The following is a 56,831-nucleotide window of genomic DNA, read 5'->3' on the forward strand; positions in this document are numbered from 1 at the left end:
CGTTTTATTATCTGGAAATCGATTGTTGGTCACGAAGAACCACGAATAACGTCACGGGCAGTGCCAGGTCGCGCTGCCCTCAAGCTAAGGTTGAAGATGATGCGGAGCAAGGTGACAGGTGCGCAGCGTTGGGTCGTGAAGATCGGCAGCGCTTTGCTGACGGCGGATGGCAAAGGGCTGGATCGCGCGGCAATGAGTGTCTGGGTCGAGCAGATGGTGGCTTTGCACGAGGCCGGCGTCGAGCTGGTGCTGGTGTCCTCCGGGGCAGTGGCGGCGGGCATGAGTCGCCTGGGCTGGACCGCGCGACCCAGTGCGATGCACGAGCTCCAGGCCGCCGCAGCAATCGGTCAGATGGGCCTGGTGCAAGCCTGGGAATCGAGCTTTGCCGAGCATGGCCGGCATACTGCGCAGATTCTCCTGACCCACGACGACCTGTCTGACCGCAAGCGCTACCTGAATGCCCGCAGCACCTTGCGTGCGTTGGTCGAGCTGAAAGTTATCCCGGTGATCAATGAGAACGACACCGTGGTTACCGACGAAATCCGCTTCGGTGACAACGACACGCTCGCGGCGCTGGTTGCCAATCTGGTCGAGGCCGATCTGCTGGTGATCCTGACGGATCGCGACGGTATGTTCGACGCCGATCCGCGCAATAACCCTGACGCCCAGCTGATTTACGAAGCGCGCGCCGATGATCCGACGCTGGATGCGGTGGCGGGCGGTACTGGTGGTGCATTGGGTCGTGGCGGCATGCAGACCAAGCTGCGCGCGGCGCGTCTGGCGGCGCGTTCCGGGGCGCATACCATCATTGTCGGCGGGCGTCTGGAGCGCGTGCTCGATCGCCTGAAGGCGGGTGAGCGGATTGGTACGCTGCTGTCGCCTGAGCGCGGCATGCTCGCGGCGCGCAAGCAGTGGCTGGCCGGTCATCTGCAAACCCGTGGCACGCTGGTGCTGGATGATGGCGCGGTTTCCGCTCTGTCTCAGGGCAATAAAAGCCTGCTGCCAGTCGGGGTCAAGCTGGTTCAGGGCAGTTTCCGTCGCGGCGAAATGGTGGTGTGCGTGGCGCCGGACGGTCGAGAGATTGCCCGTGGCCTGGCCAACTACAGCGCGCTGGAAGCACAAAAAATCATCGGTCAGTCGTCGGATGCGATTGTCGGTTTGCTGGGTTACATGGCTGAGCCGGAACTGGTTCACCGTGACAACCTGATTCTGGTGTAAGGAAAAACGCGATGCGTATGGCAAAAGGATTGTTGGGCTTGCTGGTGGCGTTGCCGTTGCTGGCCTCGGCCGAGGAAATCGGCCAGGTGTCGACGGTGTTCAAGTTTGTCGGGCCGAACGACCGGATTGTGGTCGAGGCATTCGATGACCCGAAGGTTGAGGGTGTGACCTGCTACCTGTCGCGCGCCAAGACCGGTGGTGTGAAGGGTGGGTTGGGTCTGGCGGAGGATCGTGCCGAGGCGTCCATTGCTTGCCGCCAGGTCGGGCCGATCAACTTCAGGGGCGAGTTGAAGGATGGTGAAGAGGTGTTCAAGGAGCGCACTTCGCTGGTGTTCAAGACCATGCAGGTGGTGCGCTTCCTCGACAAGAAGCGCAATACGCTGGTCTATCTGGTCTACAGTGATCGTCTGATCGAGGGTAGCCCGCAGAATGCGGTGACGGCGATTCCGATTCTGCCGTGGGCGTCAGCTCATTAATCACGCGTAAAAAAAGAGGAGTCGATTGGCAAGCCGATTGGCTCCTCTTTTTTGGGCCTTGATTTCAGCAAATCGCAGGCAATAAAAAACCGACCCTGAGGTCGGTTTTTTAATGACTACGTCGCTTAGGCAGCTTCTTTCAGTGCCTTGACGTGGCCATTCAGACGGCTCTTATGACGAGCAGCCTTGTTCTTGTGGATGATGCCTTTATCGGCCATGCGGTCGATAACTGGCACAGCCAGAACGTATGCAGCTTGAGCTTTTTCAGCGTCTTTTGCGTCGATGGCTTTAACTACATTCTTGATGTAGGTACGAACCATGGAACGCAGGCTGGCGTTGTGGCTGCGACGCTTCTCAGCCTGTTTTGCACGTTTTTTGGCGGAAGGTGAGTTGGCCACCGTCGAGCTCCTCGAAAGACTTTTTAGGAAATAGCAAACAAAATAGGCCGCGAATCATGCCGATGAGTTGAAGTCTTGTCAAGGGCGCTTGAAACGTTCCGCTAAGTGGTAGGCGTGGTGCGACGGGATATTTCTTTCCGGCGTGTGACCTGTAAACTCGCGAGCTTTGGCTCTGTGCTGTTGCGGCGCGGAGTATCGCACAAGTGGGCGCGTTATTCGCCTGCTGTTTATCGACAGGCACACATTCCTTCAATGAATCTGCTCAAATCGTTGGCCGCCGTCAGCTCTATCACGATGCTTTCCCGGATTCTCGGGTTTGTTCGCGACACGCTCATTGCCCGCACCTTCGGCGCCGGAATGGCGACCGACGCCTTCTTCATCGCCTTCAAACTGCCCAATCTGCTGCGCAGGATTTTCGCCGAGGGCGCATTTTCCCAGGCTTTTGTGCCGATCCTGGCCGAATATAAAAGCCAGAAGGGCGAAGAGGCGACCCGCACCTTTATTGCCTACGTTTCCGGTCTGCTGACGCTGGTGCTGGCGCTGGTCACCGCACTGGGCATGATTGCCGCGCCCTGGGTGATCTGGGCCACGGCGCCGGGTTTCACCGATACCCCGGAAAAATTCCAGCTGACCTCCGACCTGCTGCGAGTGACCTTCCCTTATATATTGCTGATCTCCCTGTCTTCCCTGGCGGGGGCGATCCTCAATACCTGGAACCGTTTCTCGGTGCCGGCATTCGTGCCGACCCTTCTCAACGTCAGCATGATCGTGTTTTCGCTGTTCCTGACGCCGTACTTCGATCCACCGGTCATGGCCCTCGGCTGGGCAGTGCTGGTCGGCGGCCTCGCACAGTTGCTCTACCAACTGCCGCACCTGAAAAAGATCGGCATGCTGGTACTGCCGCGCCTGAATCTGCGCGATACCGGTGTCTGGCGGGTCATGAAACAGATGTTGCCGGCCATCATCGGCGTCTCGGTCAGCCAGATTTCCCTGATCATCAACACTATTTTCGCCTCGTTCCTGGTGGCGGGCTCGGTGTCGTGGATGTATTACGCCGACCGTCTGATGGAGCTGCCGTCCGGTGTGCTCGGTGTGGCGCTGGGCACGATCCTGCTGCCGACATTGGCCAAGACCTATGCGAGCAAGGATCGCCACGAGTATTCGCGGATTCTCGACTGGGGTCTGCGCCTGTGCTTCGTGCTGGTGCTGCCATGCGCGCTGGCGCTGGGTATCCTGGCAGAACCGTTAACCGTTTCGCTGTTCCAGTACGGCCAGTTCAGCGGCTTTGACGCGCAGATGACGCAGCGGGCATTGATTGCCTATTCTGTCGGTCTGCTCGGGATTATCGTAATCAAGGTGCTGGCTCCGGGCTTCTATGCGCAACAGAACATCCGTACACCGGTAAAAATCGCAATCTTCACCCTGGTGGTCACGCAGTTGTTCAATCTGGTGTTGATCGGCCCGCTGGCGCACGCTGGCCTTGCGTTGGCGATCAGCGCCGGTGCCTGCCTGAACGCCGGACTGCTGTTCTATCAACTGCGCAAGCAGCAGATGTATCAACCGCAGCCGGGCTGGCTGAAGTTCGGTTCCAAGCTGTTGGTCGCGGTGGCGGTGATGTCGGCGGTGCTGTTGATCGGCATGCATTTCATGCCCGCGTGGGATCAGGGCCACATGCTTGAACGCTTCCTGCGCCTGGGGGTGCTGGTGGTTGCCGGCGTGGTTGCTTATTTCGGCATGTTGCTGTTGCTCGGTTTCCGCCTGCGCGACTTCAATCGCAAGGCCTTGAGCTGAGGTTTCACCCCTGAAAGACGGGCGCGAGCCGGCAGTTTTGTCGGCTCGATCACTTTGGGTTACGGTGTTGCCTGTCGTCGGCCGTCGGGTGTGGTTATAATCGGCCACTTTATGAGCAAGAAGCGCGTTATGCAGCTGGTTCGAGGCCTCCACAATCTGCGCCCCCAGCATCGGGGCTGCGTCGCCACTATTGGCAACTTTGACGGTGTTCACCGTGGTCATCAGGCCATCCTGGCCCGACTGCGTGAGCGTGCGCTCGAGTTGGGCGTACCCAGCTGCGTGGTGATTTTCGAGCCGCAGCCACGGGAATTCTTCGCCCCGGAGACCGCGCCGGCGCGTCTGGCCCGGTTGCGCGACAAGCTGCAACTGCTGGCCGCCGAAGGTGTCGACCGGGTCTTGTGTCTGGCCTTCAACCAGCGCTTGAGCAAGCTCAGCGCCAGCGAGTTCGTCGATACCATCCTGGTCGATGGCCTCGGCGTGCAGCATCTGGAGGTCGGTGATGATTTCCGCTTCGGTTGCGACCGCCTCGGCGATTTCGATTTCCTGTTGCAGGCCGGGCAGGTTCACGGTTTTACCGTCGAAGCCGCGCAAACCGTCGAGCTGGACGGCATTCGCGTCAGCAGCACTCAGGTGCGCAACGCGCTGGCCGCCGCCGATTTCGCGCTGGCCGAACGTCTGCTCGGTCGTCCGTACCGGATTGCCGGCCGCGTGCTGCATGGCCAGAAACTGGCCCGCCAACTGGGTACACCCACGGCGAATATTCAACTGAAACGCCGTCGCGTGCCGTTCACCGGGGTTTACCTGGTCGACGTCGACATCGACGGCAAGACCTGGCCCGGCGTCGCCAATATCGGCGTGCGGCCCACGGTCCAAGGTGATGGCAAGGCCCACCTTGAAGTCCATCTTTTAGATTTTGCCGGCGATCTGTATGACCGGCGTTTGACGGTGGTTTTCCACCAGAAGCTGCGTGAAGAGCAGCGTTTCGCCTCCCTGGAGGCATTGAAAACGGCGATCAGCGCGGATGTCGCCGCCGCCCGTGCACTAGCCGCACCTAGCGCCCATCGCTAATGAAGAGCCTTAAATGACCGACTATAAAGCCACGCTAAACCTTCCGGACACCGCCTTCCCAATGAAGGCCGGCCTGCCACAGCGCGAACCGCAGATCCTGCAGCGCTGGGACAGTATTGGCCTGTACGGAAAGTTGCGCGAGATTGGCAAGGATCGTCCGAAGTTCGTCCTGCACGACGGCCCTCCGTACGCCAACGGTACGATTCACATCGGTCACGCACTGAACAAGATTCTCAAGGACATGATCATCCGCTCGAAGACCCTGTCGGGCTTCGACGCGCCGTATGTCCCGGGCTGGGATTGCCACGGCCTGCCGATCGAGCACAAGGTCGAAGTGACCCACGGCAAGAACCTGGGCGCGGACAAGACCCGCGAACTGTGCCGTGCCTACGCCACCGAGCAGATCGAAGGGCAGAAGACCGAGTTCATCCGCCTCGGCGTCCTGGGCGACTTCGCCAATCCGTACAAGACCATGAACTTCAAGAACGAGGCCGGTGAAATCCGCGCCCTCGCCGAAATCGTCAAGGGCGGTTTCGTGTTCAAGGGCTTGAAACCGGTGAACTGGTGCTTCGATTGCGGTTCGGCCCTGGCCGAAGCGGAAGTCGAGTACGAGAACAAGAAGTCCTCGACCATCGACGTAGCGTTCCCGATCGCTGACGAGGCCAAACTGGCCGCCGCATTCGGTCTGCCGTCCCTGGGCAAACCGGCCTCGATCGTGATCTGGACCACCACCCCGTGGACCATCCCGGCCAACCAGGCGCTCAACGTTCACCCGGAATTCACCTACGCCCTGGTCGACATCGGCGACAAGCTGCTGGTGCTGGCTGAAGAGCTGGTCGAATCCTGCCTGAGCCGTTACGGCGTCGAAGGCACCGTATTGGCCACCGCACCGGGTTCGGCGCTGGAACTGATCAATTTCCGTCACCCGTTCTATGACCGTCTGTCGCCGGTGTACCTGGCCGACTACGTGGAACTGGGTGCCGGCACCGGCGTGGTTCACTCCGCGCCGGCCTACGGCGTGGACGACTTCGTGACCTGCAAGAAGTACGGCATGGTCAACGACGACATCCTCAACCCGGTACAGAGCAACGGCGTCTACGTGCCGTCGCTGGAATTCTTCGGCGGCCAGTTCATCTGGAAGGCCAACCCGGCCATCGTCGAAAAACTGACCGAAGTCGGTGCGCTGCTGCACACCACCGTCATCGAACACAGCTACATGCACTGCTGGCGTCACAAGACCCCGCTGATCTACCGCGCCACCGCGCAGTGGTTCATCGGCATGGACACGGAGCCAGTCAGCGGCGACACCCTGCGCGTACGCTCGCTCAAAGCCATCGAAGACACCAAGTTCGTTCCGGCCTGGGGCCAGGCGCGCCTGCACTCGATGATCGCCAACCGTCCGGACTGGTGCATCTCCCGTCAGCGCAACTGGGGCGTACCGATCCCGTTCTTCCTGAACAAGGAAAGCGGCGAACTGCACCCGCGCACCGTCGAGCTGATGGAAGAAGTGGCCAAGCGCGTTGAAGTCGAAGGCATCGAAGCCTGGTTCAAACTCGACGCTGCCGAACTGCTGGGCGATGAAGCGCCGCAGTACGACAAGATCAGCGACACCCTCGACGTCTGGTTCGACTCGGGCACCACCCACTGGCACGTCCTGCGCGGTTCGCACCCGATGGGCCACGAGACCGGTCCGCGTGCCGACCTGTACCTGGAAGGTTCGGACCAGCACCGTGGCTGGTTCCATTCGTCCTTGCTGACCGGTTGCGCCATCGACAACCACGCGCCATACCGCGAGCTGCTGACCCACGGCTTCACCGTGGACGAGTCCGGCCGCAAGATGTCCAAGTCCCTGGGCAACGTGATCGCGCCGCAGAAAGTCAACGACACCCTGGGCGCCGACATCATGCGTCTGTGGGTCGCGTCGACCGACTACTCCGGCGAAATGGCCGTGTCCGAGCAGATCCTGCAGCGCAGCGCGGACGCCTATCGTCGTATTCGTAACACCGCGCGTTTCCTGCTTTCCAACCTGACCGGTTTCAACCCGGCCACCGATCTGCTGCCGGCCGAAGACATGCTGGCGCTGGATCGCTGGGCGGTGGACCGTACGCTGCTGCTGCAACGTGAGCTGCAAGAGCACTACGGCGAATACCGGTTCTGGAACGTCTACTCGAAGATCCACAACTTCTGCGTGCAGGAGCTGGGTGGTTTCTATCTGGACATCATCAAGGATCGCCAGTACACCACCGGCGCCGACAGCAAGGCCCGTCGTTCGTGCCAGACCGCGCTGTTCCACATCTCCGAAGCGCTGGTGCGCTGGATCGCGCCGATCCTGGCGTTCACCGCCGACGAGCTGTGGCAATACCTGCCGGGCGAGCGCAACGAATCGGTGATGCTCAACACCTGGTATGAAGGCCTGACCGAGTTGCCGGAAGGCTTCGAGCTGGGTCGCGAGTACTGGGATCGCATCATGGAAGTGAAGGTGGCGGTCAACAAAGAGATGGAAATCCAGCGCGCGGCCAAGGCCGTCGGTGGCAACCTGCAAGCCGAAGTGACGCTGTTTGCCGAAGACGCGCTGACTGCCGACCTGGCCAAACTGAGCAACGAGCTGCGCTTTGTCCTGATCACCTCGACTGCCACTGTTGCGCCGTTCGTGCAGGCTCCGGCCGACGCTGTGGCCACCGAAGTCAGCGGCCTGAAGCTGAAGATCGTCAAGTCTGCCTTCCCGAAATGTGCCCGTTGCTGGCACTGCCGCGAAGACGTCGGCGTGAACCCGGAGCATCCGGAAATCTGCGGTCGTTGCGTGGACAACATCGATGGCGCCGGCGAGGTTCGTCACTATGCCTAATGCCGTTGGCCGTTTCGGACGGCTGAGCTGGCTCTGGTTGAGCTTGCTGGTTCTGGTCATCGACCAGGCCAGCAAGTTCTACTTCGAAGGCAAGCTCGAGATGTTCCAGCAGATCGTGATCATCCCTGATTACTTCAGCTGGACCCTGGCCTACAACACCGGCGCTGCCTTCAGCTTCCTCGCGGACAGCTCCGGCTGGCAGCGCTGGCTGTTCGCGCTGATCGCGATTGTGGTCAGTGCGGTGCTGGTGGTCTGGCTCAAGCGCCTGGGCCGCAACGAAACCTGGCTGGCCATCGCGCTGGCGCTGGTGCTGGGCGGCGCACTGGGCAACCTTTATGACCGCATTGCCCTGGGCCATGTGATCGACTTCATTCTGGTGCACTGGCAGAACCGCTGGTACTTCCCGGCATTCAACTTCGCCGACAGCGCCATCACCGTTGGTGCGGTGATGCTGGCACTGGACATGTTCAAAAGTAAAAAAACCGGAGAAGCCGTTCATGACTGAACAGGTATTGGCTGAGCAACGCATCGGCCAGAACACGGAAGTCACCTTGCACTTTGCATTGCGCCTGGAGAACGGCGACACGGTCGACAGCACTTTCGACAAAGCCCCTGCGACCTTCAAGGTCGGCGACGGCAACCTGCTGCCGGGTTTCGAGGCGGCGCTGTTCGGCTTCAAGGCCGGCGACAAGCGTACCCTGACCGTCGAGCCGGAAAACGCCTTCGGCCAGCCGAACCCGCAAAACGTACAGATCATCCCGCGTTCGCAGTTTGCGGACATGGAACTGTCGCCGGGGCTGCTGGTGATCTTCAACGATGCGGCCAATACTGAGCTGCCGGGTGTGGTGAAAGAGTTCGACGACGCACAAGTGACCGTCGACTTCAACCACCCGCTGGCAGGCAAGACGCTGACCTTTGACGTGGAAATCTTCTCCGTCAAAGCGCTCTGAGTAACACAGCAGAACCCCTGTGGGAGCGGGCTTGCTCGCGAATGCTGACTGACATTCAACATAAAAGTTGTCTGGCACACCGCTTTCGCGAGCAAGCCCGCTCCCACAGGGATTGCAATGATCCATTTTCTTGCGCGCAAGACACGAGGCACAGCATGCAAATCAAACTCGCCAACCCCCGTGGCTTCTGCGCCGGCGTGGACCGGGCGATCGAAATCGTCAACCGCGCCCTGGAAGTCTTCGGGCCGCCGATCTATGTGCGTCATGAAGTGGTGCACAACAAGTTCGTGGTCGAAGACCTGCGCAGTCGTGGCGCGATCTTTGTCGAAGAGCTGGATCAGGTGCCGGACGATGTCATCGTGATCTTCAGTGCCCACGGCGTCTCGCAAGCTGTGCGTAGCGAAGCCGCCGGCCGTGGCCTGAAAGTGTTCGACGCCACCTGCCCGCTGGTGACCAAGGTGCACATCGAAGTCGCGAAATACAGCCGCGACGGCCGTGAATGCATCCTGATCGGCCACGCCGGTCACCCGGAAGTCGAAGGCACCATGGGCCAGTACGACGCCAGCAATGGCGGCGCGATCTACCTCGTCGAAGACGAGAAGGATGTCGCCGAGCTGCAGGTGCGCAACCCCGACAAGCTCGCCTTTGTCACCCAGACCACGTTGTCCATGGATGACACCAGCCGTGTCATCGATGCGCTGCGTACGCGTTTCCCGGCCATTGGCGGGCCGCGCAAGGACGATATCTGCTACGCCACCCAGAACCGTCAGGACGCGGTCAAGCAACTGGCCGACGAATGCGATGTGGTGTTGGTAGTGGGCAGTCCGAACAGTTCCAACTCCAACCGCCTGCGTGAGCTGGCCGAGCGCATGGCCACGCCGGCCTACCTGATCGATGGCGCCGAAGACCTGCAGAAGAGCTGGTTCGACGGTGTCGAGCGCATCGGCATCACCGCCGGCGCCTCCGCCCCGGAAGTTCTGGTACGTGGCGTGATCCAGCAGTTGCAGGCCTGGGGCGCCACCGGCGCCGACGAACTGGCCGGGCGTGAGGAGAACATCACGTTCTCGATGCCTAAAGAGCTGCGCGTCCGTTCGATCTGATCGCTTTATCCTTTCGGCACAACGCCTGTTCAGCCTTTTGGCTGGCCAGGCGTACGCGACCGGTCGCCGCCAGCACCACCTGAAGCTGGCTGACCGGTTCACGAGCCGAACATAGATGTATCGTCCCCGCCTGAAACTTTCGGTCCGGCACCAGTGGCTGGCCCAGGCTGCTGAACCGTATGTACCGGCTCACCAACCAGTTGCCGACAATCGGTATCTTTCCGTCACTCGCCTGCTCGGTCAGCAATGGATTACCCGCATCCGCCGGCCCCTTCCCATTGAGATCCAGGATGATCCGCCAGCCCTGACCCCAGTCACCGTTGATGCCATGAATCACCACACTCTGGTTGCGCGTGATGGCCATGCTCCGGGCATTACGAATCCCGTCGAGCAAAGACTGCGCGGCCTGCTGCCGTCGGTTTGATTCGGTGAAGTCCGCCAGCGCCGGACTGACCAGCGACAGAACAATTGCGCCGATCGCCAGTCCCATAAGCAGTTCGACCAGACTGAAACCCTGTTGCGGCATGTGCGCCTCCTCCCTGGATTGTGCACGGCGGCGCAATCCGTGCGCCGCACGCGGTAAATCAACCGGCGCATGCCGGTCGAATGTTCTAGGTTTGTACAGGTATAGCCGACGGCAACGGAGGGCATCGATGGATCATCGTACAAAAGGTTTCACGCTGATCGAGCTGTTGGTGGCGGTCGCGGTGTTTGTGATCCTGATCACGATGGCGGTGCCGGCATTCACCCGTTCGGTGCAGGGCAGCAAGGCCGACACCGAGGTCGGCGACCTGCAACGGGCCCTCAACTACGCCAGGCTCGAGGCGATCAACCGGGGCGTCACCACTCGCTTGCGGCCGAGCGCCGGCGGCAGTGTCTGGACCGGCGAGTTGTCGGTCTACGACAGTACTGGCACTCCGGCCAATGTATTGCGGGTTGTTCCAGCAATGAGCAGCGGTGCGACTCTGACGCTACCCTCTGGGGTGACCGCACTGGATTTCAATAATCTGGGCGGGCTGGCGGCGCCGTCCACGGCGGTGGTCATCAGTTACACGCTGGGCACGCAAAGCAGGACGCTGAACGTGTGTCTGAACGGACGAATTCAATTGGGTGGAAGTTGCGGATGAGGGCAGGGAGCAAGCACGCACAGGAGGGCATGACGCTGATCGAAGTGCTGGTCGCGTTGTTGATTCTGACGGTCGGGTTGCTGGGCGCGGCGGCGGTTCAGCTCAATGCGCTGAAGTACACCGACAGCTCGCGGATGACCAGCCAGGCAAGTTTCATCGCCTACGACATGATGGACCGGATTCGCGCCAATTCCGGCGCCGACTACACCGTGACACCACCGACCACGGGCAATCTGAGTGTCGCCCGGGATCAGGATCTCTACGATTTCAGCACCAACATCCTCAATTTCGGCGGCCCGACCGCCACCGGCAGCATCACCCTCAATCAGCGCGTGTACACCATCACCATCACCTGGAGTGACGCGCGCGCCGCCAATACGACCGGTGCAACCCGCAGCTTCGTCCTGACCAGTCGCGCCGCGGTCGATCCGGTGACCACACCATGAAGCGCCATAACCTGGGTTTCGGTCTGATCGAAATGCTGGTCGCTCTGGCGCTGGGGCTGATCGTGGTGCTCGGCGTGGTGCAGATCTTCCTGGCGGCGAAGAACACTTACGTCAGTCAGAACAGTGCGGCCGCCATGCAGGAGGACGCGCGGTTTGTGCTGAGCAAGATGATTCAGGAACTGCGCATGGTGGGCATGTTCGGCTGCCTGGGCACGATTACCGATTCCAGCTCGGCGGGGGATTTCACGGCGGCCCAGATCATGCCTATCAGTTGGGACAACGCCAACCTCAAGCTGACCCTGGTCACCGCTGATGTCGGCAGTGCGGGCGGGACCCCGACCTGGACGGTGGTCTCCGATTGCCGCAACAGCGCCACGGCTTATACCGGCGCGCGGGTGGCGGCGACAGGACAGATCGCGTTTCCGATCCGTCGGCTGATCTACAGCTTCAGCAACAACCAGATTCTGATGGGCACCGGCAGCGGCAACCCCGCCCAGCAGGTGCTGGTGAACAATGTCAGTGCGTTCACCGTGATGTTTGGTCTGGCGAGTTCTGCGACCGATGTCGCGGCGTCCACCTACAGCGCCAACCCCGGTGATCCGGCGCGGATTCGCAGCGTGCGCCTGAGCCTTACCCTCACTGACCCGAACAACCGGGTCAGCAATCAAACCTTCAACGTGGTTGCCGCCTTGCGCAACCGCTTGCAGTGAGGGGCGAGCGATGAACGTTTCTCTCCATCGGCGAAGGTCCCAGGGCGGCATGGTGTTGCTGGTCAGCCTGGTATTTCTGCTGCTTCTGACGGTGATCGGCCTGTCATCGATGCAAAGCGCCAACCTGCAGGAAAAAATGGCCGGCAGCGTGAGTTTGCGCAATCAATCGTTCCAGACTGCCGAGGCGGCGCTGCGCATCGGCGAAAGTGCGGTGCAACTGGATGGCTACGCGCTGGCGGTGTGCGCCAGCCCTACCCAGTGCGCGCCGCCGGCGGAGTCCTCGGTGGTCAGCGCGGCCGGGTTCAATTCCACGTCGGGGGTCACCTGGATCGCCGCCGGCAGCGGGTTCTACGGGGTGCAGAATATCGGTACGACCCTGACGGCGGTGAACGTACCGAGCAACACCTCGGCGACGTTGTACCGGGTCACGGCCGTCGGCATCGCCGGCACTTCGCGCAGTGTGGTGGAGAGTGTCTATGCGAAGTACTGAGCGACGCTTCAAATGGTTGTCGCTGCTGCTCGGCATGTTGACCGGGCTCTATCTGGCGGCACCGGCGTATGCTTTCACGCCGTCCGACTCGCCACTGTTGAGCGCGGCCGCCGTGCCACCGAACGTCATGTTGATGATCGACGACTCGGGCAGCATGAACAGCATCATCTATGCAGCAGGGTTCGATCCGACCGTGGATCGCACGCCGGCTCGGCAGTGCAACGCGGTCATCGGTCTGTGTCTGAGCTCGACCGCCATTACCGGCGATACGATCTTTCTGTCGAGCCTGCCGACCTCCGGCTGCTCCGGCGGCGCCTATGCGTTCTACAACAACAGCCTGACGCCGCTCTGCCTGAAGCTGCCGGATCCGGTGGGCAGCGGCAACACCCGCTATTCGGCGGATTACATTTCCTACGTGGTGAGTCTGGCGATCAACAACGGCACACGCGACTTCACCACCGGGGCGATTCCCAACGATTACCGGATCAACGTGGCGCGCAACGTCTCCACCGCACTGGTCACCAGCAACCGCAACCTGCGCATGGGCCTGGCCACCTTCAATCCGGCCACCAGCAACAACCCCGGCAACGGTGGTTTCATCGCACGCTCCATCAGCGACCTGTCACCGGTCAGCGGCAGCGTGACCCAGGCCCAGGCCGATACCAACTACAACGCACTTATTTCCTCGATCAACGGCCTGAGTGCGGTAGCCAATACGCCTCTGGCCGAGACCTATTACGAGATCACTCGCTACATGCGCGGGATGGCGCCGTACTACAACAGCACGCCGAGCACTTACACCAGCCCGATCCAGTACCGCTGCCAGAAAAACTACGGGGTGGTGATCACTGATGGTTTGCCGACCTATGACCGCACCTTTCCCAGCAACGACCCGCTGGGTGGCAGCCGCTTGCCGAACTGGGACGGCATCAACAATGACGGGAACAACCTCAACGGGGACGGGGAGGGCGATACGCTGTATCTGGACGATATCGCCAAGTTCGCCTTCGACATCGACATGCGTTCCACCGGCACCGATGCAGCGGGTAAGAGCTGGAACGCGGTAGATTTCCCCAGGCAGAACATGAACACCTACACCGTGGGTTTCACCGCTTCCAACGACATGCTCTCGGACGCCGCCGATTACGGACAGGGCCGCTACTACCAGGCGACCGACAGCGCCGGCCTGAATGCCGCATTGTCTTCGGCGTTGAGCGATATCACTTCCAAGGCTGGTTCCGGCGGCAGCGGCGTGGCCAGTGGCACCACGCTGGCGAGCGGCACCAGCTATTTCCAGACCAGTTATGACCCCAAGGACTGGCGCGGCACGATCAAGTCCTTTGGCTTCAACTCGGCCGGGGCGGTCAACACCTCGGCGGTATTGTGGACCACCGACACCACCATCGTGCCCGGCGCCACCGCGCCGACCTACCAGTCATGGAACACTCTGAACAACGCGGCGGTGACGCTGGCTTACGGCAACTTCTCGTCGGCCCAACAAACCGTTCTCAGCCAGGGTTTGCCCGCCGGCATCAGCGGCATCGACCTGGTTGAATGGAGCAAGGGCACCAACAAGGCCGGCCTTAAAGTGCGCAGCGTGTTGCTCGGAGACATCATCAACGCGCCGCTGGTGCTGGCTTCGCCCACGGAAAAAACCGCCTCCGATCTGGCCGGTGACACCACCTACAGCACCTACCTGACCACCAAGGCTTCGAACATGAATGCCAGCCTGGTGGTGAACGCCAACGACGGTTTTGTCAGCGTCATCAACTCGGCCAACGGTACCCGGCGCTATGCCTACATGCCGTCCAGCGTATTGCCCTCGCTGCGCCTGATTGCCGATCCGAACTACGTCAATGGCGTCAGCCACAAGTTTCTGGTGGATGGTCAGATCGGTGTGTTCGATGCGCAATTCGGCACGGCCTGGAAAACCCTGGCCATCGGCGGGACAGGAGCCGGTGGCAAGACTTTCTACGGGCTTCAGCTGTTCGACGCCTCGGCAGGCAACGTCATCCGTGCCTTGTGGGAAGTCAGCGCGCCGACAACCGTCAGTACTTCCAACGCTTTCAATGATCTGGGTTATGCCTATGCCCGTCCGGAAGTGGCACGCTTGGCCGATGGTCGCTGGGCGGCGTTCATTGCCAACGGTTACGGCAGCAACTCCGGGGTGGCGGCGCTGTATGTGCTGGATGTGCGTGACGGCTCGCTGATCAAGAAAATCGTCATCGACAGTACGGAAACCACCAACGGTTTGTCCTCGGTGAAGCTGCGGGTCAATTCGCAGAACGTGGTGCAGGCGGCGTATGGCGGTGACTTGAAGGGGCGGTTGTGGAAGTTCGACCTGAGCGCCACGTCCTCCGACAGCTGGGGCGTAGCGTTTTCCGGCAAGCCGTTGTTCACCACGGCCGGCGGGACGAGTCAGCCGATCACCGCGCAGCCATTACTGGCGGACAACGCTCTGGGCGGCAAACAGATTTTCGTTGGCACCGGCAAGTTCAACGAAGCCGCCGACAAGACCAACAAGGATTTGCAGGCGTTCTATTCGGTGTGGGATGCCGATGGCGGGTCGGGCCAGATCACGGTCAGCAGTTTGCAGGCGCAGGCGATTACCGGGGTGTTCTCCGGCAGTACCGGGCAGTTCGTCACCACCAGCCAGAACGACACGACTTATCCGGCGGAGAAGGGCTGGTATCTGCCGCTGGTGTACAACAACGCCTTGACTGGCGAACGGGTGATCAATCAGGCCAGTCTGGTGCTGGGACGCATCGTGTTCACCACGGCCAGTGTCGATACCACCGACCCGTGTTCCAGTTTCGGTACCGGCAAACTGATCGAACTCGATGCGTTCAGCGGTAAGATGCTCAACTACGCGGTGCTCGACACCAACGCCGATGGCGTGGTCGACAGCAACGACACGATTTCCAGCGGCGTGGTGTTCACCGGCGGTATCCCGACCCTGAACGCCATCGTCAACGGTGCATCACGCAAGGTCGTGAACGATTCCAGTGGCGGTATCACCACCCTGGTGGAAAAATCCGGCGGCGGCAGCCGTCGTATCATGTGGCGGCAAATTCAGTAAGCGAGAGTTCGAGGCATGCGCAGATCCAACCGAGGTTTCACCCTGATCGAAATCATGATCGTGATTGCGATCATTGGGATCATGCTCACAATTGGCCTCCCAAGTTACAACGAATACGTGAAAAAGGGCCGTCGTGCCGACGTGGTCAGCACTTTGTCGGAACAGGCACAGATCCTCGAGCGCTTCTATTCGAAGAACAACGTCTACACCGGTGTCACCGGGTTGAGCACCGGCAACGATTTCTACACCATCACGCCGACGATCACCGATCAGACCTTCCTGCTGACCGCGACCCGCAAGACCGGCACGGCCATGGCCACTGACAAGTGCGGGGATTTCACCCTCACCAACACCGGTGTCAGAAGCATGAACAACGCGACCACCGGGCTGACCACCAAGGATTGCTGGGGCCGCTGAGCCGCATTATTTTGGGCGCCTTTTGCGCCCACTGTCTTTTTTACGGTTGGATCAAACATGACCAGGCAACAGCAAGTGGTGATTGTCGGTGGCGGGGTGATTGGCCTGCTCACTGCGTACAACCTCGCCTCCGAGGTCGGCAGCGTGGTGCTGCTGGATCGTTCGAACGTTGGCCAGGAATCGTCCTGGGCCGGCGGCGGTATCGTGTCTCCGCTGTACCCGTGGCGCTACAGCCCGGCCGTCACCGCGCTGGCGCATTGGTCGCAGGATTTTTATCCACAGCTGGGCGAGCGCCTGTTTGCCGATACCGGGGTCGATCCCGAAGTGCACACCACCGGCCTGTACTGGCTGGATCTGGATGACGAAGCCGAAGCGCTGGCCTGGGCCGCGCGGGAGGACCGTCCGCTACGGGCTGTGGATATCTCGGCGGCGCATGATGCGGTGCCAGTGCTCGGTGGCGGCTTTTCCCGGGCGATCTACATGGCCGATGTGGCCAACGTGCGCAATCCGCGGCTGGTGAAGTCTTTGAAAGCGGCTTTGCAGGCGTTGCCGAACGTGACGATTCACGAGCAGTGCGAAGTCAGCGGGTTCGTCCGTGAAGGCGAACGGGTGGTGGGCGTGCAGACTTCAACCGGTGTGATCGCTGGCGATCAGATCGTGCTGACGGCGGGCGCGTGGAGCGGAGAATTGCTCAAGACCCTGGACCTGTCGCTGCCGGTGGAACCGGTCAAGGGCCAGATGATTCTCTACAAGTGCGCGGCGGATTTCCTGCCGAGCATGGTGCTGGCCAAGGGGCGCTACGCGATTCCGCGCCGTGACGGGCACATTCTTATCGGCAGTACGCTGGAACACGAAGGCTTCGACAAGACCCCGACGGACAACGCACTGGAAAGCCTCAAGGCCTCGGCAGTCGAGTTGCTGCCGGCGCTGGCCGATGCCGAAGTGGTGGGGCACTGGGCCGGGCTGCGACCGGGTTCGCCCGAGGGCATTCCTTACATTGGCCGGGTTCCGGGTTTTGACGGTCTATGGCTGAACTGCGGGCATTACCGCAACGGGCTGGTGCTGGCGCCGGCGTCCTGTCAGTTGTTTGCCGATGTGATGCTGGGGCGCGCGCCGATCATTGATCCCGCGCCGTATGCACCGGCCGGACGGATCTAGTCAGTTTTTTAGCGGTGCCTGATAAATCGCTTTCGCGGGCAAGTCGAATCGTCGCACCGCCGCTCCCACAGGGTACGGCGCTTTACTCAAAAGTTGAGCACGGCACAAAACTGTGGGAGCGGCGGTGCGACGATTCGACTTGCCCGCGAAGAGGCCCTCAATCCAGACCCAGTTTCTTGAGCCTGTAGCGCATCGACCGAAATGACAGGCTCAACCGCTGCGCCGCCGCCGTGCGATTCCAGCGGGTTTCCTCCAGCGCCTGCAAAATCAGTTTGCGCTCGACGCTTTCAAGATAGTCTTCGAGGTTGTCGATCTGGGTGAGATCGGCAACCCCGCCCTCGGCGGCGCCGTTACCTTCACTCAGGCGTAAGTCATCGGTCTCGATCGTGCGGTTTTCACATAGGGTGTGCGCCCGCTCGAGCACGTTCTCCAACTCCCGCACGTTGCCCGGGAAGCGGTAGTTTTTCAGCGCCTCGAGGGCATGGGGATGAAGGCGTGCCGCCGGCTGCCCGGTGCCATTGGCCAGGCGCTTGAGCATGTGGCCGGCCAGTGCTTCGATGTCCTCGCGACGTTCGCGCAGGGACGGCACACGCAGTTCGATCACGTTCAGCCGGTAATACAGATCCTGACGGAAACGCTCGGCAGCCACTTCCGCATCGAGGTCCTTGTGCGTCGCGCAGAGGATGCGCACATCGACCACGGTTTCCTGTTGCCCGCCGACGCTGCGCACGGCTTTTTCCTGGATCGCCCGCAGCAGCTTGACCTGCATCGGCAGCGGCAGATCGGCTACTTCATCGAGAAACAGCGTGCCGCCATGGGCCGCCTGAAACAGTCCCGGTTTATCCTCCACCGCACCGCTGAAACTGCCTTTGCGGTGGCCGAAGAACTCGCTTTCCATCAGCTCAGACGGAATCGCCCCGCAGTTCACCGGTACGAATGGCTGGCTGGCGCGCGGGCCCTGTTCGTGAATCAATCGGGCGACCAGTTCCTTGCCGCTGCCGGATTCGCCGCTGATGTAGACCGGTGCCTGGCTGCGGGCCAGTTTGTCGATCTGTTTGCGCAGATTGCGCATCGGCGGTGAGTCGCCGAGCAACCGCCGGTCGATCGAAGTGCAGACATTACCCGGCGCCGGCATGCGCAACGCCGAGCCGACCAGCTCGCGCAGGCGCGTCAGGTCCACCGGTTTGGTCAGGAAGTCGAAAGCCCCGGCCTTGAGGGCGTTGATCGCCGTTTCCAGGCTGCCGTAGGCAGTAATCATCGCCACCGGCAGTTGGGGAAAACGTTGCTGAATGTGCTGCACCAGTTCCAGGCCGGTGCCGTCGGGCAGGCGCATGTCGGTCAGGCACAGATCGAAGGTCTCGCGGTGCAGCAGCGCCTGGGCCTCTGCGAGATTGCGTGCGCTGAAGGTGTCGAGTTTCATCCGTCCCAGGGTGATTTCCAGGAGTTCGCGGATATCCGGCTCGTCGTCGACGATGAGGATTTTTTGCCGTGGGCTCGTGTTCAACTTTGTTTCCGTCCGTGAGCAAAGGTGATGCGAAAGCAGCCGCCGCCTTGGCGTGATTTGAAGTCTAGGCGCGCTTGATTGCTTTCGCACAGCTCACGGGACAGATAAAGCCCAAGGCCGGTGCCTTGGCTGCTGGTGGTAAAGAACGGTTCGAACAGGTGAGCCTGTTGATCGAGCGGCACGCCGGGGCCGTTGTCTTGCACTTCGAGCACGGCCAGCGTGCTCTCGGGGTCGATGAACAGTGTCAGCCAGACCTCGGCCGGATCGTGCAGCAGGGCGCTGTGGCGCCAGCCGTTGCGTAACAGATTGTCGAGAATCTGCGTGAGCTGGCCGGGATCCATCAACGTGCGGAAATCCCCCGGGCCGATGTGCAGATGAATGTGCTGGCGCTCGCCGGCCTGTTCGCGGCTCTCGTCGACGAACTGCTCCAGCCACGGCTTGAGATCCAGCCGTTGCGGCGCGCTCTGCTGACGGCGGGACAGTTGCAGAACGTTTTCGATGACTCGGTTCATGCGCTGGGAGTGGTCTTGAATGATCTGCGTCAGACGCCGATCCGCGCCGTCGAGTTCCTCGGATTCCTGCAACAGCTGCGCGGCATGACTGATGGCTCCCAGCGGATTGCGGATTTCATGGGCGATACCGGCAGTCAAGCGGCCCAGCGCGGCGAGTTTCAATTGCTGGGCCTGCTGGGCGATCTGGGCGAGGTCTTCGAGAAACACCAGGGTCTGGCGGTTCGGGCTCTGTTCCAGGGCGATGAAGCTCGGCTGCAGCTCCAGGCCATTGCCGGCGATTTTCAGGCTTTGCGGGCGCAGAGTCGGGTTGTTCAGCCACAGTTGCAGGCGTTCGACCAATGCGCTCGAGTGCTCATCGATCAAGTCGCCTTCAAGCTGCGTTTGTCCCAGCAAGGTCCTGGCGCTGTGATTGGCCAGTTGCACCCGGCGCTGTTCGTCGAGCACGAGAATGCCGGTGCGCATGCGTTGCAGGATCAGCGCATTGAGGGCTTCGAGCCCCACCACTTCGCTGGCGCGCTGCTCGGCCAGGTTCTCACTGACTTCGAGACGGCGCATCAATCCTTGCACCAGCAATGACGCCGCGAAGCATAGAGCGCCGAGGGTGCCGGCCTGCAGATAGTCGTTGGCGTTCAGGGGGTGGCTGAAACTCAGCAGAAAGCTGAGCCCGACGATGCCGAGGGTGGCGATGGCGGCGATCAGCAAGCCGATACGTCGTCGCAGCAAGGTGTTGCTGATGGCCACCGAAACGATCAGCAAGTTGCCAATCGCACTGGCCACACCGCCGGCCGCATAGAACACGCTGCACAGCAGCAGAATGTCGACCAGTGCCAGGCCGAACACCTGGGCCGGGCGGCGGATGTTTTCGAGGAACACCACCAGCAGGATGTTCAGCACCAGGTACAACCAGCTGCCATTGCGCAGCCACTCGTCGTTGGCCGAGGTCAGCAGGCGGTTGTCCATGTTGCTGGAGATCAGCAACACCAGGGTGATGCCGACACTTAAACGGTACAGATGATAGAGACGCAGCAGTCGCTGGGCCTGTTTGCTGTCGGCGTTGTCGGCCTCAGCGATCACTGGAACCGGGGCCTTGCTCAAGGTGAGCCTGGCTGCAATACCACTGTTGTTGAAGGTTCAGCGCGCGGTCGCGGGGCAGGTGCACGCCGCAATGGGCGCAGCGCACCATCGGCGCGGCATCCTGTTCGCGAGGCGATCGGGTGGACGAGGCGGGGGCCTTGAATTTGCGCCACAACCAGACAGCAGCGGCGATCAAGGCAATCCAGAACAGTAAACGAAGCATGATGGGCGGCTTTTCGGCTAATGATTCGGCAGTTTAGCCAAGGACCCGACAGGCGCACAGCCCAATCACACGCCGCAATAAAAAGGGAGATCCGAAGATCTCCCTTTTTGGCATCACCGCAGTGATCAGTCGAACAGACCGAAGGTCATGTAGCTGAAGATGGAACGGTCGCTGTCGCTCGACTCCGGTTCCGGCTCTTCGATCACGTCGCCGTTTTCGTCTTTCGGCTTGAGCTCGTTCGGGATCGCGTCTTTCGCGTCCTGGAACTGCTTCTGCACGTCCTGGTTGGCGCGGGTCTCTCCCGGCGGCAGCGGCGGACGGGATTCAATCAGACCCAGGGTGGCCTTGCTCAGGAACGAACGGTTGTCGGCTTCGGCAACGCGAGGCACGAACTGACCGTCCTGCAGGCTCGGGTGGTTCGGGTAGTTGAGCTTCAGGGTTTCCAGACTGGTGGCCGCCAGTTCGTCCAGATGCAGACGCTGGTAGGCTTCGGTCATCACCGCCAGGCCGTCACCGACCGATGGGGTTTCCTGGAAGTTTTCCACTACATAACGACCACGGTTGGCAGCGGCGACATAGGCCTGACGGGTCAGGTAGTAGTCGGCCACGTGGATTTCGTAGGCAGCCAGCAGGTTGCGCAGGTAGATCATGCGCTGCTTGGCGTCCGGCGCGTAGCGGCTGTTCGGGTAGCGGCTGGTCAGCTGGGCGAACTCATTGTAGGAGTCGCGGGCGGCACCCGGGTCACGCTTGGTCATGTCCAGCGGCAGGAAGCGCGCCAGCAGGCCGACGTCCTGGTCGAACGAGGTCAGGCCCTTGAGGTAGTAGGCGTAATCCACGTTCGGGTGCTGCGGATGCAGACGAATGAAACGCTCGGCAGCGGATTTTGCAGCTTCCGGCTCGGCGTTCTTGTAGTTGGCATAGATCAGTTCCAGCTGCGCCTGATCGGCATAGCGACCGAACGGATAACGCGACTCCAGAGCCTTCAGCTTGGCTGTGGCGCTGGTGTAGCTGTTGTTGTCCAGGTCCTGTTGAGCCTGCTGGTACAGCTCGGCTTCACTCAGGTTTTCGTCTACGACTTCCTTCGATGAGCAAGCAGCGGTCAATGCGAGGATGGCGATCAGCAGCAGGTGTTTCACTTGCATGGCGGCTTGCGTCCCTATGACGGCCGCTGTCTTGGGCGGGGCCGTCCTGTTATGATGAGCGCCCCGTTGAAAAGCCCCGGGGCAAAAGACGCCGTATTTAACCACAAGCGCGCAGCCGAAACCAAAGGCTGTAGCCGACGCCCAGTCCGAGCATGTCCGATAAAATTGAACTTCGCGCAGAGGTGCCGTCCGAATTGGGCGGCCAACGCCTCGATCAAGTCGCTGCCCAACTCTTCGCCGAGCACTCGCGCTCGCGCCTTTCCGCCTGGATCAAAGAAGGTCGCCTGACTGTGGACGGGGCGGTCATCCGCCCGCGCGACATTGTTCATGGCGGTGCCATCCTTGAGCTCACTGCCGAGCAGGAGGCCCAGGGTGAATGGGTCGCTCAGGATATCGAACTCGACATCGTCTATGAAGACGACGACATTCTGGTGATCAACAAGCCTGCGGGCCTGGTGGTGCACCCGGCTGCCGGTCACGCTGATGGCACCTTGCTCAACGCCTTGCTGCACCACGTGCCGGACATCATCAATGTCCCGCGCGCCGGTATCGTGCATCGTCTGGACAAGGACACCACCGGTCTGATGGTGGTGGCCAAGACCATTCAGGCGCAGACCAAGCTGGTCGCGCAGCTGCAAAGCCGCAGCGTCAGCCGGATCTACGAGTGCATCGTGATCGGCGTGGTGACCGCCGGCGGCAAGATCAACGCCCCGATCGGCCGTCACGGCCAGCAGCGCCAGCGCATGGCGGTGATGGAAGGCGGCAAGCCGGCCGTCAGCCACTACCGCGTGCTGGAGCGCTTCCGTTCCCACACCCACGTACGGGTGAAGCTGGAGACCGGTCGTACTCACCAGATCCGCGTGCACATGGCGCACATCAACTTCCCGTTGGTCGGCGACCCGGCGTACGGCGGTCGTTTCCGCATTCCGCCGGCCGCGAGCCAAACCATGGTCGAATCCCTCAAGCACTTCCCGCGTCAGGCCCTGCACGCGCGGTTCCTCGAGCTGGATCATCCGACCACCGGTGAGCGCATGAGCTGGGAATCGCCGCTGCCGGAAGATCTGGTGTGGCTGCTGACCCTGCTCAAGCAGGATCGCGAGGCATTCGTCGGATGAACTGGCTGACGCCGGACTGGCCCGCGCCGGCCAGCGTCAAAGCCTGTGTCACCACCCGCGAGGGCGGCGTCAGCGAGGCGCCGTTCGACAGCCTCAATCTGGGCGATCATGTCGATGACCGCCCGGAGGCTGTTGCCGAAAACCGTCGGCGTCTGACCGAACACTTCTCTATAAAGCCTGCCTGGCTGCAGCAAGTGCACGGGATTGCCGTGGCGCATGCGGATCCGTCCGTGGTGACCACGGCGGATGCCAGCTGGACGGCAACGCCCGGTATCGCTTGTGCGGCGATGACTGCCGATTGCCTGCCGGCGCTGTTCTGCGACCGTGCCGGCACTCGCGTTGCTGCCGCTCACGCCGGTTGGCGTGGATTGGCGGCCGGCGTGCTGGAGGCTACCCTCGACAGCCTGGATGTGCCTGCCGAAGACATTCTGGTCTGGCTCGGCCCGGCCATCGGACCGCAAGCCTTTGAAGTCGGCCCGGAAGTCCGGGAAGTGTTCATCAATCAATTGCCCGAAGCCGAGACAGCCTTTGTCCCGAGCCACAACGCCGGCAAGTTCATGGCTGACATCTATAAGCTGGCGCGGCTGCGTCTGGCGGTTCGTGGTGTCACCGCTGTTTATGGTGGCGGTTTCTGTACCGTGACCGATCCGCGCTTCTTCTCTTATCGCCGTGCATCGCGCACTGGTCGCTTCGCTTCCCTCGTTTGGCTCACCCGCTAAACTGTCTGATCTGCATCAACTGTCCCACGCTTGAATCTTCCAGAATCGACCGCATCTATAGCGGTATCTGGCAGGTTTCTTTATTCAGGATGGTTTTCAGGTCCGGCCTGCTCAAAAGGAAGGTGACCCATGCGTATAGACCGTTTAACCAGCAAATTGCAGTTGGCGTTGTCCGATGCCCAATCTTTGGCCGTCGGCCACGATCATCCAGCCATCGAGCCGGCGCATTTGATGCAAGCCATGCTTGAACAACAGGGTGGTTCGATCAAACCCCTGTTGATGCAGGTGGGCTTCGACGTCAACAGCTTGCGTAAAGAGCTGACCAAAGAGCTCGATCAATTACCGAAAATCCAGAACCCGACCGGCGACGTCAACATGTCGCAGGATCTGGCGCGTCTGCTCAATCAGGCCGACCGTCTGGCCCAGCAGAAGGGCGATCAGTTCATTTCCAGCGAGCTGGTACTGCTTGCCGCGATGGACGAGAACAGCAAGCTCGGCAAGTTGCTGCTCGGCCAGGGCGTGAGCAAGAAAGCCCTGGAGAATGCAATCAACAACCTGCGCGGTGGTGAGGCAGTCAACGACGCCAACCATGAAGAGTCCCGTCAGGCGCTGGATAAATACACCGTCGACCTGACCAAGCGCGCCGAAGAAGGCAAGCTTGACCCGGTGATTGGCCGTGACGATGAAATCCGTCGCACCATTCAGGTCCTGCAACGCCGCACCAAGAACAACCCGGTACTGATCGGCGAGCCTGGCGTGGGTAAAACCGCGATTGCCGAAGGGCTGGCCCAGCGCATCATCAACGGCGAAGTGCCGGATGGCCTGCGTGGTAAACGCCTGCTGTCCCTCGATATGGGTGCGCTGATTGCCGGCGCCAAGTATCGCGGTGAGTTCGAAGAGCGCCTGAAAGCGCTGCTCAACGAGCTGTCGAAGCAGGAAGGGCAGATCATTCTGTTCATCGACGAACTGCACACCATGGTCGGCGCCGGCAAGGGCGAAGGCTCGATGGACGCCGGCAACATGCTCAAGCCGGCTCTGGCCCGTGGTGAGCTGCACTGCGTCGGCGCGACCACGCTCAACGAGTACCGCCAATATATAGAGAAGGATGCGGCCCTCGAGCGGCGCTTCCAGAAAGTGCTGGTGGACGAGCCGAGCGAAGAAGACACCATCGCGATCCTGCGTGGCCTCAAGGAGCGTTACGAGGTTCACCACAAGGTGGCGATCACCGACGGCGCGATCATCGCGGCAGCCAAGCTCAGCCATCGTTACATCACTGACCGACAGCTGCCGGACAAGGCGATCGACCTGATCGACGAAGCGGCCAGCCGTATCCGCATGGAGATCGACTCCAAGCCGGAAGTGCTGGATCGCCTGGAGCGGCGCCTGATTCAACTGAAGGTGGAATCCCAGGCACTGAAGAAAGAAAGCGACGACGCGGCGAAGAAACGTCTGGAGAAACTCCAGGAAGAAATCGATCGCCACGAGCGTGAGTACTCCGATCTGGAAGAAATCTGGAACTCGGAAAAAGCCGAGGTGCAGGGTTCTGCGCAGATTCAGCAGAAGATCGAACAGTCCCGTCAGGAACTGGAAGCCGCGCGCCGTAAAGGCGACCTGAACCGCATGGCCGAGTTGCAGTACGGGGTGATCCCGGATCTGGAGCGCAGTCTGCAGATGGTCGACCAGCACGGCAAAAGCGAAAACCAGTTGCTGCGCAGCAAGGTGACCGAAGAGGAAATCGCCGAAGTCGTTTCGAAGTGGACCGGCATTCCGGTGTCGAAAATGCTCGAAGGCGAGCGCGACAAGCTGATGAAGATGGAAAGCCTGTTGCATCAGCGCGTGATCGGTCAGGACGAAGCGGTGGTGGCGGTAGCCAATGCGGTGCGGCGTTCCCGGGCCGGGTTGTCCGACCCGAATCGTCCGAGCGGCTCGTTCATGTTCCTCGGCCCGACCGGTGTCGGTAAAACCGAGCTGTGCAAGGCGCTGGCCGAGTTCCTCTTCGACACTGAAGAGGCGATGGTGCGGATCGACATGTCCGAGTTCATGGAGAAACATTCCGTGGCGCGGCTGATCGGTGCACCACCGGGCTACGTCGGCTATGAAGAGGGCGGTTACCTGACCGAAGCGGTACGGCGCAAGCCTTACTCGGTGATCCTGCTGGACGAAGTCGAGAAGGCGCACCCGGACGTGTTCAACATCCTGCTGCAAGTGCTGGAGGATGGCCGTCTGACCGACAGCCATGGCCGCACGGTGGACTTCCGCAATACCGTGATCGTCATGACCTCCAATCTCGGTTCGATGCAGATCCAGGAACTGGTCGGTGACCGTGAGGCGCAACGTGCGGCGGTGATGGATGCGATTTCCACCCATTTCCGTCCGGAGTTCATCAACCGGGTCGACGAAGTAGTGATCTTCGAGCCATTGGCGCGGGATCAGATCGCGGGCATTACCGAGATCCAGCTGGGCCGTCTGCGCAGCCGTCTGGCCGAGCGCGAGCTGAAGCTGGAACTGAGCCCGGAAGCGATGGACAAGCTGATTGCCGTCGGCTACGACCCGGTCTATGGCGCACGGCCGCTGAAGCGGGCGATCCAGCGCTGGATCGAGAACCCGCTGGCACAGTTGATCCTGTCGGGGCGTTTCCTGCCAGGCGAGACCGCGACCGGCGTCGTGGAGAACGACGAGATCACGTTCAACTGACGCTCGACGGTGGTGTCGTCATCAAGGCCTCGCAATGCGAGGCCTTTTTTTTCGCCAGGCTGTTGAACTCAAAGGAAAAGGCTTGTAAAGTGCGCCCCGCAGTCAGTCACCAACACGGTTTCAGCTCACTGGGCAGAAATCTGAAATAAGTTGCAAATCATTAACTTGAAAGCAATTTAGGGGGTTGACAGAGGTGTTCTAGGTTGTAGAATAGCGCGCCTCAGACACACGAACGCAGCGATGCGAAAACGATGTCGAGAAGCTGCAAGTTTCACCGTAGTAAATTGAAATGTGTAGTTCCGTGATAGCTCAGTCGGTAGAGCAAATGACTGTTAATCATTGGGTCCCAGGTTCGAGTCCTGGTCACGGAGCCAATTTCAAACCGGGGTATAGCGCAGTCCGGTAGCGCGCCTGCTTTGGGAGCAGGATGTCAGGAGTTCGAATCCCCTTACCCCGACCATTTTTGGGTCGTTAGCTCAGTTGGTAGAGCAGTTGGCTTTTAACCAATTGGTCGTAGGTTCGAATCCCACACGACCCACCATTTTTGAAACCAGGTAACACTGGGATCGAATCTTAAGATCAGAGGCCAAAAGCGCTGATCGAAGAAGGCGATCTTTGAAAGATCGCCTTTTTTTTACCGGGGTATAGCGCAGTCCGGTAGCGCGCCTGCTTTGGGAGCAGGATGTCAGGAGTTCGAATCCCCTTACCCCGACCATATTAAAAATCCTCGTATCGAAAGATACGGGGATTTTTTTTGCCCTCCGGAAATGTTTCATTCAAGTCGTCATACAACTTGCCGATAGCCCGCTAACGAAAGGGGCCTGCCGCATCAAACGCCCCTGAATTCTGCCAATACAAGAAAAAGGGCGTTCGTCATGTTGCTTCGTCAGTTGAATATTGCTCCCCGCGCCGCTCTGGGCTTTGCCCTGATCGCGTTACTGGTGGCGTTGCTTGGGGTGTTCGCGCTGGGGCAGATGTCGAGCATCCGCGACAGTGAAGTGGCGGTGGAGACCCAGTGGCTGCCGAGCATTCGTGGCGGCGACGAAATTCGCGAGATCATGCTGCGCATCCGCACCATCTCCCTGCGCATGGCGCTGGATCAGGATCCGGCCAACATCGCCACGTACCGCAGCCAGATGGACACCCGGGACAAAGAGTTGAGCGAGAAAATCGCCGCCTATGATCGACTGGTGACCACCCCGGAAGGTCAGCAGTTGTATGAACAGTTCAAGAAAACCTTTGCCGCCTACCGCACCGGGATCGCCCAGTCGTTCACCCTCGCCGAGCAGGGCAAGCGCGACGAGCTGACCAAACTGCTGCTGGTGGACATGAAAACCGTGGTCGACGGCTCCGGTAAACAACTCAACGACCTGGCGGATCTGTTCGCCCGCCAGGTCGCCGCCGAAAGCCAGAACTCTGCGGCCCACTACGAAACCTCGCGCACCATCGTGACCCTGTTTATCGCGCTGGCGGCGCTGGCCACCGTGGCTCTGGCCATGTTGCTCACCCGTAGCATCGTCCGCCCCCTGAGCGTCGCTGTCGACGCTGCTGAGCACGTCGCCAGAGGCGATCTGACCCGCCCGATCGAAACTCACGGCAACGATGAAGTCAGCCGGCTGCTCAAGGCGTTGGCAACCATGCAGCAGAACCTGCGCGAAACCCTGCAGGGCATCAGCGGCTCGGCCACGCAACTGGCGACCGCTTCCGACGAACTGAGCGCGGTCACCCATGACAGCACGCAAGGACTGCAACAACAGAACAACGAAATCGAACAGGCCGCCACCGCCGTCAACGAGATGACTACGGCGGTTGAGGAAGTCGCCCGCAATGCGGTGTCGACGTCCGACGCCACCCGCCAGTCCAGCGAATCGGCGCAGTTGGGCCAGGAACGGGTCAGCGAAACTGCCGACGCCATCAACGCCCTGGCCAGCGAAGTCGAGCACACCGGCGAACTGGTGCAATCGCTGGCCAACCAGTCGCAGGACATCGGCAAAGTGCTGGACGTGATTCGAGCGATCGCCGAGCAGACCAACCTGCTGGCGCTCAACGCCGCCATCGAAGCAGCGCGAGCCGGGGAGAGCGGGCGCGGGTTTGCGGTGGTTGCCGATGAGGTTCGCGCGCTGGCTTATCGCACTCAGCAATCGACCCAGGAAATCGAGCAAATGGTGCAGGGCATGCGCAACGGTTCGAGCCTGGCGCTGGCGTCGATGCAGGCCAGTGCCTCGCGCGCCGCCACCACGCTGCTGCTGGCCGAGCGAGCCGGTGAAGCGTTGCAGACGATCACGGCGTCGGTACACGAAATCCACGAGCGCAATCTGGTGATCGCCAGCGCCGCCGAAGAGCAGGCGCAAGTGGCGCGGGAAGTGGATCGCAACCTGGTGAACATTCGCGACCTGTCGGTGCGCTCGGCGGCGGGTGCCGATCAAACCAATGCGTCGAGCCATGAACTGTCGCAACTGGCCAATGCCCTGCAGGGCATGGTGCGGCGTTTCCAGCTGTAATCATGCAGGCGTGAAAAAGCCGCGCTTCTCGTCAGAGAAAGCGCGGCTTTGTTTTGTCGGGGAGGCTGAAAAAATCAGGCACCGTCCTGGTCTTTCAGGTGTTCGAACAGACCTTTCGGCATTTTCTTGCCGTTGGCTTCGAAATTGGCTTTGACGTTGTTGTACGCCTCTTGCTCGTCGATGAAGCCGTCGTGGTTGGTGTCGATCTTGTCGAAGTCGGACTTCGGTGCAACTTTCAGAAACTCGGCGCGGGAGACCTTGCCGTCGCCATCGGTGTCGGTCTTGGCCATCGACGCATCGCCGCATTTGCCTTCACCGCATTTGCCTTCCGGGGTTTTCACCGAGGTCTCGGCCGAAGCGACCATGTAGCCCTGGGCCAGCGGTTGCGCGGCAAACACCGAGCCGGACAGCATCAGGCCGCCGGCCAGTACGGCACCGACCAGGCCAAGGGAGTTTTTGCCGATTTTCGAAGTACGGGACATTGCATTCTCCTTCGGTTGCACAGCGCAACCACACGTTAAGGGCGATCAAGCCGGAGCAGGTGTGCTCGGGTGTGGCCATTAAGCGGTGGCGGTGTATCGCGTCTGTGTCGAGGAGCGGGGGCGTTTGTAAGCGAAGGTGGGGAAAGCGAGGGCAGATACAGTAGAAAACAAAACACCGTGAGGGCGAGCCCGCCCCCACGGTGTTTTTTACATCAGTGCAGCTTCAGGCGTGGCTCGGTGCCGCGTCCGATCTTGCTGCCGAGCATCAGCATCGCCGTGCGGAACGGCCCATAAAGCGCCATCTGGTGCATGCGGTACAGCGACACGTAGAACATCCGCGCCAGCCAGCCCTCGAGCATCACGCTGCCGGTCAGGTTGCCCATCAGGTTACCCACCGCCGAGAAACGCGACAGCGAAATCAGCGAGCCGTAGTCGGTGTACTTGTACTCCGGCAGGGTCTTGCCTTCGATGCGCAGCTTCAGCGATTTGGCCAGCAGCGACGCCTGCTGGTGCGCAGCCTGGGCCCGTGGTGGAACGTTGCGATCCGAGCCTGGTTGCGGGCAGGCGGCGCAGTCACCGAAGGCGAAGATGTTCTCGTCGCGAGTGGTTTGCAGCGTCGGCAGCACTTGCAGCTGATTGATGCGGTTGGTTTCCAGGCCATCGATGTCCTTTAGGAAACCCGGTGCGCGGATCCCGGCGGCCCAGACTTTCAGGCTCGCCTTGATTTCGTTGCCGTCGGCAGTGATCAAGCTGTCGGCGGTGACCTGGCTGACCGAGGCGTTGGTCATCACGTTGACCCCGAGTTTCTCCAGGGTCTTGTGCACCGGCCCGCTGATGCGCTCCGGCAGGGCTGGCAGCACCCGTGGCCCGGCTTCGATCAGGGTGATGTGCATGTTTTCCGGTTTGATCCGGTCCAGACCGTAAGCCGCCAGTTCATGGGCCGCGTTGTGCAGCTCGGCCGCCAGTTCGACGCCCGTGGCGCCCGCACCGACGATGGCCACGCTGATCTGCTGAACCACATCGGTCTGCCCGGCGTGGGCGCGCAGGTAGTGATTGAGCAGTTGCTGGTGGAAACGCTCGGCCTGTTTGCGGGTGTCGAGGAACAGGCAGTGTTGCGCGGCGCCCTGGGTGCCGAAATCGTTGGTGGTGCTGCCGACCGCGATCACCAGCGAGTCGTAGGGCACTTCCCGCGCCGGGACCAGCTCAACGCCGTTTTCGTCGTAGGTGGCAGCCAGCTGGATCTTCTTCTGCTCACGATCGAGCCCGCTCATGCGCCCCAGCTGGAACTCGAAGTGGTTCCATTTGGCCTGGGCGACATAGTTGAGTTCGTCTTCGGAGGAGTTCAGCGATCCGGCGGCCACTTCGTGCAGCAGCGGTTTCCAGATGTGCGTGAGGTTCGCGTCGACCAGCATGATGCTGGCGGTGCCGCGTTTGCCCAGAGTCTTACCCAGACGGGTAGCCAACTCCAGACCGCCGGCGCCGCCGCCGACAATGACAATACGATGGGACATAGGGATAGCTCGCAAGGTTTTTAAAGGAAATCGGTGTGGTTACCCGAGCGAGCGCGATGCAGCTCATAGCATCAGGTAACTGATAAATCGGCTCAACAGGCCCAGACCAATGGTCACTGCCAGCACCAGCACCAGGAGCATCCACGGCCGGAATGGCCGGCGCTCGACACGGTGTTGGGACAACTGCAGATACTCTTCGACATGCTTCTGGTCTTCGGGGTTCAGGCGGCTGGTCATAAAGGCCTCGTCAGGTAGACGTTACTGAATGAGAACACGCTACAGCGGTTTTCAACCGGGATTGAACGCAGCATAGCCACTGTCCGGGACCGGTTCGACAGACACGCCATCGTCGAGGCGAATGATCCCGCTTTGTAACACTCGCGCAGTGATTCCGCCATGCCCGCGCACGGCCTGGAACGTGCCCGGGCCGAGGTTGTTCTGCAGGCGCGCGCACGGCTGGCACCAGCCCGTGGTTTCGAAAATCGCCTGACCAATGCGAAAGCGCCGCCCCTTGAGGCTGAACAGATTGATCCCGCTTATGACGAGATTGCGCCGCAGATCTTCAGGCCTGACCGGTTGCTCGTGGGGACGGCCCATCAATGCACTGATCACGGCCAGGTGTTCGAACTGAATCAGCGTGACCTGTCGGGCGTTACGTACTCCGGGGCGGGCATGATCCCCGGTCAGTCCCGCTTCAAGGCGTGCCTCTACGGCGTCGAGCTCGATCATCGGTCCACGAGATTCAGGACGCACGCCAATCCAGCGTACGCGGCCGCTCTGCGGGACCTCGGCGATCAATTGTTGAAGCGGCGTCACAGGCTGATCCCTACATCGAACACGATGCTGCGCCCCAGGTTGCCGCGCAGAAAATCCGGGGCATCGGGATGGGCGAACAGCACCCGGGCGAACGTAGGTCCGACCAGCGACAGCGAACGCCAGCCCTGACGCAGGTATTCGGTGGGCGGCGGAAAGTGGCTGTTGAGGTCGAGCACTTCGCGTTTGAGGCTGGCGAAGGCAATGATGTCCAGCTCGCCCAGGTCCATGCCGCGTTCCTTGTAGTTGTGCGCTTTCTTGCGCAAGGTCGGCGCCAGTCTCAGCAGAAATTCATTGGCCGGAATTCGCCGTGGCTTGGCTTCACGTCGCACCAGTTGGCTGAGGGAAAACGCGCTGCGCCGACGTTGCAGCTCATCGCGCCATTCGTCGTTGAGCCGACGGCCCTCGTCGAGGACGAAAAACACCTCGAAATTGGCGTCGCGAAACAGCACGTCCGGTGGTTCCCCGGCGGGAGCGAATTCGTCGGCGCGATAAGGAATATTCAGGCCTTGCAGGAGGCGCTGGCAGACCCAACGCTCACGCTCCCATTTGCGGGCATTGGACAGGAAAGCGTTGGCTTGCTCGGCCGCAATGGTCAGCAGGCGTAAGTAATCTGAGTCATCCATAGGCCCAAGCTTAGCGTTCAATTGCGACAAGCAGAAAGCTTTGCATCGGCAGATGTCCCGCCGTGCAGGTGTAGACTTCGCCGCAGGAGCGCCAATCAAAGGAGTCTGCGGTGCGAATGAAGGTGATGGGATCATGATCGGTGCAGAACTGCTGTCATCGAGCAGTCTGACCCTCGGCTGGCTGATTTACCTGCCGGCGCTGCTCTGGGCGATTGTCCGCGCACCGTGGGTCGAGCTGTTCAGCGACAACCGCCGTCAGCATTTGCTGTTCGGTACGGTGTTCGCGTTGTTTCTGCTGTGGCTGGTGCGCAGGGATTTCGACACCGGCGTGTCTTACCACTTCATCGGCATGACGGCGGTGACACTGCTGCTGGACTGGCCACTGGCGATCGTCGGCGCACTGGTGGCCCAACTGGGGCTGGTGCTGCTGGGGCGACAGGATCTGGTGGCCGTCGGGGTCAATGGCACCTTGCTGATCCTGTTGCCGGTGCTGATCACCGAATGCGTCGCGATTCTGGTCGAGCGCGCCCAGCCGCGCAATCCGTTCGTGTACATCTTCTGTTCCGGTTTTTTCGCCGCGGCGCTGTCGGCGTTGTCGTGTCTGACGCTGAGCCTGACCTTGCTCTGGTACGACGGCCTCTTTGCCATGCCGGAATGGCTGGAGGATTTCATCGGTTACCTGTGGCTGCTGATTTTTCCCGAAGCCTTCATCAACGGCATGGTGGTCAGCGCGCTGGTGGTGTTCTGCCCGGAGTGGCTGGAGACCTTCAACCGCACCCGCTACCTTTCGGCGCCCTGGAAGGACGACGATCCCAAGTCTTGATCCACATCAAATCCACTCTGCGCGCGGCATTTCATGCTCGGCCAAATTCCTTCAGGAGCAGCGGCATGAGCGTGTACGAGTGGGCGAGGCAGGAAACCCGGCAGAGTCTGGAGATGGCGCAGGAGGTAGGGTTCGATCCGGGCCTGAGCCTGCGCGCCTTGCTCAGCGCTGTGGTGCAGCAGAGCAAGGCGGTGCGCAACGCCGAAGACCTGGCCGACGAGTTGCGTTTTCTGGCGGAAAACCTCGACGACGATCAGGACTACGGCTTCATGCGGCCCTGAACGGGATCAGTGACGCGGATCGAAATCGCCGGAAAACAGTTCGTCCTCGGCATCCGGGGCGACCGGAATCTTGTGTTCTTCCGACGCCCAGGCGCCGAGGTCTATCAGTTTGCAGCGGTCCGAGCAGAACGGACGGAATTTGTTTTCCGGGGTGAATTCCACGGGCGCGCCGCAAGTCGGGCAGTTGACGGTTGGGGTCTGGCTCATGATTGGCCTCCGGATAAAGTCAGGTAAAAGTGATGCAGGCGCTCGACCTCGCTGTGCAGCCAGGCGAGGTCGCGGTCGTTGACCACCACGTCGTCGGCACGGCTGACGCGGTCTTCGCGGCTGGACTGGGCCTTGAGGATCGCCTGGACCTGCTCTTCGCTGGTCTGGTCACGCTGCAAGGTGCGTTCGATCTGCAGTTGTTGCGGGGCGTCGATTACCAGGATGCGTTGGGTCATCGCGTATTGCCCGGATTCGATCAGCAGCGGCGAAACCAGAATCGCATAAGGCGATTTTGCCAGCGCCAGGTGATGGGCGATTTCTTCGGCGATCAACGGATGCAGCAAGGCCTCAAGCCAGCGCCGTTGCTCCGGCACCTCAAAAATCAGTTTGCGCAGGGCTGCACGATCCAGCGTGCCGTCGGCCTGCAACACATCGGGGCCGAAGTGTTCAGCGATCTTCGCCAGCGCCGGGCGGCCCGGTTCGACCACCCAGCGCGCCGCGTGATCGGCGTCCACCACGTGGATACCAAGATCAATGAAGTGCTGGGCGGCGGCGCTTTTGCCGCTGCCGATGCCGCCGGTCAGGCCGAGAATCCAGGGTTTTTCCGCAGGGGTATTCATTTCAAACCGACAAACTGCCAATAGAAGCCGGTTATTTGACCACCCCAGAGCAAGGCAATCCAGCCGGCAATTGCCAGATACGGGCCGAAGGGGATCGGCGTCGAGGTTTTCTGGTCGCGCAGCTTGAGCAAAATCACCCCGAGCACGGCGCCCACCAGCGAGGACAAGAGGATGGTCAGCGGCAGAATCTGCCAGCCGCCCCAGGCCCCGAGCAGCGCCAGCAGCTTGAAATCGCCGTGACCGATGCCGTCCTTGCCGGTGATCAGTTTGAACAGCCAGAACACCGACCACAGCGCCATATAGCCGAGCACCGCGCCCCGCACGGCGTCGTGCAGCGGCACGAACAGCTCGAAGCTGTTGACGATCAGCCCCAGCCACAGCAACGGCAGTACCAGCACGTCAGGCAGCAGTTGGTGCTCGATGTCGATCAGGCTCATGGCCAACAGGCCCCAGGTCAGCACGATCAACAGGCACGCCGGCCAGCCGAAACCCAGGTGCCAGGCGATGAACGCCGAGAGCAGGCCGCAGGCCAGTTCGGTCAGCGGGTAACGCTTGCTGATCGGTGCGCTGCAACTTGAACAGCGCCCGCGCAGGCACACGTAACTGAACAGGGGAATGTTTTCCCACGCACGGATCCGGTGGCCACAGTGCGGGCATTGCGAGTGCGGCAGCATCAGGTTGTAGGTGGGCAATGGCGATTCACCGGGCAGGCCCAGTACATCGTGAGCCTGCTGGCGCCATTCGCGCTCGAGCATTTTCGGCAGGCGCCAGATCAACACGTTGAGGAAACTGCCGACCACCAGCCCCAGCAGCAGGGCGGTGAAGACAAAGGCCAGCGGATACAGGCTGAGGAGTTCGTCGATGGGCATGTCAGATCGCTGAGCCGAGTTGGAAGATCGGCAGGTACATCGCCACCACCAGACCGCCGACGATCACCCCCAGCACCACCATGATGAACGGCTCCATCAGGCTGGTGAGGTTGTCGACCATGTTGTCCACTTCGTCCTCATAGAAACCTGCGACCTTGTCGAGCATCTCGTCCAGTGCGCCGGACTCTTCGCCGATGGCGGTCATCTGCACCGCCATGTTCGGAAAGATACCCGTGGAGCGCATCGAGAAATTCAGCTGCATGCCGGTAGAGACGTCCTGGCGGATGCGCAGCACGGCACGCTTGAACACCACGTTGCCGGTGGCACCGGCCACCGAGTCCAGCGCTTCCACCAGCGGCACACCGGCGGCGAAGGTAGTCGACAGGGTCCGGGCAAACCGCGCCACGGCGGACTTGTACATCAATGTGCCCACCAGCGGCAGCTTGAGAAACCAGGCGTCGCGTCGATCGCGCAGGGCCTGGGATTTTTTCAGGGCATGGCGGGTGCCGAAAAACGCGGCCACCAGCGCACCGAGAATCGCCCACCACCATTGCTGCATGAATTCGGACAGGCTGATCACCATCAGCGTGAAGGCCGGCAGTTCGGCACCGAAGCCGGAGAACACCGACTGAAACTGCGGCACCACCTTGACCAGCAGAATCCCGGTGACCACCGCCGCCACCAGCACTACGGCGGTCGGGTAGGTCATGGCCTTCTTGATCTTGGCCTTGAGGCTTTCGCTCTTTTCCTTGTAGGTCGCGACCCGTTCCAGCAGGGTGTCGAGGGCGCCGGACTGCTCGCCGGCATCCACCAGGTTGCAGTACAACTCGTCGAAATACTGCGGCTTCTTGCGCAGCGCGGCGGCGAAGTTGTTACCGGCGGCGACCTCCTGTTTCACCTCGTCCACCAGCTTGCGCATGGCCGGGTTTTCGAAGCCTTCGCCAATGATGTCGAACGACTGCAACAGCGGTACGCCGGCCTTCATCATGGTCGCCATCTGCCGGGTGAACAGGGCAATGTCCTGGGCCTTGATGCGCTTGCCGAAGCTCAGCAGCGAGGCGGATTTCTTGCGCACCTTGCCCGGGTTGATGCCCTGCTTGCGCAACTGGGCCTTGACCAGTGCGGGGTTCTGGCCGCTCAACTCGCCGGTTACCTTGCTGCCTTTACGGTCCGTGCCTTCCCAGGCGTAGACGCTGACTTTTGCTGCCTTGACCGCCATGTTCAGTCCTTGGTGACCCGGTTGATTTCTTCAAGGCTGGTAATGCCTTGCATGGCCTTGATCAGGCCCGAGGTACGCAGGTCATTGAAGCCGTCCCGGCGCATCTGGGTATCGATTTCCAGTGAGTTGCCCTCGGCCATGATCAGTCGTTGCAGATCGGGGGTGTTCTTTACCACTTCATAAATCCCCACGCGACCCTTGTACCCGCCGTTGCAGTGATCGCAACCGGCGGGCTCATAGATCGTGAAATGGCCAATGCGTTCCTCGGGGAAGCCTTCCTTGATCAGGGTCTCGCGTGGGATCTCGATGGGTTTCTTGCAGTGGCTGCAGAGTTTTCGCGCCAGACGCTGGGCAATGATCAGGCTCACCGAGGTCGCGATGTTGAAGCCGGGGATGCCCATGTTGTGCAGGCGGGTGAGGGTCTCTGCCGCGCTGTTGGTGTGCAGGGTGGACAGCACGAGGTGACCGGTCTGGGCGGCCTTGATCGCGATTTCGGCGGTTTCGAGGTCGCGGATTTCGCCGACCATGATCACGTCCGGGTCCTGACGCAGGAACGAGCGCAGGGCCTGGGCAAAGTCCAGTCCCTGACGGGGATTGACGTTGACCTGGTTGATGCCTTCCATGTTGATTTCCACCGGGTCTTCGGCCGTGGAGATATTGATGTCGACGGTATTGAGGATGTTCAGCCCGGTGTACAGCGACACGGTCTTGCCCGAGCCGGTGGGGCCGGTCACCAGAATCATGCCTTGCGGCTGTTTGAGGGCGGCCATGTACAGGTCTTTCTGCTCCGGCTCGTAGCCGAGGGCATCGATGCCGATCTGGGCGCTGGACGGGTCGAGGATCCGAATCACCACTTTCTCCCCCCAGAGGGTGGGCAGGGTGTTGACCCGGAAATCGATCGACTTGCTTTTCGACAGACGCATCTTGATCCGCCCGTCCTGGGGTTTGCGTCGCTCCGAAATGTCGAGGCTGGCCATTACCTTCAAGCGTGCAGCGATGCGCCCGGCCAGTTGAATCGGCGGCTTGGCCACTTCCCGCAGAATGCCGTCGGTGCGCACCCGCACCCGGTAGTTCTTTTCGTAAGGTTCGAAGTGCAGGTCGGACGAGCCGCTCTTGATCGCGTCCAGCAGCATCTTGTGCACGAAGCGCACCACCGGGGCATCGTCGGCGTCGATCCCGCCGAGCGTGTCCTGCCTGCTGTCGTCGACCGACTCGATGTCCAGCCCGTCGAGATCGACATCGGCCATTTCCTCCAGGCCGGTGGCGTGGGTGTCGAAGAATTTTTCGATGGCGTCGGTGAGCTTGTCGTCCTCGACCAGAATGGCTTCGGTGCTCAGCCCGGTGCTGAACTGAATGTCGTTGATCGCCTGATGATTGCTCGGGTCGGAAATCCCCACGAACAGTTTGTTGCCGCGTCGCCAGAGGGGCAGGGCGTGGTGCTGGCGCACCAGTTTTTCGCTGACCAGGCCTTTGGGCTGGGTTTCCTTGTCGAGGCAGTTGAGGTCGAGAAATGCCATGCCGAAATGCTCCGAGGCAATTTCCGCGACCTGCCAGCTCTTCACCAGTTTGTTCTGCACCAGGTAACTGACCAGCGACAGGCGATTGCGCTGCGCCTGTTGCCAGGCCTGCTGGGCACTCTTTTCCGTGAGCAATTCGGCCTGGACCAGTTGTTTGGCCAGACCGCTCAGAGTGATGTCATTCATGGGGTTTCCACGTGCTTGCCGTTCATGACTTATAGCCTAGTCAAGTGACAGCGCCATACACGTGGAGTGCGGGTGACAAAAAGTGTCAGATAGTGCGGTTACGGGTTGTAGGAATCGGCATGTCAGCCGGATGGCGCCCAGCGGGTATGGGTTGCCAGCGTTTGGCACGGGCTGTGCTGAGTCTTGAACAGATCATGAGATTTCGACTCATGCATGGAGCGTGTCTATGAATAAACAACAGGGTTTCACTCTGATCGAGCTGCTGATCGTCGTGGCGATCATCGGTATTCTCGCGACTGTGGCGCTGCCGCAGTACTCCAAATATCAGGCGCGGTCGAAGGTGACGGCGGGGTTGGCGGAGATCAGTGCGATGAAGGTGCCGTTCGAGGACACCATCAACCAAGGTACCGCTCCGGATATAACCAATGTGAATGGCGGTACAGCCGCCACCTCCAACTGTACGTTGACGGTTACAGGTACTGCGGCGACTGGCGCTGGCACCATTACATGTACGCTGGTTAATGCACCAGGTCCGGTGCTGGGTAAAACCATTACGCTCACCCGCTCTGGCGCGGGCACGGGTGCCACGTCGGGTGTCTGGACATGTGCCTCGACGGTCAACAATGAATACGCGCCGAGAGGTTGCCCTGGCAGTGGCGCTTGATACATAAGCTGACAGCAGGAATGCCCCGCAATGCGGGGCATTTTTCATTGCGCGACACTTCACAAAAGCTTCAATAATTTCAGGCTGTTAGGAACTTTCCGGAAAGCCGCAACTTGCATGTAGATATTTCTCGACTCATGCAATTTGCATGATTCCGAAAAAATGCGACATTTGTAAGTTGTTGATTTATAAGGTTTTAATGTAATTTTGAAAGTTGGCACAGCGTTCGCAATATCTCCAGTAACCCTGCTGACAAGACATCCAGCAGACTTTCCAGAAAAACAGGAGTTACTCGTATGAAGAAGTTCGCTATCACTGCCGCTGCTGCTACCGCGCTGACCCTGACCATGGCTTCGGGTGCATTTGCTCAATCGACCCAGACCACTCAGGCTCCAATGACTCTGGCTGCCGGTGAAGTCACCAAGGCTAAAGAAGCTACTTCCGATACCTGGATCACCACCAAAGTCAAAAGCGACCTGGTAACCGAAAAAGGCATTCCTGGTACCGACATCAAAGTTGAAACCAACAAAGGTGTGGTTTCCCTGTCTTCTGACGTCGCAATCACCGAAGCTCAGAAAACCACCGCTGTGAACATCACCAAGAAAATCAAAGGCGTGAAAGCGGTCTCCGCTGACGGCCTGAAAGCCGAGTAAGGCAAGACTTCTCGCCTGGACCGGGAGAAGACGCGACAGGCGGGCCGAGCAATACGTCTGCCGCACTTTAGAGTTCATGCGACCGGCCACACGGAATGTGGCCATTACAGGCCCCGGCATTCATGTCGGGGCCTGTTCTATTTCAGGGGCCGGAAAAAGGCGCGGAAGGTCAGTTGCCGCGCTTGCTGTTGATCTGTTTCAGGCGATTGCCTTCAAAACGCAGGTATTGATACATGCCGTTGCTCGGGCCGTAGGTCCACTCCTCGACCTGAAACTCCTCGCGACGGTTGGCGCTGCGCTTGTAACCGAGCAGGTCGCGACCGACCGGCTCACCACATTTTTGCAGCACCTCGCTGGCGCGGTCGCCAAGGCTCACCAACTGGCTGCCGCAGCGCAAGGTATCGGACGCCGCAGCCTGGCTGGCGAGAAACACCAGCCCCAGTGCAGCCAGCCACTTTGGGTTCATCACTCGGCATCCAGATGCATTTGTGTCACTACCCGGCCGTCGCTTTCCGCTTCGCCGAGGTTGGCGTCGATGAAGTACACACGATCATCGGCCAGTTGGCCCTTGTCCACCAGATAGTCTTTGATACTGCTGGCACGGTCCTGACCGAGCTGGCGCAGCAGCACATCGCTGGAACTCCAGAACTTGATCACATCCGCACGCATTTTCGCGGTGCGTTCTTCCTTGCCCAGATCCTTCCATTCGGCCGGTGGCTGGGTTTTCAGGCGGGTGCGATAGATGCCCTCAAGCAGTGGGCCTTTTTCGTTATCCGGGACCTGGATCAGCGAAGCCTGCGCCGGCACCTTGTCGCCACGGCGCTGGAGCATCTTGTAGTAGTTGTACTGGTATTCACGTTCCAGGCGCTGTTCCGCGAGCAACGGGCCATCACTGCTTTTTGCCGCGGTGCCTTCGATTTCCAGGCGCAGGGCCGGACGTTCCTTCAGCGCTTGCGACAGCTTCACCAGCGCCGCTTCGGCGTCTTTGCTCAGGTCGCTGGAACCCGGTGCAAAGGACACGGTGCCGAGGTCTTCCGACCCGCCACCGCTGACCAGGCCGCCGATCAGCTTGAACGGTGCGGCGGCAGCCTTGACGATCAGATTGCGCAGGGTCTGCCAGACAATCGGCATCACGCTGAATTGCGGATTGTTCAGGTCACCAGTGACCGGCAGTTCGATGGAAATCTTGCCGTCGACGTCCTTGAGCAGGGCGATCGCCAGTTTCAGCGGCAGGCTCACGGCATCCGGGCTGTCGACTTTCTCACCCAGTTGCAGCTGCTCGACCACCACTTTGTTCTCGGCCTTGAGCTGGCCTTTGGTGATCAGGTAATGCAGGTCGAGGTTAAGTCGGCCCTTGCGAATCCGGTAGCCGGCGAACTTGCCGGAGTAGGGCGTCAGGGTGGTCAGTTCGACCCGTTTGAAACTGGTGGCGATGTCGAGGCTGGCCATCGGGTCGAACGGGTTGACCGCGCCTTTGATGGTCACCGGCGCATAGCGGTCGACCTTGCCCTTGATGTCGACGCTGGCCGGTTTCGCCTGACGGCTGTCGATGGTGCCGATCTGGCCGTTGAGTTGCTGGACCGCCGTGGCGAAGTTGGGGGTCAGGCTGAAGTCGGCGAAGTTGGCCGAGCCGTCGTTGATCGCGATGCCGCCGATGTGAATACCCAGCGGTTTGTCATTGCTCGCCGGTTTCGCCGCGGCGGTCTTCGCCCCGGAATCGGCCGGCTGCGGAATGAGCAGGTCGTCGATGTTGGTGGTGCGATCATCGTTGATCATGAACCGCGCATACGGCTGGAACAGGTTGACCCTGTCGATCGACAGGCTGTCGCCATGTTGATAGTTCAGGCCTTCGACCACCACTTGCTGCCACTTCAGGAAGTCGCGGGTTTTCAGGGTGTCGAGGGTGTGCAACTGATCGATCTGAGCACGACCGGTGACGCTGAGGGCCAGCGGGTCAGTGCTTTTCAGGTTCACTTTCAGGTCGCTGCCGAGCATGCCGCTGCGCAGTTCGAGACGAATGAACGGGTTGATGTAGGACTGGGCGACCCGCAGATCGATGTCCTGGGTTTTCACGTTGAGCTGTGCGGTGACCGGCGCCAGGTTGACCACGCCATCGGCGCTGATCTTGCCTTGCTTGCCCAGCCCGGTGTCGAGCCTGAGGTTGAAGGGCGAGCCGTTGAGGCTGTCGAAATTCTGCAGATCGACGTTCAGCGGCGTGACATCCAAAGTGACTTCCGGCTTCGCCGAACGGTCGGCCAGATGCACTTTGTAGTCACGCAGTTGCACGTCCGTGATCAACACTTGCCACGGTTTGCTCGGCGCGGTCGGCTCCGGTTTCGGCGAGTCGGCGGCGGCCGGGGTGGTTTTCGGTTCCGCCGCAGCTTTGGCGGCAGGTTTCGACGGCTGGCTGGCGAACAGTTTTTGCCAATCCAGTTGGCCGTCCGCTTCCAGGGCTGCCCAGGTTTCCAGTTTCTGACTGCGGATCTTGCCGACCACCACTTGCTGCTTGGCCAGGTCCACCGTGGTGTCGCTGACGTCGAGACGCTCGAGTTTCGCCAGCGGGCGTCCGTCCGGCGCCTTGATGGCGAACGGCGCGATATTGACCGCCACGTTGCTCAGCAGCAGTTCGGTTTCCTTGGACAGGTTGAGCTTGTAGTCGGTGCTCAGGCTGACGACCCCGTTTTCCAGCACCAGTGGCACGGCATCACGCACGTAGGGCCAGAAGGCCTTCATCTGGCCGTCGGTGATCTTGAGCGTGCCTTCGGAAGCGATCGGTATCAGGCTGAAGTTGCCTTTCCAGTCGATCTGCCCACCGGCCGGGCCGATCGCGACGAGGGTCATGTCGGCGTTGTCTTCGGGCAGGGTGCTGAGGTTTTTCAGCTCGAAGTCGAGCTTGTCGTACAGAAATTCGATCGGCTCGCTGGGCCGCGCATCCACAAAATGCAGGTTGCCGCCGGCCAGCTGGATCCGGTCGATGCGCAGCGGAAACGGTTTGGCGTCGGGATCGGCCGGGGTGGGCTCGCTGGCCGGGAGCTTGAACAGACCGAGGAGGTTGAGCTGACCGTCCTTGGCGAACAGGATCTCGGTCCTGGATTTTTCCAGTTCGATGTCGGACAGATGCAGGGCTTTGGTCCACAGGCTGTCGAGTTGCAGGTTGGCATACAGACGTTCGAAGCCGACCTGTTCCTTGCCCGGCTCGCCGATCACCAGGCCCCACAGCGTGAGTTCAAGGCTGAACGGGTTGAGTTCGATACGTTGCAGATGCGCCGGCACCGTGGCGTAGTTGGCCAGTTGCTGATTCACCACCCTGAGCGCAATGACCGGCAAAATCAGGAACCCCAGCAGGCTGTAGAGGGCCAGGGCAGTCAACAGGGCGCCAATCGCGCGAATCAATCCTTTGGGCATGTGCGGCTTCATCTGTCTGAATCGGAGTGCCTTGGAGTATGGCACGCGATTCCGGTTCCGAAGCAATTGCCCATGCTCAGGATTGTTCAGATATTTCCGTGGGAAATTTCCTTGGTAACGCTTAGAGCTGAAGGATCAGGGTCTTCAGCGGTGGCTGCTGATCCAGCGACGGGAAGTCGCGGCCCGGGGTCATCACGCTCCACTCACGCACCGGCCGCCCGGCTTTTTCCGCGCAGCGCAGCACCTGCTCGCGCCAATCGTCCATGCTGACTTTCGCCAGGTTGTTGCAGCAGATCAGCACGCCATTCTCGGCGGTTGTCAGCAGGGCCGGCTTGAGCAGGCTTTGATAATCGCGCAGCAGGTCGACGGTGCCGAAGGCGCTCTTGGCCCACGCGGGCGGGTCGAGCAGCACCAGATCGTACTGACGCTCCTCGAGGCGTTGATAGCTCGGCAGTTTCTGCCCGCGACGCTGGTTGATCGGCAGGCCGGCCAGTTGGCGGATGGCCGGGAAGTAGTCGGACTGGATGAATTCCATGGTCGGCAGTTGCGGATTGAGCAAGCCGTTTTCGCGGCCGACCGCCAGATTGCCCTCGGCGAAATCCAGGTTGCACACCTCGCGTGCACCGCCGGCTGCTGCGCTGAGACCGACGCCGCAGGTGTAGGCAAACAGGTTGAGCACGCTTTTGCCCTTGGCGTGATCCTTGACCCAGCCGCGGGTGTTGCGCAGGTCGAGGAACAGCAGCGGATCCTGCCCGGCGTGGCGTCCACGCACACGATAATTCAGGCCCCATTCGTGGCCGACCAGATCGGCCAGCGCGGCGTCGTCGGCGCGGTAGACGCTGTCTTCACGATCGATCCGCGAGTTGCCACGGGAGCGGTCGTTGTAGACCAGCAGGGTTTCCAGGCCAAGAGTCTGGTTGACCATGGCGTGCAGTTGCAGCAGGTCTTCACGCGCCAGGGTCTGGTGGAAGCTTTGCACCATCAGTTGCGGGCCGTAGCGGTCAATGGTCAGGCCGCCGGCGCCTTCCTGGCTGCCGTGGAACAGCCGATAGCAGTCGGTGCCCTGGCGGTGCAGCTCGGCGAGCAGATCCTGGCGTTGATCGAGAGCGGCGCGCAGCGCCAGGTTCAAGGAAGACATGCGGGCGCCTTGCTGGAGGAAATCGGGGCGCGGGAGTTTAGCAGTTTGGCAGGCACTCGAGGGGTTCCCATCGCGAGCAGGCTCGCTCCCACAGACGATCATAAGTCCTTGTGGAAGCGAGCCTGCTCGCGATGTGTTTGCGGTCTTACTGGTTCAAGCGTTTATCGATCAAGCCCTGCACCACGCTCGGATCCGCCAGGGTTGAGGTATCGCCGAGGCTGTCGAGCTCGTTGCAGGCGATCTTGCGCAGTATCCGCCGCATGATCTTGCCCGAGCGGGTCTTCGGCAGGGCCGGGGCCCACTGGATCAGGTCCGGTTTGGCGAAGCTGCCAATTTCCTTGCTGACGTGGGCCAGCAGTTCTTTCTTCAGTTCATCGCTGGGCTCGGTGCCGTTCATCGGAGTGACAAAGGCATAAATCCCCTGGCCTTTGACGTCGTGTGGATAGCCGACCACAGCGGCCTCGGCGATGCTGTCGTGCAGCACCAGCGCGCTCTCTACCTCGGCGGTGCCGATGCGATGGCCGGAGACATTGATCACGTCGTCGATGCGCCCGGTGATCCAGTAATCGCCGTCCTCGTCACGGCGGGCGCCGTCGCCGGTGAAGTAGTAACCGGGGTAGGGCTTGAAGTAGGTGTCGACCATGCGCTGCGGATCGCCGTAAACGCTGCGGATCTGCGCCGGCCAGCTCGACTTGATCGCCAGCACGCCACTGCCGGCGCCCTGGATTTCCTTGCCGTGTTCATCGAGCAGCACCGGTTGTACGCCGAACATCGGTTGGGTGGCGCAGCCCGGCTTGATCCGCTGGGCGCTGACCAGCGGGCTGAGCATGATGCCGCCGGTTTCGGTCTGCCACCAGGTATCGACAATCGGGCAACGCTGTTCGCCGACCACGTTGAAATACCATTCCCACGCTTCCGGATTAATCGGCTCACCGACACTGCCGAGCAATCTGAGGCTTTGCCGCGACGTTTCCTGCAACGGCCCGGCGCCTTCACGCATCAACGCGCGCAGGGCAGTGGGGGCGGTGTAGAAGATGTTGACCTTGTGTTTGTCGATCACCTGCCAGAACCGCGAAGTGCTCGGGTAGCTCGGCACGCCTTCGAAGATCAGGGTGGTGGCGCCGTTTGCAAGCGGGCCGTACACGATATAGCTGTGGCCGGTGACCCAGCCGACGTCGGCGGTGCACCAGAACACTTCGCCGTCGCGGTAGTCGAGCACGTACTTGAAGGTCATCGCCGCCTGCAGCAGGTAACCGCCGGTGGTGTGCAGCACGCCCTTGGGTTTGCCGGTGCTGCCGGAGGTGTAGAGGATGAACAGCGGGTCTTCTGCGTCCATCGGTTCCGGCGGGCAATCGTCGCTGACGTCGCGCACGGCCTGGTGATACCAGAGGTCGCGGCCTTCGACCCAGTCGACTTCGTTCTGGGTGCGCTCGACCACCACGACGGTGCTGACATTCGGGCAACTCTGCAGGGCCTTGTCGACATTCTGTTTCAGCGGCACGAATTTGCCACCGCGCACGCCCTCGTCGGCGGTGATCACGGTGCGGCAGTCGGCGTCGAGAATGCGGTCGCGCAGGGAGTCCGGAGAAAAACCGCCAAACACCACCGAATGAATCGCGCCGATCCGCGCGCAGGCGAGCATCGCGTAGGCCGCTTCGGGGATCATCGGCATGTAGATGCACACCCGGTCGCCTTTTTTAACGCCACGGCTCTTCAGCACGTTGGCCAGGCGGCAGACATGGTGATGGAGTTTGCTGTAGGTGATTTGTGTCGATTCGGCGGGGTCGTCGCCTTCCCAGAGGATGGCGGTCTGATCGCCGCGCTTTTCCAGATGGCGATCGATGCAGTTGTAGCTGACGTTCAGCTTGCCACCGGCAAACCAGGCGGCTTCGCCGGTCTTCAGGTTATAGCGCTGGACGGTCTGCCACGGCGTGCTCCAGTCGAGGAAGCGGGTGGCCTGTTCGGCCCAGAAGGTACTGGGGTGTTCAATCGATTCGCGGTACAGGCGCTGGTAGTCGTCCTGACTCAACTGTGCAGCCCGGCGGACGGCATCGGCTTTGGGGAACGTGCTGATATCGAACATGACGGTTCCTTATTCTTGTTGTGCGACAAGGATAAAGATGCGCCGAGAGCGGGGAGGGTTCAATACCTGTAAACAAACACCCCCTCATGGCGAGGGGGTGTGTTCGGGGCTGGATCAGCCGCGGTGACGGCCGCGGAAGTAGTTGATCAGGCCTTGGGTGGACGCGTCTTCGGCGGCGGTTTCTTCGCTGCCGACCAGACGGTTGTACACGCCCTTGCCCAGTTCCTTGCCCAGTTCCACGCCCCACTGGTCGAAGGCGTTGATGCCCCAGACCACGCTTTGCACGAAGACTTTGTGTTCGTACATCGCCACCAATGCGCCGAGACGGCGCGGGCTGATGCGCTCGACCACCAGGGTGTTGCTCGGACGGTTGCCCGGGATCACCTTGTGTGGTGCGAGTTTCTGCACCTGGTCCTCGCTCATGCCCTTGTCGCGCAGTTCAGCTTCGGCTTCCGGCAGGGTCTTGCCGAGCATCAGCGCCTGGCTCTGCGACAGGCAGTTGGCGTACAGCCATTGATGATGGTCGGAGACCGGGTTGAAGCTGACGATCGGCACGATGAAGTCGGCCGGGATCAGTTGGGTGCCCTGGTGCAGCAGCTGGTGGTAGGCGTGCTGACCGTTGCAGCCGACGCCGCCCCAGATCACCGGGCCAGTGTCGGTCGACACTGCGGTGCCGTCCTGACGCACGCTCTTGCCGTTGGATTCCATGTCCAGCTGTTGCAAGTGCTTGGTGATGTTACGCAGATAGTGGTCGTACGGCAGGATCGCATGGCTTTGCGCGCCCCAGAAGTTGCCGTACCACACGCCGAGCAGGGCCAGCAGCACCGGCATGTTCTGTTCGAACGGCGCGCTCTGGAAATGCTGGTCCATGGTGTAGGCACCGGACAGCAGTTCCTTGAAGTTGGACATGCCGATGGCCAGCGCGATCGGCAGGCCGATGGCCGACCACAGCGAGTAACGACCGCCGACCCAGTCCCACATCGGGAAGATGTTTTCTTCGCGGATACCGAAGGCCACGGCTGCCGCGTTGTTGCTCGATACGGCAATGAAGTGGCGATACAGCTCGGCTTCAGAACCGCCCTGGGCCAGGTACCAGGCGCGTGCGGCCTGGGCGTTTTTCAGGGTTTCGAGGGTGTTGAACGATTTCGACGAAACGATGAACAGCGTGGTCTCGGCGCGCAGTTTTTGTGTCAGTTCGTGGAACTCGCTGCCGTCGATGTTCGCCAGGTAATGGCAACGCACGCCTTTCTGGGCGTAGGACAGCAGGGCTTCGGAAACCAGTTCAGGGCCGAGGAACGAGCCACCGATGCCGATGTTCACCACGTCGGTGATCGGCTTTTCGGTGTAACCGCGCCACAGACCGTCGTGGATGCGGCCCACGAGATCGGTGATCTGGTTCAGCACCTTGTGTACTTCAGGCATCACGTTGACGCCGTTGACCGACAGCTTGTCGCCGACCGGGCGACGCAGGGCGGTGTGCAGCGCCGGGCGGCCTTCGGAGGAGTTGACGATTTCGCCGTCGAACAGGGCCTTGATCGCGCCTTTGAGATCGACTTCGTTGGCCAGACCCACCAGCAGGTTGCGGGTCTCGGCGTTGATCAGATTCTTCGAATAGTCGAGAAACAGTCCGCAGCTGCTGAGAGTGAACTGATTGAAGCGCTGCGGATCGGCGTTGAAGGCTTCGCGCATGCTGAAATCCTGCATGGCTTGGCGGTGATCTTTCAACGCTTGCCAGGCAGGCAGAGCGGTAACGTCATGAGGAGTGCGGTAGTACGCCATCGCTGCGGTTTTCCTTTTTACTTGAACGGCCTTTTGAACTCTGAAAAGACCTCCCCGCCATGTTTGGGCGAGGGGGCAACTGCGTCGACACGATTACCTTGGCGCAGGGCGAATACAGTAAACCCAGCGCCGCGATCTGTCTTGGCTTTGTCTGACCTGTTTTCGGTACTTTTTTAACATTGATAACAGACGGGGCCGACAGACGGCGAGTAATGCGAGCAAGTCCGTGCTTTTGCGCGCAGTGGAACGGCGGGCAGTTTGCCCGATGGTCAGGTGCTCAGCAATACAGTCTGGAAGTGGGTACAGACGCTGTGGGAGCGGGGTTGCTTCCACAGCGTCTGCCGGTGTTCAGGCGGGGGTATCGAGATTCAGATGCAGGTTGTCTATCAACCGGGTGGTGCCGAGGAAGGCCGCGACCAGAATCACCAGATCGCGATCCTCTGCCGTTGCCGGACGCAGGGTCAGGGCGTGGCGAATTTCCAAGTAGTCAGGACGCAGGCCGGCGGCTTCCAGTTGCTGGCGTTGCGCCTGGATCAGGGCAGGGAAGTCGCGCTCGCCTTGCTTGATCGATTCGGCAATGCTGCTCAGGGTGCGATAGACCACCGGCGCCACGGCGCGCTGTTCTTCACTGAGGAAACCGTTGCGCGAGGACAGCGCCAGACCGTCGGCGGCGCGTACGGTCGGCTCGCCAATGATCTGGATTGGCATGTTCAGGTCGTGCACCAGCGCGCGGATCACTGCCAGTTGCTGGAAGTCTTTCTGGCCGAAGATCGCCAGGTCTGGCTGGACCATGTTGAACAGCTTGCTGACCACCGTCGCCACGCCTTCGAAATGCCCCGGACGGCTGGCGCCGCACAGGCCTTCGGACAGTTGCGGCACGCTGACCCGGGTCTGACCGGCCATGCCGTCGGGGTACATTTCCTCGACGGTCGGGGCGAACAGCAGATCGCATCCGGCTTCCAGCAGTTTTTCCTGATCCGCCGCGAGGGTGCGTGGGTACTTGTCGAGGTCTTCGCCGGCGCCGAACTGCAGCGGGTTGACGAAAATGCTCGCAACCACGAAGTCCACGCGCTGGGTGGCCTTGGTGATCAGCGCGATGTGGCCGCTGTGCAGGTTGCCCATGGTCGGCACGAAGCCGATGCGCTTGCCTTCACTGCGGGCGCGCGCCACGGCGGCGCGCAGTTCACGTACGGTTTTGACGGTGTTCATGCAGAGAATCCGTGTTCGATCCCGGGGAAAGTGGTGGCTTTGACTTCACTGACGTAAGCCTTCAGCGCGGACTGGATGCTGTCCTGACCCTGCATGAAGTTCTTCACGAACTTCGGCACGCGGCCGCTGATCGACAGGCCGAGCATGTCGTGCAGTACCAGCACCTGACCGTCGGTGTCGCTGCCGGCGCCAATGCCGATCACCGGAATCTTCACGGCCTGGCTGATTTCAGCTGCCAGTTCGCTCGGCACGCATTCGAGCAGCAGCATGGCTGCACCGGCCTGCTCCAGCGAGATCGCGTCGGCGCGCATCTGGCGAGCCTGGTTTTCGTTGCGACCCTGCACTTTATAGCCGCCGAGAATGTTCACGGCTTGCGGGGTCAGGCCCATGTGGGCGCAGACCGGCACACCGCGCTCGGCCAGCAGGCGGATCGAGTCCGCCAGCCACAAGGCGCCTTCGACCTTGACCATGTGCGCGCCGGCCTGCATCAGCAGGGCGCTGTTGGTCATGGTTTGTTCGAGGGTGGCGTTGGCCATGAACGGCAGGTCGGCCAGGATCAGGGCATCAGAGTTGCCGCGTTTGACGCTGGCAACGTGGTAGGCCATTTCTGCGGTGGTCACCGGCAGGGTGCTGTCGTGACCCTGCAGGACCATGCCGAGGGAGTCGCCCACCAGCAGCACTTCGACACCGGCCTCGTTGCAGGCGTGGGCGAAGGTCGCGTCATAGCAGGTCAGCATGGTGATCTTTTCACCTTTCTGCTTGAGGCTCTGGAGCGTGGTCAGGGTGATGGCTGGCATGTAAGAAATCCTCGTTCAGGCGCTTTGGAAACTACTGCGAGTAACGCGCGTGATTCGTCATCTATTCAGGCGCACGCTCTTTTGTCGTGCTTATAAGGCCTGGATTGCGCCCTTGTATGCCGGGTTGGCGGCAGCGGGACGCCTATAGTCGTGATGAGGCCTCAGGAAGTCAATTGCATGTGTTACCGCATTGTTACGAGGGGAGTGTTACCGGCGTTACTGATGCGATTCAGCGGGCCGGGGGGCCTGATCTGCGGTTTTTTTGTCCGACAAAAACCGGGATTTGGACAGGTCGATGTGGGAGCGGGCTTGCTCGCGAAGGCGTCGTGTCAGTCAGCATCTTATTGAGCTGATACACCGCATTCGCGAGCAACCCCGCTCCCACAGGGGATAGATGTCAGGGGTGGGGAAGGCGTTCGAGGCCGACGAACGGGCAGGCGGCGAGAAGATCCGCAAGAGTGCGGCCATCGGCCAGACGCAGATCATCGGGAGCCAGTTCGGCCAGGGGATAGAGAACGAACGCGCGTTCCTGCATGTGGTAATGCGGGACTTTCAGGCGCGGTTCGTCGATCAGGCGATCACCGAACAGCAGAATGTCCAGATCCAGCGTGCGCGGGCCCCAGCGCTCCAGGCGTTCGCGGCCCTGATCGTTTTCGATCGCCTGCAAGGCATCGAGCAAATCCAGCGGGGCGAGCGCGCTGTCGAGCGCGGCAACCGCGTTGGTATAACGCGGTTGCCCCGGCAGCAGGGAGTCGCTTTGGTAGAAGGCAGACACGCCGACCAGTTCGGTATCGGGCAATTGCCCCAGCGCGTCGACCGCGCTGCGCAGTTGTTCGGCCGGGTCAGCCAGGTTGCTGCCCATGCCGATGTAGATGCGCTCCATGCCTTATTCGCCCGTGGCGCTCGGTGCGCCGGCACGTTTGCGTTTGGAACCGCTGCTGCGACGACGCTTGCGCGGTGCGCCGCTGGCGTCATCACCCTTGCCGCTGAGGTCACGGATCATGTCGCGACGTTCGCTGTCGTTGGCGTCCTGATAATCGGTCCACCATTCGCCCAGGCCATCGGTCTGCTCGCCAGCGCTTTCACGCAGCAGCAGGAAGTCGTAGCCGGCGCGGAAGCGCGGATTGTCCAGCAGCAGGTCGGCGCGTTTGCCGCTGCGGCGTGGCAGGCGTTCCTGCATGTCCCAGATCTCGCGGATCGGCATGGTGAAACGTTTTGGAATGGCAATGCGCTGGCACTGCTCGGCGATCAGTTCGTGAGCGCCTTCCTGCATCGCCGGAATCGGCGGCATGCCGCGCTCTTGCAGACGCAACACGCGGGCCGGCAGGGCTGGCCACAGCAGGGCGGCAAACAGGAACGCCGGGGTCACCGGTTTGTTCTGCTTGATCCGCAAGTCGGTGTTGGTCAGTGCTTCGCTGATCAGCGTGTGGGTGTATTCCGGGTTGTGTTCCAGCGCATCGGCACTGGCCGGGAACAGCGGCGCGAACAGTTGCAGGTCGACCAGCATCTCGAAGGTGATGGCGCCGTGACCGGAGAGGAACAGCTTGAGCACTTCCTCGAACAGGCGGGCTGATGGGATTTCGCGCAGCATCGGTGCCAGCTCGCGGATCGGCTGGACGGTGTGCTTTTCGATACCGAAATTGAGCTTGGCGGCGAAACGCACGGCCCGCAGCATCCGCACCGGGTCTTCCTGGTAACGTTTCTTTGGGTCGCCGATCAGGCGGATCAGGTGGTTGCGGATGTCGTGTACGCCGTTGGCGTAGTCGAGGATGCGCTCGCTGACCGGATCGTAATACAGGGCGTTGATGGTGAAGTCGCGGCGCTGCGCGTCTTCTTCCAGGGTGCCGTAGACGTTGTCACGCAGAATGCGCCCGCTCTCGTTGCGCGAGGACTGGTTGCTGTCTTCGTCGTCTTCGTTTTGCGGGTGATTGGCGCGGAAGGTCGCGACTTCAATGATTTCGCGGCCGAAATGGATGTGTACCAGCTTGAAGCGGCGACCGATGATCCGCGCATTGCGGAATTCGGCGCGGACCTGCTCGGGGGTGGCGCTGGTGGCGACGTCGAAGTCTTTGGGCGTGATGCCCAGCAGCATGTCTCGCACGCAACCGCCAACCAGGTAGGCCTGGTAGCCGGCGCCCTGCAGACGTTCGACGATGTTGACCGCGTACCGGCTGAATTGCGCCTTTTGCAGCGAATGTTGGCCGCTGTTGAGGACTTCAGGCGTGCTACGGATGTGTTGCGTACGACGCAGGGGAGTTCGGAATGACTGGAACAGCTTCTTCAGCATGGGATGCACTGTTTGAAGGAATGTTCGGCCATACCAGAGAATGACCGCATGATGGGCCGGGATTCTAGCATTTAGTCGAGGGATGGTGTAGGACGCTGCCGTTTTGCGCTGCAAGCCGCGGGCTAGAGGGGTGTGGGAGTGTGGTGGAGGAGAGATTTACCGTAAGGGAGAAACTACAAGGGGAGCCGAAGCTCCCCAAGAAGTAGTTGCGTGCTCTTTTTATTATTGATTCGGGCTTCTTGTTTTTGTTGAGTGCCCTCGTCATGAAGCTTTTCCTTCATGACCCTCCCAATCGGGAGCCAAGAGCAAACGGATTGCTTTGGTCGCTGTGTTGCAGTGATCTTGCGATCCAACCAGTACAGGCTCTGTCTTAAGACAGTTTTTGTTGTTCTCGGCCTGGTCGTGGGGCTAGCCCCAAATACAACGCCTCTCCAAAAGAATCAGTTAGCTGCGCCTCTCGCCGTCTTGTTTTTATTGTGCGTGAGTCGATTCGTCTTATTTTTATTGTCTTGTGCATTGCTTGTTATTGTTCTTGTACCAAACATATAGCAGGTGCCGTGCCAACTTTTGCGAACCCCAATAAAACAAGGGGTTAGGTCGATATAACCGTTTTCGCAGGGCGAAAAAAAGCCGGGGTTTCGTTACCGATAACCCCGGCTTCTGTTACGTGAAAAGACTGAGGTAACAGTTTTTTCACTTCTTTAGCGGTTACCCGCACATTCGACAGGTAACGTTCAGCTCTCGCTGGCGACCCCGGTCTTGCGCCGCGGAATGCCCAGACGCTGACGGCGTTCCCACAGGCATTTGCGACTGACGCCCAGTTTGCGCGCCAGTTCGGTCTCGGTCATGTGGTCCTGATGCTCGAGCACGAAATGCTGGAAGTAGTCTTCCAGTGACAGGTCTTCGGTCGGTTCGTGGCTGCTGTTGCTGGCGTTACCGGCCGGTTGCGCCGGCAGGCCGATGAATTCGTCGTCCTCCAGATCGCCCAGTTCGATGTCGATCCCCAGCAGGTCGGCAGAGATTTCCGGGCTTTCGCTCAGAATCACCGCGCGCTCGACGGCGTTTTCCAACTCCCGCACGTTACCCGGCCAGGAATAGTGCCGGATCGCCTGTTCGGCATCGGCGGCAAATTTCAGGTCGGTGCGGTTGATGCGCGCGCTCTGACGAGCGAGGAACGCATTGGCGATTTCGTTGACGTCGGCGCCGCGCTCGCGCAGGGCCGGCAGTTTCAACGCGATCACGTGGAGGCGGTAGTACAAGTCTTCACGGAACTGGCCGATTTTCGCCAGGCTCTTGAGGTCACGGTGGGTCGCCGCGATCAAGCGGACATCGACTTTCTGTGACTGGACCGAGCCCACCCGGCGAATTTCGCCTTCCTGCAACACGCGCAGCAGGCGAGCCTGGGCTTCCAGTGGCAACTCGCCGATTTCGTCGAGGAACAGCGTGCCGCCGTCCGCCGCTTCCACCAGACCGGCGCGACCGGCGCTGGCACCGGTGAACGCACCTTTCTCGTGACCGAACAGTTCGGACTCGATCAGGCTTTCCGGAATGGCGGCGCAGTTCACCGAGATCATCGGCGCCTTGGCGCGTTTCGACAGGTTGTGCAGGGCGCGGGCCACCAGCTCTTTACCGGTGCCGGACTCACCCTGGATCAGTACGTTGGAATCGGTCGGCGCGACTTTACGGATCTTGCCGTAAAGATCCTGCATCGGCGGACACGAGCCGATGATACCGATTTCGCCGTTGCTGTTGTCGATGGCGGATTTGCCGCTGCCATTGGCCGGTTTGGCAGCAGCTGCCTCGCCGGCGGCAGGCGCCGATTGGCGATCACGCAGGATCCGCGCGACAGCCTGAAGCATTTCATCGTGGTCGAAAGGCTTGGCGATGTAGTCCACCGCGCCCATCTTCATCGAGTCGACCGCCGAGCGCAGGCTGGCGTAGCTGGTCATGATCAGCACCGGCGTGCCTTGGCCGAGCTTGATCAGCTCGGTGCCGGGAGCGCCCGGTAGTCGCAGGTCGCTGACGATCAGATCGAATGTGGGAATACTGAAGCGTTCTTGTGCTTCCTGCACTGAACCGGCTTCGCTGACCTGGTACTGGTTGCGTTCCAGCAGGCGGCGCAAGGCGGAGCGGATAATGGTTTCGTCTTCGACGATCAAAATGTGCGGCATTGATTCGATACTCTCGACGGTCTCAGTTCACAGCGGACGTCGCTTCGACATGGCGCGGCAATGTCACCCGGATACGGGTGCCGCGCTGGCTCTGAACATCAGCCGGGCTGTCGATGGTGATTTGTCCATAATGCTCTTCAACGATGGAATAGACCAGTGCAAGGCCCAGACCGGTGCCTTCGCCAGGATCCTTGGTGGTGAAGAAGGGTTCGAACAATCGGTCCATGATGCTCGACGGAATACCGCTGCCTTCGTCTTCGACGATCAGATCGACCGTGTGTTCGCCGGCTTCGCTGTTGACCCGCACCGCGCTGCCGGCAGGCGAGGCGTCGCGGGCGTTGGAGAGCAGATTGATCAGCACCTGGGCGAGCCGCTGCGGATCGCCTTCGACCCAGTGATCGGGATCGCACAGGTTATAGAACTGGACTTCGAAATTGCGCCGGTTCAGGGCCAGCAGGCCGATGGCGTCCTGGGCCACTTCCGCCAGACAGACGGGCTCGTCGCTGTGCTGATGGCTGCCGGCGTGGGCGAAGCTCATCAAGGACTGGACGATGCGTGACACGCGTTTGGTCTGTTCGAGGATCTGGCCGCTGATTTCCGTCAGCTCACCGTCCTCTTCGCGCTCTTCGCGCAGGTTTTGCGCGAGACAGGCGATGCCGGTGATCGGGTTGCCGATTTCGTGGGCCACACCCGCCGCGAGTCGGCCGATGCTGGCCAGGCGCTCGGAATGCACCAGTTTGTCTTCGAGCATTTGGGTTTCGGTCAGGTCTTCCACCAGCAACACCAGGCCGCTGTTGCCCGGTGCCAGCGGCTCGTCGATCGCCGCTTTGTGCAGGTTCAGCCAACGGGTCTGGCCGTCGAGGGCCAAATGCTGTTTGTGCAAATGCTCATCCGGCAGATGGATGAAGCCTTGCAGCAGGTCTTTCCACGGATTGGCGATGGTACTCAGGCGCGAGCCGACCACCCGTTGCGCAGCAATTCCGGTCAGCTCTTCCATGGCCTTGTTCCACATCAGGATCTCCTGATCCTTGGCCAGCGAGCAGACGCCCATCGGCAGCTCTTGCAAGGTCTGACGGTGGTAGCGGCGCAAGGCGTCGAGCTCGGCAGCGAGGCCGGTGAGGCGCGAGTGATAATCCTCGAGGCGGCTTTCGATGAAGTGGATGTCTTCGGTGACGTAGTTTTCACCGCCGGCCTTGTAGGGCAGGAAGGTTTCCACCATGTCCTGGGCGACGCTCGGGCCCATCAGGCCGGAGAGGTTGGCTTCGATCCTGTCACGCAGGCGGCGCAAGGCATAAGGGCGGCGCTCGTCGAATGGCAGATAAAGGTCGCGCAGGGCCTGTTCGACTTCTTTCTGCGCAGCCTTGGCGCCCAGCGGCTTGGCCAGTTGCGTGGCGAATTCCTGCGGGGAGGCTGCGTGCAATTCGCGGCGTTGCGGGCGACGTACGTTGTCCACCGCGCAGGCTTCGGCGGCGCTGGCTTCTTCGGGGCTGGCATTGGTGAACAGCGAAATCAGCGTGAACATCAGCACGTTGGCCGCCAGCGAGGCGATGGCCGCCATGTGCCAACTGGTGTCGTCCAGTACGTAGATCATGTTCAGCAGCGGAATATAGAAACCCTGCAGATTGCCGACCAGCGGCAACAGCATGGTCACGACCCACACGACAATCCCCGCCAGCAGACCGGCGATGAAGCCACGGCGATTGGCGGTCGGCCAGTACAGCACCGACAGCACGCCCGGCAGGAATTGCAGGGTCGCGACGAAGGCGACGATGCCGAGGTTGGCCAGATCCTGCTCGGCGCCGAGCATCAGGTAGAAGCAGAAACCGGCCATGATGATCGCGACGATCAGCGCCCGGCGGGTCCATTTCAGCCAGCGATAGATATTGCCTTCGGCCGGCGGCTGGTAGAGCGGCAGCACCAGATGGTTCAGGGCCATGCCCGACAGGGCCAGCGTGGTGACGATGATCAGGCCGCTGGCCGCCGACAGACCGCCGACATACGCCAGCAATGCCAGCGATTTGCTGTTGGCGGCGATGCCGATGCCGAGGGTGAAGTATTCCGGATTGGTCGTGGCGCCGAGTTTCAGGCCGGCCCAGAGAATCAGCGGCACCGCCAGGCTCATCAACAGCAGGAACAGCGGCAGGCCCCAGCTTGCGCTGACCAGCGAGCGCGGGTTGAGGTTTTCAGTGAAGGTCATGTGATACATGTGCGGCATCACGATCGCCGAGGCGAAAAACACCAGCAGCAACGTGCGCCACGGGCCTTCCTGCAACGGCGTGTGCAGGGCGGCGAGGGCGGTCTGATTCTGCAACAGCCACAGTTCAAGCTGTTGCGGGCCGTCGAATACGCCGTATAGCGCGTAGAGGCCGACGCCGCCAAGGGCCACCAGTTTGATCACCGATTCGAAGGCAATCGCGAATACCAGCCCTTCGTGCTTTTCACGGGTGGCGATGTGACGGGAGCCGAAGAAGATCGTGAACAGAATGATCAGCGCACAGAATGCCAGGGCGACGCGATTCTGCACCGGTTCGCCGGTGAGGATGCCAATCGAGTCGGCCACCGCCTGAATCTGCAACGCCAGCAACGGCAAGACGCCGATCAGCATGAAAATCGTGGTCAGCGCACCGGCCCAGGTGCTGCGAAAGCGGAAGGCGAACAGGTCCGCCAGCGACGACAGTTGATAAGTGCGGGTGATCTTGAGGATCGGGTACAGCAGCACCGGCGCCAGCAGGAA

The 56,831-nt window shown here is 61.0% G+C and carries 50 protein-coding genes and 4 tRNA genes (1 of these 54 cut by a window edge); 27 read left to right on the forward strand and 27 right to left on the reverse strand.

What is annotated here, in order from left to right:
* The first annotated feature begins 99 nt into the window (after positions 1-99).
* Complete coding sequence (proB, locus tag CAG25_RS18760) at positions 100-1,218, forward strand: glutamate 5-kinase (RefSeq protein ID WP_039771715.1); 1,119 nt, start codon at positions 100-102, stop codon at positions 1,216-1,218.
* A gap of 11 nt (positions 1,219-1,229) precedes the next feature.
* A complete protein-coding gene (locus CAG25_RS18765) occupies positions 1,230-1,694 on the forward strand; it encodes a CreA family protein (protein ID WP_085612612.1) in 465 nt (154 codons plus the stop codon).
* A 125-nt stretch (positions 1,695-1,819) separates the two neighbouring features.
* Here CAG25_RS18765 and rpsT read toward each other — a convergent pair whose 3' ends face one another.
* Positions 1,820-2,092: a 30S ribosomal protein S20 gene (gene rpsT, locus CAG25_RS18770; protein WP_003228351.1), complete on the reverse strand. Its 273-nt coding sequence runs from the start codon at positions 2,090-2,092 to the stop codon at positions 1,820-1,822.
* 252 nt (positions 2,093-2,344) lie between these two features.
* Here rpsT and murJ point away from each other — a divergent pair, with 252 nt between their 5' ends.
* From murJ to ispH, 6 genes are all read left to right on the forward strand, one after another.
* Positions 2,345-3,883, forward strand: coding sequence for a murein biosynthesis integral membrane protein MurJ (murJ, locus tag CAG25_RS18780; protein WP_085612613.1), 1,539 nt, complete (start codon positions 2,345-2,347; stop codon positions 3,881-3,883).
* Positions 3,884-4,012: 129 nt separating this feature from the next.
* On the forward strand, positions 4,013-4,951 hold the full coding sequence (ribF, locus tag CAG25_RS18785) for a bifunctional riboflavin kinase/FAD synthetase (RefSeq protein WP_007959537.1): 939 nt from the start codon (positions 4,013-4,015) through the stop codon (positions 4,949-4,951).
* Between the two features lie 13 nt (positions 4,952-4,964).
* Positions 4,965-7,796, forward strand: a complete 2,832-nt coding sequence (gene ileS / locus CAG25_RS18790; protein ID WP_085612614.1) for an isoleucine--tRNA ligase — start codon at positions 4,965-4,967, stop codon at positions 7,794-7,796.
* Positions 7,789-8,301 (forward strand): signal peptidase II, encoded by a 513-nt coding sequence (gene lspA / locus CAG25_RS18795; protein WP_064118729.1) that lies wholly within the window; start codon positions 7,789-7,791, stop codon positions 8,299-8,301. The genes ileS and lspA overlap by 8 nt, the downstream gene beginning before the upstream one ends.
* 7 nt (positions 8,302-8,308) lie before the next feature.
* Positions 8,309-8,746: an FKBP-type peptidyl-prolyl cis-trans isomerase gene (gene fkpB / locus CAG25_RS18800; RefSeq protein ID WP_170928297.1), complete on the forward strand. Its 438-nt coding sequence runs from the start codon at positions 8,309-8,311 to the stop codon at positions 8,744-8,746.
* A gap of 155 nt (positions 8,747-8,901) precedes the next feature.
* Positions 8,902-9,846: a 4-hydroxy-3-methylbut-2-enyl diphosphate reductase gene (ispH, locus tag CAG25_RS18805; protein ID WP_085612615.1), complete on the forward strand. Its 945-nt coding sequence runs from the start codon at positions 8,902-8,904 to the stop codon at positions 9,844-9,846.
* On the opposite strand, the gene CAG25_RS18810 is transcribed toward ispH, so the two are convergent.
* Positions 9,818-10,372, reverse strand: coding sequence for a GspH/FimT family protein (locus CAG25_RS18810; RefSeq protein WP_085612616.1), 555 nt, complete (start codon positions 10,370-10,372; stop codon positions 9,818-9,820). The genes ispH and CAG25_RS18810 overlap by 29 nt on opposite strands.
* Before the next feature lie 127 nt (positions 10,373-10,499).
* Between CAG25_RS18810 and CAG25_RS18815 the strand changes: the two genes are divergently transcribed.
* The 7 genes from CAG25_RS18815 to thiO are packed head-to-tail and all read left to right on the forward strand — an operon-like array spanning position 10,500 to position 17,273.
* Positions 10,500-10,973, forward strand: a complete 474-nt coding sequence (locus CAG25_RS18815; protein WP_064599521.1) for a GspH/FimT family pseudopilin — start codon at positions 10,500-10,502, stop codon at positions 10,971-10,973.
* Positions 10,970-11,419, forward strand: coding sequence for a type IV pilus modification protein PilV (gene pilV / locus CAG25_RS18820; protein WP_085612617.1), 450 nt, complete (start codon positions 10,970-10,972; stop codon positions 11,417-11,419). Before CAG25_RS18815 ends, pilV begins: the two co-directional genes overlap by 4 nt.
* Entirely contained in the window at positions 11,416-12,129 is a 714-nt protein-coding gene (locus CAG25_RS18825; protein WP_085612618.1) for a PilW family protein, read from the forward strand. The genes pilV and CAG25_RS18825 overlap by 4 nt, the downstream gene beginning before the upstream one ends.
* A 10-nt stretch (positions 12,130-12,139) precedes the next feature.
* Positions 12,140-12,619 (forward strand): PilX N-terminal domain-containing pilus assembly protein, encoded by a 480-nt coding sequence (locus tag CAG25_RS18830; protein ID WP_064382099.1) that lies wholly within the window; start codon positions 12,140-12,142, stop codon positions 12,617-12,619.
* Positions 12,606-15,698 carry a pilus assembly protein gene (locus CAG25_RS18835; RefSeq protein WP_085612619.1) on the forward strand — a complete coding sequence of 1,031 codons (3,093 nt, stop codon included), beginning with the start codon at positions 12,606-12,608 and terminating at the stop codon, positions 15,696-15,698. The genes CAG25_RS18830 and CAG25_RS18835 overlap by 14 nt, the downstream gene beginning before the upstream one ends.
* A 15-nt stretch (positions 15,699-15,713) precedes the next feature.
* A complete protein-coding gene (locus CAG25_RS18840) occupies positions 15,714-16,115 on the forward strand; it encodes a type IV pilin protein (protein WP_085612620.1) in 402 nt (133 codons plus the stop codon).
* A 57-nt stretch (positions 16,116-16,172) separates the two neighbouring features.
* Complete coding sequence (gene thiO, locus CAG25_RS18845) at positions 16,173-17,273, forward strand: glycine oxidase ThiO (protein WP_085612621.1); 1,101 nt, start codon at positions 16,173-16,175, stop codon at positions 17,271-17,273.
* Between the two features lie 157 nt (positions 17,274-17,430).
* Here the strand turns inward: thiO and CAG25_RS18850 are convergent, their stop codons facing one another.
* The 4 genes from CAG25_RS18850 to CAG25_RS18865 form a co-directional block, all read right to left on the reverse strand.
* The gene (locus CAG25_RS18850; RefSeq protein ID WP_085612622.1) at positions 17,431-18,777 is read right to left on the reverse strand and encodes a sigma-54 dependent transcriptional regulator; all 1,347 of its coding nucleotides are present in this window, start codon (positions 18,775-18,777) and stop codon (positions 17,431-17,433) included.
* Positions 18,774-20,363 (reverse strand): ATP-binding protein, encoded by a 1,590-nt coding sequence (locus CAG25_RS18855; RefSeq protein ID WP_085612623.1) that lies wholly within the window; start codon positions 20,361-20,363, stop codon positions 18,774-18,776. Before CAG25_RS18855 ends, CAG25_RS18850 begins: the two co-directional genes overlap by 4 nt.
* Positions 20,353-20,586 (reverse strand): PP0621 family protein, encoded by a 234-nt coding sequence (locus CAG25_RS18860; protein ID WP_039771683.1) that lies wholly within the window; start codon positions 20,584-20,586, stop codon positions 20,353-20,355. The genes CAG25_RS18855 and CAG25_RS18860 overlap by 11 nt, the downstream gene beginning before the upstream one ends.
* Before the next feature lie 125 nt (positions 20,587-20,711).
* A complete protein-coding gene (locus tag CAG25_RS18865; RefSeq protein WP_007959566.1) occupies positions 20,712-21,728 on the reverse strand; it encodes an outer membrane protein assembly factor BamD in 1,017 nt (338 codons plus the stop codon).
* Positions 21,729-21,880: 152 nt separating this feature from the next.
* Here CAG25_RS18865 and rluD point away from each other — a divergent pair, with 152 nt between their 5' ends.
* The 8 genes from rluD (at position 21,881) to CAG25_RS18905 (ending at position 28,757) form a co-directional block, all read left to right on the forward strand.
* A complete protein-coding gene (rluD, locus tag CAG25_RS18870; RefSeq protein WP_011335991.1) occupies positions 21,881-22,843 on the forward strand; it encodes a 23S rRNA pseudouridine(1911/1915/1917) synthase RluD in 963 nt (320 codons plus the stop codon).
* A complete protein-coding gene (pgeF, locus tag CAG25_RS18875; protein ID WP_085612624.1) occupies positions 22,840-23,562 on the forward strand; it encodes a peptidoglycan editing factor PgeF in 723 nt (240 codons plus the stop codon). The genes rluD and pgeF overlap by 4 nt, the downstream gene beginning before the upstream one ends.
* A 129-nt stretch (positions 23,563-23,691) precedes the next feature.
* Positions 23,692-26,256: an ATP-dependent chaperone ClpB gene (gene clpB, locus CAG25_RS18880; RefSeq protein WP_064382092.1), complete on the forward strand. Its 2,565-nt coding sequence runs from the start codon at positions 23,692-23,694 to the stop codon at positions 26,254-26,256.
* Positions 26,257-26,554: 298 nt separating this feature from the next.
* Positions 26,555-26,630 (forward strand) — tRNA-Asn (locus CAG25_RS18885).
* Positions 26,631-26,639: 9 nt separating this feature from the next.
* Positions 26,640-26,716, forward strand: a tRNA-Pro gene (locus CAG25_RS18890).
* Between the two features lie 5 nt (positions 26,717-26,721).
* Positions 26,722-26,797 (forward strand) — tRNA-Lys (locus CAG25_RS18895).
* Between the two features lie 97 nt (positions 26,798-26,894).
* Positions 26,895-26,971, forward strand: a tRNA-Pro gene (locus CAG25_RS18900).
* Between the two features lie 160 nt (positions 26,972-27,131).
* Positions 27,132-28,757, forward strand: coding sequence for a methyl-accepting chemotaxis protein (locus tag CAG25_RS18905; RefSeq protein WP_085612625.1), 1,626 nt, complete (start codon positions 27,132-27,134; stop codon positions 28,755-28,757).
* A gap of 74 nt (positions 28,758-28,831) precedes the next feature.
* On the opposite strand, the gene CAG25_RS18910 is transcribed toward CAG25_RS18905, so the two are convergent.
* The 5 genes from CAG25_RS18910 to CAG25_RS18930 all read right to left on the reverse strand — a co-directional run bounded on the left by CAG25_RS18910 (position 28,832) and on the right by CAG25_RS18930 (position 32,189).
* Complete coding sequence (locus CAG25_RS18910; protein ID WP_007959573.1) at positions 28,832-29,239, reverse strand: hypothetical protein; 408 nt, start codon at positions 29,237-29,239, stop codon at positions 28,832-28,834.
* A 212-nt stretch (positions 29,240-29,451) separates the two neighbouring features.
* Entirely contained in the window at positions 29,452-30,750 is a 1,299-nt protein-coding gene (locus CAG25_RS18915; RefSeq protein WP_064599500.1) for an NAD(P)/FAD-dependent oxidoreductase, read from the reverse strand.
* A gap of 63 nt (positions 30,751-30,813) precedes the next feature.
* Positions 30,814-30,987: a DUF3094 domain-containing protein gene (locus tag CAG25_RS18920; RefSeq protein WP_085612626.1), complete on the reverse strand. Its 174-nt coding sequence runs from the start codon at positions 30,985-30,987 to the stop codon at positions 30,814-30,816.
* Between the two features lie 51 nt (positions 30,988-31,038).
* The gene (locus CAG25_RS18925; RefSeq protein WP_085612627.1) at positions 31,039-31,566 is read right to left on the reverse strand and encodes an MOSC domain-containing protein; all 528 of its coding nucleotides are present in this window, start codon (positions 31,564-31,566) and stop codon (positions 31,039-31,041) included.
* Positions 31,563-32,189: a DUF1780 domain-containing protein gene (locus CAG25_RS18930; RefSeq protein ID WP_007959580.1), complete on the reverse strand. Its 627-nt coding sequence runs from the start codon at positions 32,187-32,189 to the stop codon at positions 31,563-31,565. The genes CAG25_RS18925 and CAG25_RS18930 overlap by 4 nt, the downstream gene beginning before the upstream one ends.
* 133 nt (positions 32,190-32,322) lie before the next feature.
* On the opposite strand from CAG25_RS18930, the gene CAG25_RS18935 reads away from it, so the two are divergent.
* Both CAG25_RS18935 and CAG25_RS18940 read left to right on the forward strand, forming a co-directional pair.
* The gene (locus CAG25_RS18935; RefSeq protein WP_085612628.1) at positions 32,323-33,012 is read left to right on the forward strand and encodes an energy-coupling factor ABC transporter permease; all 690 of its coding nucleotides are present in this window, start codon (positions 32,323-32,325) and stop codon (positions 33,010-33,012) included.
* 65 nt (positions 33,013-33,077) lie between these two features.
* Positions 33,078-33,293, forward strand: a complete 216-nt coding sequence (locus CAG25_RS18940; RefSeq protein ID WP_007959584.1) for a hypothetical protein — start codon at positions 33,078-33,080, stop codon at positions 33,291-33,293.
* Positions 33,294-33,299: 6 nt separating this feature from the next.
* On the opposite strand, the gene yacG is transcribed toward CAG25_RS18940, so the two are convergent.
* From yacG to pilB, 5 genes are read right to left on the reverse strand one after another with little or no spacing between them, the layout of a single operon-like run.
* Positions 33,300-33,500 carry a DNA gyrase inhibitor YacG gene (yacG, locus tag CAG25_RS18945; RefSeq protein ID WP_039771664.1) on the reverse strand — a complete coding sequence of 67 codons (201 nt, stop codon included), beginning with the start codon at positions 33,498-33,500 and terminating at the stop codon, positions 33,300-33,302.
* Positions 33,497-34,120: a dephospho-CoA kinase gene (gene coaE / locus CAG25_RS18950; protein ID WP_085612629.1), complete on the reverse strand. Its 624-nt coding sequence runs from the start codon at positions 34,118-34,120 to the stop codon at positions 33,497-33,499. The genes yacG and coaE overlap by 4 nt, the downstream gene beginning before the upstream one ends.
* Positions 34,117-34,989, reverse strand: a complete 873-nt coding sequence (locus tag CAG25_RS18955; protein ID WP_085612630.1) for an A24 family peptidase — start codon at positions 34,987-34,989, stop codon at positions 34,117-34,119. Before CAG25_RS18955 ends, coaE begins: the two co-directional genes overlap by 4 nt.
* Before the next feature lies 1 nt (position 34,990).
* A complete protein-coding gene (locus CAG25_RS18960; RefSeq protein WP_085612631.1) occupies positions 34,991-36,208 on the reverse strand; it encodes a type II secretion system F family protein in 1,218 nt (405 codons plus the stop codon).
* Positions 36,209-36,210: 2 nt separating this feature from the next.
* Positions 36,211-37,911 carry a type IV-A pilus assembly ATPase PilB gene (gene pilB / locus CAG25_RS18965; protein WP_085612632.1) on the reverse strand — a complete coding sequence of 567 codons (1,701 nt, stop codon included), beginning with the start codon at positions 37,909-37,911 and terminating at the stop codon, positions 36,211-36,213.
* Positions 37,912-38,137: 226 nt separating this feature from the next.
* Between pilB and CAG25_RS18970 the strand changes: the two genes are divergently transcribed.
* Together CAG25_RS18970 and CAG25_RS18975 are read left to right on the forward strand one after the other, a co-directional pair.
* Positions 38,138-38,575 (forward strand): pilin, encoded by a 438-nt coding sequence (locus tag CAG25_RS18970; protein WP_085612633.1) that lies wholly within the window; start codon positions 38,138-38,140, stop codon positions 38,573-38,575.
* A 296-nt stretch (positions 38,576-38,871) separates the two neighbouring features.
* Positions 38,872-39,228 carry a BON domain-containing protein gene (locus tag CAG25_RS18975; RefSeq protein WP_011335977.1) on the forward strand — a complete coding sequence of 119 codons (357 nt, stop codon included), beginning with the start codon at positions 38,872-38,874 and terminating at the stop codon, positions 39,226-39,228.
* 169 nt (positions 39,229-39,397) lie between these two features.
* Here the strand turns inward: CAG25_RS18975 and CAG25_RS18980 are convergent, their stop codons facing one another.
* The 11 genes from CAG25_RS18980 to CAG25_RS19035 all read right to left on the reverse strand — a co-directional run.
* Positions 39,398-39,694, reverse strand: a complete 297-nt coding sequence (locus CAG25_RS18980; protein WP_074691468.1) for a DUF2845 domain-containing protein — start codon at positions 39,692-39,694, stop codon at positions 39,398-39,400.
* The gene (locus CAG25_RS18985; RefSeq protein WP_085612634.1) at positions 39,694-42,645 is read right to left on the reverse strand and encodes a DUF748 domain-containing protein; all 2,952 of its coding nucleotides are present in this window, start codon (positions 42,643-42,645) and stop codon (positions 39,694-39,696) included. Before CAG25_RS18985 ends, CAG25_RS18980 begins: the two co-directional genes overlap by 1 nt.
* 109 nt (positions 42,646-42,754) lie before the next feature.
* Positions 42,755-43,771, reverse strand: coding sequence for a class I SAM-dependent rRNA methyltransferase (locus CAG25_RS18990; protein ID WP_085612635.1), 1,017 nt, complete (start codon positions 43,769-43,771; stop codon positions 42,755-42,757).
* A 145-nt stretch (positions 43,772-43,916) separates the two neighbouring features.
* Positions 43,917-45,854: an acetate--CoA ligase gene (gene acs, locus CAG25_RS18995; protein ID WP_085612636.1), complete on the reverse strand. Its 1,938-nt coding sequence runs from the start codon at positions 45,852-45,854 to the stop codon at positions 43,917-43,919.
* A 114-nt stretch (positions 45,855-45,968) separates the two neighbouring features.
* Positions 45,969-47,633: a glucose-6-phosphate isomerase gene (pgi, locus tag CAG25_RS19000; protein ID WP_085612637.1), complete on the reverse strand. Its 1,665-nt coding sequence runs from the start codon at positions 47,631-47,633 to the stop codon at positions 45,969-45,971.
* A 348-nt stretch (positions 47,634-47,981) separates the two neighbouring features.
* Positions 47,982-48,842, reverse strand: a complete 861-nt coding sequence (gene panC / locus CAG25_RS19005; RefSeq protein WP_007959604.1) for a pantoate--beta-alanine ligase — start codon at positions 48,840-48,842, stop codon at positions 47,982-47,984.
* Positions 48,839-49,639 carry a 3-methyl-2-oxobutanoate hydroxymethyltransferase gene (gene panB / locus CAG25_RS19010; protein WP_039771642.1) on the reverse strand — a complete coding sequence of 267 codons (801 nt, stop codon included), beginning with the start codon at positions 49,637-49,639 and terminating at the stop codon, positions 48,839-48,841. Before panB ends, panC begins: the two co-directional genes overlap by 4 nt.
* Before the next feature lie 397 nt (positions 49,640-50,036).
* Positions 50,037-50,522 carry a 2-amino-4-hydroxy-6-hydroxymethyldihydropteridine diphosphokinase gene (gene folK / locus CAG25_RS19015; RefSeq protein WP_085612638.1) on the reverse strand — a complete coding sequence of 162 codons (486 nt, stop codon included), beginning with the start codon at positions 50,520-50,522 and terminating at the stop codon, positions 50,037-50,039.
* Positions 50,523-50,525: 3 nt separating this feature from the next.
* Positions 50,526-51,926 (reverse strand): polynucleotide adenylyltransferase PcnB, encoded by a 1,401-nt coding sequence (locus tag CAG25_RS19020; protein WP_064599472.1) that lies wholly within the window; start codon positions 51,924-51,926, stop codon positions 50,526-50,528.
* Between the two features lie 734 nt (positions 51,927-52,660).
* Positions 52,661-54,097, reverse strand: a complete 1,437-nt coding sequence (locus CAG25_RS19030) for a sigma-54 dependent transcriptional regulator (protein WP_085612640.1) — start codon at positions 54,095-54,097, stop codon at positions 52,661-52,663.
* 22 nt (positions 54,098-54,119) lie between these two features.
* Positions 54,120-56,831, reverse strand: partial view of a sensor histidine kinase gene (locus tag CAG25_RS19035; RefSeq protein ID WP_178076484.1) — the 3' portion only. The gene runs 243 nt beyond the window's last position; only the last 2,712 of its 2,955 coding nucleotides appear in the window; the start codon falls outside the window, past its right edge; the stop codon is at positions 54,120-54,122.

This window comes from Pseudomonas sp. B16(2017) (assembly GCF_002113205.1).
Taxonomy (GTDB): Bacteria; Pseudomonadota; Gammaproteobacteria; order Pseudomonadales; family Pseudomonadaceae; genus Aquipseudomonas; species Aquipseudomonas pharyngis.

Bases quoted from the DNA above. Each gene is read 5' to 3' on its own strand.
- proB (WP_039771715.1), top strand. From the start codon at position 100: ATGCGGAGCAAGGTGACAGGTGCGCAGCGTTGGGTCGTGAAGATCGGC.
- CAG25_RS18765 (WP_085612612.1), top strand. From the start codon at position 1,230: ATGCGTATGGCAAAAGGATTGTTGGGCTTGCTGGTGGCGTTGCCGTTG.
- murJ (WP_085612613.1), top strand. From the start codon at position 2,345: ATGAATCTGCTCAAATCGTTGGCCGCCGTCAGCTCTATCACGATGCTT.
- ribF (WP_007959537.1), top strand. From the start codon at position 4,013: ATGCAGCTGGTTCGAGGCCTCCACAATCTGCGCCCCCAGCATCGGGGC.
- ileS (WP_085612614.1), top strand. From the start codon at position 4,965: ATGACCGACTATAAAGCCACGCTAAACCTTCCGGACACCGCCTTCCCA.
- lspA (WP_064118729.1), top strand. From the start codon at position 7,789: ATGCCTAATGCCGTTGGCCGTTTCGGACGGCTGAGCTGGCTCTGGTTG.
- ispH (WP_085612615.1), top strand. From the start codon at position 8,902: ATGCAAATCAAACTCGCCAACCCCCGTGGCTTCTGCGCCGGCGTGGAC.
- CAG25_RS18810 (WP_085612616.1), bottom strand. From the start codon at position 10,372: ATGCCGCAACAGGGTTTCAGTCTGGTCGAACTGCTTATGGGACTGGCG.
- CAG25_RS18815 (WP_064599521.1), top strand. From the start codon at position 10,500: ATGGATCATCGTACAAAAGGTTTCACGCTGATCGAGCTGTTGGTGGCG.
- pilV (WP_085612617.1), top strand. From the start codon at position 10,970: ATGAGGGCAGGGAGCAAGCACGCACAGGAGGGCATGACGCTGATCGAA.
- CAG25_RS18825 (WP_085612618.1), top strand. From the start codon at position 11,416: ATGAAGCGCCATAACCTGGGTTTCGGTCTGATCGAAATGCTGGTCGCT.
- CAG25_RS18830 (WP_064382099.1), top strand. From the start codon at position 12,140: ATGAACGTTTCTCTCCATCGGCGAAGGTCCCAGGGCGGCATGGTGTTG.
- CAG25_RS18835 (WP_085612619.1), top strand. From the start codon at position 12,606: ATGCGAAGTACTGAGCGACGCTTCAAATGGTTGTCGCTGCTGCTCGGC.
- CAG25_RS18840 (WP_085612620.1), top strand. From the start codon at position 15,714: ATGCGCAGATCCAACCGAGGTTTCACCCTGATCGAAATCATGATCGTG.
- thiO (WP_085612621.1), top strand. From the start codon at position 16,173: ATGACCAGGCAACAGCAAGTGGTGATTGTCGGTGGCGGGGTGATTGGC.
- CAG25_RS18860 (WP_039771683.1), bottom strand. From the start codon at position 20,586: ATGCTTCGTTTACTGTTCTGGATTGCCTTGATCGCCGCTGCTGTCTGG.
- CAG25_RS18865 (WP_007959566.1), bottom strand. From the start codon at position 21,728: ATGCAAGTGAAACACCTGCTGCTGATCGCCATCCTCGCATTGACCGCT.
- rluD (WP_011335991.1), top strand. From the start codon at position 21,881: ATGTCCGATAAAATTGAACTTCGCGCAGAGGTGCCGTCCGAATTGGGC.
- pgeF (WP_085612624.1), top strand. From the start codon at position 22,840: ATGAACTGGCTGACGCCGGACTGGCCCGCGCCGGCCAGCGTCAAAGCC.
- clpB (WP_064382092.1), top strand. From the start codon at position 23,692: ATGCGTATAGACCGTTTAACCAGCAAATTGCAGTTGGCGTTGTCCGAT.
- CAG25_RS18905 (WP_085612625.1), top strand. From the start codon at position 27,132: ATGTTGCTTCGTCAGTTGAATATTGCTCCCCGCGCCGCTCTGGGCTTT.
- CAG25_RS18910 (WP_007959573.1), bottom strand. From the start codon at position 29,239: ATGTCCCGTACTTCGAAAATCGGCAAAAACTCCCTTGGCCTGGTCGGT.
- CAG25_RS18915 (WP_064599500.1), bottom strand. From the start codon at position 30,750: ATGTCCCATCGTATTGTCATTGTCGGCGGCGGCGCCGGCGGTCTGGAG.
- CAG25_RS18920 (WP_085612626.1), bottom strand. From the start codon at position 30,987: ATGACCAGCCGCCTGAACCCCGAAGACCAGAAGCATGTCGAAGAGTAT.
- CAG25_RS18930 (WP_007959580.1), bottom strand. From the start codon at position 32,189: ATGGATGACTCAGATTACTTACGCCTGCTGACCATTGCGGCCGAGCAA.
- CAG25_RS18935 (WP_085612628.1), top strand. From the start codon at position 32,323: ATGATCGGTGCAGAACTGCTGTCATCGAGCAGTCTGACCCTCGGCTGG.
- CAG25_RS18940 (WP_007959584.1), top strand. From the start codon at position 33,078: ATGAGCGTGTACGAGTGGGCGAGGCAGGAAACCCGGCAGAGTCTGGAG.
- yacG (WP_039771664.1), bottom strand. From the start codon at position 33,500: ATGAGCCAGACCCCAACCGTCAACTGCCCGACTTGCGGCGCGCCCGTG.
- coaE (WP_085612629.1), bottom strand. From the start codon at position 34,120: ATGAATACCCCTGCGGAAAAACCCTGGATTCTCGGCCTGACCGGCGGC.
- CAG25_RS18955 (WP_085612630.1), bottom strand. From the start codon at position 34,989: ATGCCCATCGACGAACTCCTCAGCCTGTATCCGCTGGCCTTTGTCTTC.
- CAG25_RS18960 (WP_085612631.1), bottom strand. From the start codon at position 36,208: ATGGCGGTCAAGGCAGCAAAAGTCAGCGTCTACGCCTGGGAAGGCACG.
- pilB (WP_085612632.1), bottom strand. From the start codon at position 37,911: ATGAATGACATCACTCTGAGCGGTCTGGCCAAACAACTGGTCCAGGCC.
- CAG25_RS18970 (WP_085612633.1), top strand. From the start codon at position 38,138: ATGAATAAACAACAGGGTTTCACTCTGATCGAGCTGCTGATCGTCGTG.
- CAG25_RS18975 (WP_011335977.1), top strand. From the start codon at position 38,872: ATGAAGAAGTTCGCTATCACTGCCGCTGCTGCTACCGCGCTGACCCTG.
- CAG25_RS18980 (WP_074691468.1), bottom strand. From the start codon at position 39,694: ATGAACCCAAAGTGGCTGGCTGCACTGGGGCTGGTGTTTCTCGCCAGC.
- CAG25_RS18985 (WP_085612634.1), bottom strand. From the start codon at position 42,645: ATGAAGCCGCACATGCCCAAAGGATTGATTCGCGCGATTGGCGCCCTG.
- CAG25_RS18990 (WP_085612635.1), bottom strand. From the start codon at position 43,771: ATGTCTTCCTTGAACCTGGCGCTGCGCGCCGCTCTCGATCAACGCCAG.
- acs (WP_085612636.1), bottom strand. From the start codon at position 45,854: ATGTTCGATATCAGCACGTTCCCCAAAGCCGATGCCGTCCGCCGGGCT.
- pgi (WP_085612637.1), bottom strand. From the start codon at position 47,633: ATGGCGTACTACCGCACTCCTCATGACGTTACCGCTCTGCCTGCCTGG.
- panC (WP_007959604.1), bottom strand. From the start codon at position 48,842: ATGAACACCGTCAAAACCGTACGTGAACTGCGCGCCGCCGTGGCGCGC.
- panB (WP_039771642.1), bottom strand. From the start codon at position 49,639: ATGCCAGCCATCACCCTGACCACGCTCCAGAGCCTCAAGCAGAAAGGT.
- folK (WP_085612638.1), bottom strand. From the start codon at position 50,522: ATGGAGCGCATCTACATCGGCATGGGCAGCAACCTGGCTGACCCGGCC.
- CAG25_RS19020 (WP_064599472.1), bottom strand. From the start codon at position 51,926: ATGCTGAAGAAGCTGTTCCAGTCATTCCGAACTCCCCTGCGTCGTACG.
- CAG25_RS19030 (WP_085612640.1), bottom strand. From the start codon at position 54,097: ATGCCGCACATTTTGATCGTCGAAGACGAAACCATTATCCGCTCCGCC.